This window comes from Neochlamydia sp. AcF65 (assembly GCF_018342435.1).
Lineage (GTDB): Bacteria > Chlamydiota > Chlamydiia > Chlamydiales > Parachlamydiaceae > Neochlamydia.
Genome location: NZ_JAEMUE010000038.1, coordinates 1 through 57,671 on the forward strand (window position 1 = coordinate 1; position 57,671 = coordinate 57,671).

A 57,671-nucleotide genomic window follows, 5' to 3' on the forward strand; every position below is an offset into this window, starting at 1 on the left:
CAAGTGAAGATGGTTGCCTTTCCAATGGATTAAATGGGCATGCTTATCCTTTAAATTATCAAAAATCAGCCTACCTGTCTTTCTGTTCAGTTTATAGAGCTGGGCTGTCCCCGCTGTCATTTTCAAAAAGGCTAGGTCTTTCTTGACCTTTAATTCTAAAATCTCTGGGGAGCCAGCCAAAGGAAGCTTATGCATCTGATGATGAAAATGTTCAGGAGAAAAAGAGGAGCGCAGCTTTCCAGGAACATACTTTTTCTTATAAATCTTTTTCCAGCCGAAGCGGGAAGCTTTAATTTGGGTAAGGTTGCTCCAGCGACGGCAAAATAGCTTTTTCCATAAAAAAGAGTCTTCTGCTAACTGTTTCCAGGGCTTACTGACTAATGCGGCCATGCCTAAATCTTTTTCTGGCAACCAACTAAAGATAGCTGCTTGTAGCTCATTAGGTAGGTGACTAAAGCTAGGATTGAAATTTACTCCCATCGCTTTTTCCTTTTTCATTGAAATTAAGGTTAAAAAATCAAACAGAGAGATTATTAAATGATTATTTAATAACAAGCATACTATGGAAGAGATATTTGCATCAAACAATAATGATCTATATACACAATCATTAAAAAGTCATCAATCTTATTACCTTGTTACGTTAAAAGCATAAAGTTATTAGGATCTTTAATTGGCTAAGAAAATTTTGCGTTCCCGGCCAACATGGCGGTACTAAAAAAAGATGATAGGGATAAATTTCAGATTATTTAACTAATTGTGAAGGAATCTTTAGGCTTATTAGCAGCAGAATAAGCTGATTCTTAAGCACGAATAGACGATTAAGCATCCGGGTATTTGAAAAAAGAATAAGTTTAAAGATGACCTTAAAAAAAGCAACAGCGAGATGAAGATGATTTTCTTATTCCCTTATCTATCGCTCCCGATTAAGTTCTGCTTTTGAGCCCCTGAATTTTAGCTAATACTCCTGCATGCATCCTTCATTCATGTATCCTTCATTGGAAAAGGTAAAAAAGAAACTTTTAGGATTTTTATTGCTTACTTTGTATATTCTATTTCACTTGCTTTTTTTAAACCCTTAGATATCCTTGCTTAAATATGCGCTATTTTCTTTCCTTGTTTATCCTCGTTAATTTTTTAGCTAATTACTTACAAGCAGGCCCGCAAGTTCAGGTTGGCGCAGATCTTTTATTTACAAAAGATTACGTTCACCTACTTAAAAACAAGAGAATTGGGTTAATTACTAATCATACTGCTGTCAACAGCCAAATGAAATCCACTGCTTCTTTACTCCAATCTCATGCTAAGCAATACGATTTTACTCTTGCAGCTCTTTTTGCTCCCGAACATGGGATCACAGGTTCTGCGCATGCCTCCGAATTTATAAAAGATGAAAAAGACTCTGCTGGTATTCCTATTTTTAGCCTGCACGGCGCCACGCGTCGCCCGACAGATAAAATGCTCGCCCAGCTAGATCTGCTTCTTTACGATATTCAGGATATCGGGTCACGCTCTTATACTTATATCACCACCCTATTTTACGTAATGGAGGAGGCAGCAAAACGTCAGATCCCTGTCATTGTTCTTGATCGCCCTAATCCTATTAATGGTAAGGTGATTGATGGCCCTCTGCTAGAAGAGAAGTGGCGCTCGATAGTAGGCTACATTAATGTTCCTTATTGCCATGGAATGACAGTCGGTGAACTGGCGCGCTATTTTAATGATCAAGGCAAGGTAGGTTGCCAGCTTGAAGTTATTCCCATGCGAGGATGGCACAGGAATATGACTTTTCAAGACACAGGCCTTCCGTGGATTCCTACTAGTCCTTATATCCCTGAGGCCACTACAGCTTATTACTATCCTGTGACTGGCATCTTAGGAGAATTGCAAATGGTAAATACGGGCATAGGTTATACCCTTCCTTTTAAAGTCCTGGGGGCTCCCTGGATTGATGCTAAGATCTTTGCCCATCACCTCAATAGCCAAAAATTTCCAGGTGTTTACTTTGAGCCTTTTTACTATCGCCCTTTCTATGGAAGGTTTGCCAACGAAGATTGCAAAGGTGTCATCATCATTATTACTAATCATTTAACATATAAGCCCGTCAGTACTCAATATTTGCTCATTGGAATCTTAAAAAGCCTTTATCCCAAAGAATTTAAAGAAGCTTTAGCTAATTCACAAGATCGCAAGGCAATGTTTTGTAAAGTTAATGGGACAGACAAAGTCTATCAGATTATAAAAGAAGAAAAAAATATTGTCTGGAAGCTGCGTAGCCTTCACGAAAAAGAAAGAGAAAAATTTGCTCATCAAAGAAAAAAATATTTAATTTCTTCCTACGCAGAAGATTAGCACTCTCATAGACAAACTGCTAAAAACGATTATCCTTCTATTGACAAAAATTACACTAAAACCTAGAATCCGTATCTCCCTAAACAATTTTTCTAAATAGGAGCATTGTGCTATGACAAAAATAAAACCTCTTGGTAATCGCGTTTTAATTAAACGTTCTAAACCTCAGCCTACCAAAGGTGGTATCCTACTGCCAGACTCAGCACAAGAAAAACCAAAAGAAGGAGTGATTGTAGCTGCCGGTCCTGGTAAATTAAACGATGAAGGACAAAGAGAGCCCCTTAATGTACAAGTGGGTGATCGCATTTTATTCAGTTCATATGCGGGGACTGAAATCAAAAGTAGTGATGAAGAAGATGAGCTTCTAATCATGTCTGAAGATGATATACTTGGTATTCTTGCTTAACTGTGATTCCCATTCAAACTTTAAGGAGCTCTACTTATGCCAAAACTATTGCAATTTAACGAAGAAGCTCTAAAGTCCATCCTTAAAGGTGTGCGGACTTTAGCTAAAGCAGTCAAAGTAACCCTGGGTCCCAAAGGACGCAATGTGGTGATCAACAAAGGCTTTGGTTCTCCACTATCTACCAAAGACGGAGTAACCGTTGCTAAAGAAATTACTTTGAAAGACAAATTTGAGAATATGGGCGCACAACTTGTTAAAGAAGTGGCCTCTAAAACTTCCGATATAGCTGGCGATGGAACGACTACAGCCATTGTGCTTGCTGAAGCTCTTTTTAGTGCGGGTGTTAAAAATGTGACTGCTGGTGCCAACCCCATGATGATCAAGCGCGGCATGGATCAAGCAGTGAATGTAACTTGCCAAGCTTTAGATCAGTTAGCTTGCCCTATTAATACTCCCGAAGAAGTCAAGCAAATTGCTACTATTTCTGCTAATAATGATAGTAGTATAGGTGCCATTATTGCCGAAGCAATGGAAAAAGTTGGCAAAGATGGCATTATTTCAGTAGCCGAAGCCAAAGGTATTGAAACCACATTGGATGTGGTCGAAGGCATGCAATTTGATAAGGGCTATTTGTCTCCTTATTTTGTTTCTAACCCAGAAAACATGACGGTAGAATTATCCAACGCCGCTATCTTAATCACCGATAAAAAATTATCTACAGTTAAAGATGTGGTGCCTTTTCTAGAAAAAGTGATGGAACAAGGAACAAGGCCTCTTCTTATTATCGCTGATGATGTAGACGGAGAAGCTTTAGCCACTTTAGTTGTCAATAAACTTAAAGCCGGTCTTCCCATTTGCGCCGTTAAGGCCCCAGGATTTGGAGATCGTCGTAAGGCTATGCTTGAAGATATGGCTATTCTTACCGGTGCAACGTTAGTTTCCGAAGAAACAGGCCTCCGCATTGATCAAGTAGATAGCGAAGTCTTAGGACACGCTAAGACAATCAAAGTTTCTAAAGAAGAAACAGTAATTATTGATGGAGCCGGTGAGCTGAAAAAGATTAAAGAAAGAGAAAATCAAATTAAAGCTCAGATCAATCATCCAGCTGTCTCAACTTACGATAAAGAAAAACTTGAAGAGCGCTTAGCAAAATTAGTAGGCGGAGTGGCTGTCATCAATGTAGGAGCAGCTACCGAAACAGAACTTAAAGAGAAAAAAGCTCGAGTGGAAGATGCCCTTCATGCAACGCGCGCAGCAGTAGCAGAAGGAATTGTTCCAGGGGGAGGAGTAGCTCTTTTACGTGCTATCAAGAGCTTAGAATCACTCAAATTATCTAGCGATGAAGCAATCGGAGTAAATCTAGTCCTTCAAGCTGCTTATGCACCAGCTACGGCTATTGCCAATAATTGCGGCAAGCAAGGGAATTTAATTGCCGAAAAAGTCTATGAATTTAAGGGAGCCTTAGGATATAACGGCTTAACCGATGAGTTTACAGATTTGATTAAAGCAGGCGTAATCGATCCTGTACGTGTAACTAAAACAGCTTTAATTAACGCCTCTTCGATAGCCTCTCTTCTTTTAACTACCGCTGCAATGATTACCGATAAACCAAAACCTAAATCTGCTATGGCCGGCGCCCCCGGTATGGGCGATATGGGTGGCATGGGTGGTATGGGTATGGGTGGCATGGGCGGTATGGGTGGTATGGGCGGCATGGACATGATGTAAAAATACCAGCTAGAAAGTCTTAACCTAACCGGAAGCCAGCAATGATGGCTTCCGGATTATTTTTTGGAGCAGTTATGCCTACATATGCCTATCATTGTACAAGTTGTAATGCTAATCATGAAGCCTTTCAAAAGATTAGCGAAGAACCTTTGAAAATATGCCTATCTTGTGGAAAGCCTACCTTGCAAAGAGGCCCAGGAGGAGGGATTGGATTAGCATTCAAAGGAAAGGGATTTTACATTAACGATTACGGAAAAGGCGCCTCTTCTGGCGAAGAAAAAGCTTCTAGCCCTGATAGCTGTGCCTGCGGCAAGAATAAATGCGAATAAAAAAGAGCTTATTCTCTTAAAAGCCTCCTAAGGACTCTACTGAGAGCCTCTCGTATTTTTTGAGATGACCATCAGCTTTTTTGTAAAGCCTCCTAATTTTTTCTCGATATCACATTTTTAGGGATTGCTTAAAAGGCTGCTTCAATATGCCTTTAGCTAATGCTTTATGCAATCAAGAATACAATGCAGTACTTAGGCTCTCATTCTTTTTATCTCCTAAATCCTTTTTATCCAAGGAATATTCGTTACCCCTTCTAGGTCTTTGTAACCCCCCAATAGGTGTGATTAGACCAAAAATATTTATGCAAATAATCCCGAATTTGAAAGTTTTTTCTTAGTTTTTAATATTCAAAAATTTAATAAAAAAATTCAGACACGATAACCATTTCTGAAGACGCCTTGGACGATCAACTGACCTCTCTAAAATCCGCCTTTTGCATGTTAAAATAATATCACCCTACTATTTTGGCTTGTAGAATGTAGGGCAATAAATTTGTTTAATGAACGCTTGAAATAAAAATCTACTTATGAAACCATGCCCACTTAATGTATATGATGGCATGTAAGAAAAATCTGTAGCCATCCTGATAAATAATTTTTATTAAAAACAGGTATGGATATGTCATCCTGCGATCATTTATTAGCCTGGCAGCTGCAAGTACATGAGTACAAGAAGTGTTTACAGGCAAATTCTCCAAATTCTAGTGGAAACGTCGAAGGCTCTTTGCAGGGTCGGACCTTTTGGCGTCTATCACAAGGAAAAACTTTGAATTACAAGGTCCGTAATGTACCAGGAGACCGGGATTGTTTCTTTCATGCCGTGAATAAAAGAAATTTAAGCCGCGATAGCCTGATAAAAAAGTTAGAAGCAAAAGCACAAGACAAGGATGTAAGGAAGGCATTTGCATCTGAAATCCGACAATTTCTTTATCTAGGATGCACAGGAGGACATGAAGATTCCGCTGAACAGGAAGCCTTTAAGAATATTGTTGAGGAAGAGTTTCGGGCCTTGATCAAAAAACTTGCTCAAAGTGAAAATATATTGAGAGAACTTATCAATAAGGCCCGCGAAGAATTGGGGAAAGAGGATACTAAAGGTCGAAGGCCCGATGAGTTGTTAGAGCTATTACAAGGTAATGAATCAACACTCGCGCAAGAATTTTCCAACGCCTATCAAACTAGAATGAAGATAGATAAGGAAATTATTAGTTACTGTTCAGATGAATCCATTTACAAAGCATACGTTAAATATTATCTTCAAATAGGACGTGGATATATCCCTTTTGCACGTAGGTTGGAAGGTGAGGATTTTAAGACACCGATAGATATCATTAATGAACTATTTCAGATGAATATTCAGGTGTTTTTGGAGGATAGATCGCGCGTTACAAAGAAGCAGCCAGGTCATCCTATCCCGATTCTTCATAATGGTACCAATCACTTTTTGAGGCTTGAGGAACAAGACCCTCATGTAGTCATGAATCCACGAATCGGTGAAATTATTGATAAAAAGCCTCCCTCAGCTAAACCTAAAGAATTTGAAATGGACCCTTTGTTGCAAGCAGGCTATCGTGGAACAATTTATCAGCTATTAGTGCTTATAGCTAAAATAACGGAACTGTTAGTACAACGCACTTCATTTGAAGCTATGTTTGAGGCAAAAGGCAATGGCAATTTAGACGATATTATCATTGTTCACAAAAACGAAAAAAACATTGATTGTAAATTGCAAGCATTTCAGGTAAAGCATTACGAGGCCAAAATTTCAGCTGAACTTTTTATCAATAAAAAGAATGAGAAAACAAAAAAAAAGAATAGTAAAAATGCAAAAATGCATATAGGAAAATTCTTTCATGGCTGGTTGAGTCTAAAGGAGAAATATCCAACACTAAAGGATGAGGACCGAGAAAGTATCATCTATACTAACACAACCTTGGATTCTACTCTTAATAAATGTGTTAAAAACGATGTTTTTTCCGAAAAATTTATTGAAGGAAAAGAATCCGTTAATTTACAGACTAGAAGAATCAAAGGAAAAAATTTTTATACTATTATAGAGGATCAAGCATGGGACTATCTAAAAGATAAGAAGTTGTATCCAGAAATTGTAGAAAAACGTAAAAAGGCATTATTCCAACAATTTTTGCGTTCCTTCCGTTTTAAAGTAGGTGAAAAAGATTACGATCCTTTAATCAAATCCATTATCGCAAATCTATCAATAATCTGTGATAAGCGCTTTGGGGAAGTCCACCCAGGTCAATTATTCCCTCATTTATACTATGCGATAGGGGAATGGTTTGTACACAATCACAAAGGGTCAAGGAATACATCAGAGCTGACAAATGACATACTGATAGAGTTAATGGATAGCTATCAAATCCGCTTTCATGATGCGGTGAAATTACAGGGAGTGACTGAAGCAACGTTATCGAATATTTCTTATACGTGTGAAAATCAAATCATTAGAAGGAAAGAGCTAGACGAGTTAGAGCACGCGATGAGCAAGCCAGGATTGGTGACGGTTGTCGGAGATAAAGGCATAGGAAAGTCGGGATTGGTCAAACAAGCTCTAGCAAAACGCCTTCCTCTCGAATATCTTTTCATTTCCACCGAAGCACTGATTAAAGATATCAAGCTTAAGAAAAAGATTCTGAAAGTATTAGAACAGGTAGAAATGGTGCGCCTGATTGTACTTGATAGTGCAGAAGCGCTGCTGCCTCCTTTCCCAAAAGATGACGTACAACATCTCCTTCGCTCTCTTTTACAGTCACAGCGCACAGTTATTTTGACCTTAACCCCTATCGCATACGATGAGCTTGCTATTCAACAGGTAAGCCATCGATTGGATGTGCAGCCTTTGCCAATAGAGGCTCTGCTTAAAGTGTTTCCTCAATTGAAACCGTATCAAGAGATCGGTCCCCTCATCGAGCTTGCTAGAATCCCTTTTTATTTAAAAATTATCCTTGAGTTAATTTCTCAAAACCAAGAGGAATTGAATCGCATTGTAAAAGCTAAAAATACGGCATTAGATGCTCAATTAATAAAGCAGGTAGTAAAGGGACGAGACAAAAACTTGGGTAAGGAAAGGCAAATGGTCTGGAAGCAGTTGGCAAGCACGCTAGCTCAATCTCTGGAGAGGACTAGAAATGTTGTTGCCTTGAAGCAAACATCTATTGTAGTGCTCAAAGATGGTAGATACGTTTTTAGCCATGATCTCTTCTTTGAGCATGGTCTGATGGCTTTTTGGCTTGACGATTGGCGCTTATCTTGCATTAAACAAAAGACACTCAATTTCTGGAAAAAACTTCCTAAGTATCTTGAATTTAATAGTCCAATCGCTGTTCTAGCGAAATGGTTCTCCCTTCATAAAGAAAAACTAGAACCAGATCTTTTAGAGCATGCAAAAGAGCTTTCCACAGCTCCTGTTTTTGAGTCTATCGTAGCGATGGCTATTGTGACGGAAGACAAAAAATTGTTAGAAGCCCTTCTAGAACATAGAAATGAAGGACCCATGCAAAAGCGTGCGGTTGACTCAAATGTGATGCTGGCAATTTTTCATAATAGTCCAGAAGCGCTCAAGGCACTCTTCAAGCTAGGCGAGCCTGCTCATCATCCAGAGGCAGGGACTTTACTCCTTCTTTCTGAATCGGCCTGCTATAGTCAGCATCGGCAGAATGCCGATCTCTCTTCCGAAGAAAGTTCTTCCGATGAATCGTCTATCGATTGGGGTGTAAATAGCGAAGATGATTCTTCAGAAGACTTTAGCTACAGCGAGTCAGAAGAAGTTGAAGAAGAATCACCTATGGAAAGGTTCTGCGGACATGTAGCTAAATATTGGTCCGCGGGCTTTTACGAAGAACCCGATTATTTAGATGATGAAGGAGAGTGGATTAAAAATCCATCCTTTCAACCCCTCCCCCGTAATGATACATCATACCTACATCAAGCCGTTTTGTTAAATCGAAGAGACTGCTTATACATACTATTGGATCAATATGAAGAACCGCAGATGATCAATTTTTGCAATGACTGCGAAGAAACACTTCTGCACTTAGGTATATTGGTAGAGGCAACTGATGTGGTGGAGCTTTTGCTTGATAAAGGCGCTTTGGTTAATATGGAGGACTATTGGGGGGAAACGCCCCTACATAATGTGGCCTATACGGGAAATATTCAACTGGCAGAGTTACTTCTACAGAGAGGGGCAAACCCTAATACATTAAGTACAGCCGGATTAACCCCTTTACAAATCGCTGTTGTTCGCTTAGATCTACAAATGGTGAAATTATTTCTAACGTATGAAGGTGATTTATCCATAAAACCCTTCCACTCAGAAGAAATAACAGCCGCGGATCTTTTGGATCATCTCAATTACAACAATCCACAAGAGAAGATGGAGGAGTTTGTGATAGAATTGATTGAAACACTCCATTTCGGTTGGAATCAAGAAATGAATGAAATCGATGAGGACAAGCGAGAAATCGTTGTAGATTTGATGACACTTATTGAACACCGTGCTCAATTATCTGAAGAAGTGCCAGAGTTTGATTATTATGATTCGGAAACAGAACTAGACTACACTCTTAACACATATAATTCAAAAATTGGTGAACTGACATCTGATATTTTAGATGATCCTGAACGCATTGCAAAAGTATTGGAATCAGAGGCAGTTGCTAATCTTAAACAAGACCTTGTAAAGGACTGGCTTGAAGAGGCAGATGAAGAACAGTATCAAAACCTTAAGGATTACGCCGAGGAGTACGATGATCCAGAAACACTCGCATGGATTCAAGAATATGAGCCAGAATCCGAGGAGGATGTTTGAGCTTATCTCGACAGCGATGTAAGACTTACAAACAAGACATAATTTTCTACCAACTCGTGTTAGGCAACCAAAAGAAGGCTTAGATGAATCTCCAAGTTTTTCTAGACGGGGATTAAGGAACGCGGCTAACAAACTGCTACCTTCTGAATAACACATTCAAATTACGTTAAGTAAAACGCTAGGGTAATGGGGTTACTCGTCCGCTAGAAGGCAAGGTTCTACTTTCTAATTAAACGCTAAGACGGTGAGCTACGTAATACGCGCCAGCTAATCGATGAAAGATCGATTAAGAAGTCTCCCCCCCCCCCCTTCTATACAGTTTTAAGCAACTCCTTATGTAACTCCATACTTTATAAAACCATTTCCTTAAGTAGAGAGACAGCTTTTAGAGGATAGGGTATACAGACTTAGTGTTTATTAAGCGCATTATATCTTTTAAATCTTAAATATTTACCTTTATTTGAAGGGCACCTTTTCCTGTTTATTACTTAGCCTGAATGGCTTCTTAGTGGGTAACATTAGTACTTGGAGGGTTCAAATTGTAGACTTACCCACCCTTGTTCCTCTTGCTCTTTAAGCACTTTCCATCCCCAAGCTTGGGCTAAATGGATGTAATCCTGCTTTTGCTCAGATAAGATACCTGATACTAGGCAAATATCATGGCGACCATGAAGACATTTCAATGCTTCCCAAGCATTCTGCTGCTCAGTCATAATCATGTTCATTAAAATTACAGGCGGTGCAGAGAGAGAAGAGAGTATAAAATCTTGAGGGAGGCTAATGGTTACCTTATCCTGCATCTTATTTAGCAGAGCATTCTCTTGGCAATGTTTTAAAGCTTCAGGATCAATGTCCAGAGCATACACATGTTTTGCTCCTAAAGCGACTGAACATAAAGCTAAGACTCCACTGCCGCAGCCGATATCTACGACCTCTTTCCCCCATACATTATCATTTAACATATCCACTATTAATCGGGTAGTAGGATGAGAAAGGTCCCCAAAGCCAGCTCCTGGCCTAAGTTTAAGCTGCTTTCCGTAAGAAGAGCAGGCATGCGGTAAATCAATATGCACGCAGCCATCATAAAAATTAAGGCCATGAGCTTCCCATTGTGACTGCCAATCAATTTCTCCTAGCTCACTAAGCTCAACAAATTGAATGAAAGGGAAAAGCTTAAGTAAAGACTTAACGGTCAGCTCATTCTCTGCCAAAATATAAATGCGAGGAAAAGCTTTAAAATCTTCTTCTATATAAAGAGGGGTTAAGCCTGCCTCTTGCAGCGATTCCCATGCTTCATCTAAAGGGGTTTCATTTTTAACATGTAAAGCAAAACAGGGAAAAGGCTTTATCTCATTCATCAGCTAACCGGGAAAGTCTGTTTGCTTAGTTTTTCTTCAGAAAGCATTTATCTCCCCTCTCCTCTTTTTAATCTAGAGGTAATCACAACTAACAAAGAGCGGTTAAGCAAATATGCCTCTTTATAAAATTTTCGAACTTGATTACAAATGATTATAGAAGCCATCAGCTATAAATAAAGGGTAAAGGACTAAAAGAAGCTTTCTATTTTAAAATTATTGGATACCAGGGAACTTATAAGGTGTTTTCTTCTTCTTCAAAATCCTCGTAAGCCTGTACGATTTCATCATCTTCTTGAAGCTTTGCAGGAGATTGAAGCTGACTTTTGGCCTTTCTTTCAGAGAAAGTAGTTTTTTTCTTTCCTTTTACATACAGTTCTAAAGGAACTCCTAAAAATCCATAAGTTTCACGGAACTGATTATAGAGATATTTCTTATAACTTTCACTCATCAGGTCAGGATAATTAACAAAGAGGATGAACTTGGGGGGCTGTACATCAACTTGCGCCATGTAGTAAATCCTTAAGCGTTTACCGCCGATCATGGGAGGATGATTCTTCTGTAGCGCGCTTTCAATAAATTTATTAAGCTGATGCGTGGGAATACGTTTTAAAGAATGCTCTTGCACGCTTTTGATTTCTTCAAAGAGCTTTTCAACATTCCTTCCGGTGGTAGCCGACATAAAGATCTTAGGACAATGGCGTAGAAAAGAGACCTCCTCATTAATATCTTTTAAACAATGCTCCATACGAAACCCTTTGACCAGATCCCATTTATTAAATACCAGAATGCATCCTTTACCACTTTCTTCAATTTTATTAGCAATCTTCTTATCCTGAACGGTCATGCCCTGTTGAGCATCTAACATCAACACACAAATATCTGCACGTTCAATCGCCCTTTCCGTACGAATAGCTGCAAATTTGTCTACCACTTCATGTTCAGCATGCTTGCGTCGTATACCGGCTGTATCAATTAGGCGAAAATGATCTTCTTGGTGCGTTACAGAGACATCTACACTATCCCTAGTCGTACCTGGAATGGGGCTCACAATGCACCGCTCTTCATCTAATAAAAAATTAATAAGTGAGGATTTCCCTACATTGGGACGCCCAACAATGGCTACTTTGGTAGCCAAATCCTCTTCTGCTTGCAAGTCGCTTTGCTCTAGGTCTTCAAAAGCTTCCTCTAAAAGCTCAGCCATGTGCCAGCCTTGCGCAGCAGAGACTGAAATCATCTTCTTAATTCCTAGAGAGTGAAATTCATGCAACAGATATTCTTGGGCTCCATTATCAATCTTATTGACAGCCAAGCAAACAGGCTTTTTAGTTTTTAGTAAAATTTTCGAGATTTCTTTATCTAGCTTAGTAATTCCCAAATGAGCGTCTACTACCATTACAATTGTGTCGGCTTCTTCAATTGCTACTTCCGCTTGGCGTAAAATATGCTCATTAAAATCTGCTTGCGAATGGTAATCCATCCCGCCAGTATCGATCACTTCAAAAGCTCTACCAAAAAATTCAGCTTTACTATACAAACGATCGCGTGTAATTCCTTCAGCTTCATCAACAATGGCGATCTTCTTTTTACAGATACGGTTAAAAAGAGCGGATTTTCCTACGTTAGGTCGTCCTACAATAGCTAGTTTAGGTAAATGGGTCATAACTTTATCGATTTTAATGTTTAGTTGGCAAATCATAACATTTTTAAACGTTAAAAATAAATAGACTTTTCTATAAATTTAATTTAATATGGTTGTGTAAAAACGAATTTCTTTTTATGGGCGCCAATTACCTTTCAGATGACATCTCCTTTTCTCTTTTAAAGAGGGAAATTTCAGCTTATTCTTGGAACACTTTCCGCAGTGATGCAATCGCTGCTCTAACCGTGGCCTTGATTACTTTGCCTCAAGCGATGGCAGCAGCTCTTCTTGCCGGCCTACCTTTATCGAGTGGCCTTTTTGCAGCCATCTATTCCTCTATCTTAGCGAGCCTATTAGGATCTTCACCTCAACTTGTCGTAGGCCCTAGTAACGCCATCGCTATTTTGGTACAAGCAGGTACAGCAGAAGTTCTTTATCATCATTATCGTGAAGTGGTGGGAGTAGACCGTGACATTATTGCTCTGCAAATCTTAACTCAGTTAACCTTTTTAACCGGTTTTCTACAGATCGTAGCAGCAGGATGTAAATTAGGAAGGCTTACCCAATTTGTCAGCTATACGGTTATTATAGGATATATTGTCGGTACTGCCCTTGCAATGGTAATTACTCAATCCTACGTTCTACTAGGCCTCAGCTTCATGCCCGGCGTCCATTCACTGTATGAACGAGGAGCCTATCTTTTAGCCCAATGGCGTAGCATCCATATTCCTACGACTGTGATAGGAATGGCAAGCTTAACCTTGCTTATTTTTTTAAGACGTACCAATCAGCGTATTCCTGCAGCTTTTCTCTCTTTAATCTTTGCTGCTGTAAGCGTTTATCTCTTACAAATTCCTGCTATAGGCAATTTTATTGATCATTTCTTTGCCTTTGATGCCCAGCAATCTGTGCATAAAATTCTTTTAGTAGAAGACACGGGGGAATTAAAAAACGCTATTCCTCATGTTAAGCTATTCTTTTTTAATACCGGGATTATGAATGAATTGCTTCCTGTCTCTTTTGCTATTGCGCTCTTAAGTATCATGGAAACTACTTCGGCTGCCAAATCAATCGCTGCAGGGACAGGTCACGCCTTCTCAATCAATCAAGAGATTTTTGGAATAGGGATGGGTAACCTACTAGCCTCTTTTATTGGAGCCATGCCTATCTCAGGCAGTGCTTCACGCAGTAACCTTAATGCTACCTTGGGAGCCAAAACACGCTTCGCTAGTATTATGAACTCATTAATTGTTGCCTTATTGCTAGGAGCTTTTGTCTTTTTCATCACGAAGATTCCTTTAACAACTTTTGCTGCCATTTTATTAATCACCGCTGCCAATCTTGTAAATCCTAAACAATTCCTTGTATGCATGAAAGCGACTAATTCGGATGCCTTAGTTTTGTGGGCTACCATCTTGTCATGCCTATTCTTTAGCCTAGATGTTGCCTTCTACATTGGTATCATCATTTCGATTACATTATATCTAAAAAAAGCCGCTATTCCACAACTAATCGAATATGATTTTGACCAGGCAGGTGAGCTTATTAACCTCGATAGATCTCGTGCTCATAAAGAAAAAAACATACGTTTTATCAAAGTAGAAGGAGAGCTTTTCTTTGGAGCAGCCGATTTGTTTCAATCCACATTGAAGTCCATTACAGAAGATGATAACAAAACTAAAGTTATCATTTTACAACTAAAAAATGCGCGCGATATTGATGCCACCTCCTGCCTTGCCTTGCAACAGTTGAATAATTATCTTAAAAATTCAGAGCGCCACTTAATCACTTGTGGAATTACGCCTCCTTTATGGGATGTATTTTGTGCCTCAGGGATTATTGAATCGCTAGGTAAGGAAAACCTTTTTGTCTTTGATGAACGGCAGCCTCAGCATCATATGTTAAAGGCTTTATCACGCGCCCATGAACTTGTCAGCTATTCATCACCTTCTCCTACTTCTCCAGAGGTAGAAACGCTTTTTACATGCTTACCGACCGCTCCCTAATCTTAAACAATTTATTTATCAATTACTTACCCACCCAAGGTTTCTGATAAACAGGTTCCTTTAAAAAATTTGCCTCACATCACAATATAAATGTTTAGCTTCTCTAAGCTTTATACTCGCACAGTTTTTCTCTTTATAATATTTTTATACCTATTTTCACCTTTCTAAAATTAAGCCCGCAGGTAATTTCTCACCAAAAACCTGCTCTTGCTCTTGCAAGGTTAAAGTAGCAGGTTGAGTCAACATTCTCTGCAAATGCTCATGCTGAGGAAGAAGGGAAAAAGCATTCAAAATATTATCTAGAGTAGCTTGCGAAAGATCTACTTCGCGATGAGCCGTTTTCCTAGCTAATTGACCTAGAAGATGAGCTAATTGATCGTGGGGAGAAAGCTTAAGTAAGGACTCAATCCATTTAGAACACTCCTCGCTAGAGACTACATAAGCTAAAGATCCATAGATCAGATGACGGGCTCCAATACGGCCCAAAGCCCAATAATCTGCAGCCACTGCTTCGCCAGCGCAAATGCGGCTGAGAATAGCTACTCCTATTTTTCTTTTTAAGGACAGATCAAGCCATTCAAATGAAGCTAAAGTTCTTATTTTTTCTGAATAAGAATAGATATCATTTTTACTTTTAAGAATAATTTTAGAAGTCTTATTAGGTAATAGGGTGGATAAAATATCATTAGCTAGCTGAATTTGCTGTCCTCTATTTAAGCCCCCCGCTATGCGGCGATAACAGATCCACTGCTGAATGAGGCATTCAAAAGACTTGGCTAACTTAAAATCTCCTAAAATAATTTTCCATAATTCTTTGATGCGAAAATCATCCAAAGGATAGCCAAAGCCAGGCCGCAGAAAAAAACCTATCATATTCCACCAGCGCGGTTCGAGATCCGCAGAAGTTTTACGCTGATCAGCTAAGCTTAACAAGGTATCAAACAATCCTCTCAATAGGCTTAAAGGCCAGTCTAGGCGTGGTCTACCTAAATAATTCTCCAATTTTTCCATCATTTTTTCTGCTTTCCCTGAGCTTGTAAATATTTCGCGAAGATACTCTTGCGATGACTTTAAATAGGAGGAATCAAAACTTTCATCCTGGCGTTGCGACTCTAAAGAGGAAACATTATTTTCTTGACCTGATGCCTGCCGTACTTGAAATTCTAAAGGCCAGCGATGCCCGGTTGTTAGCGATTGCAACCATAGTTCTAATGTTCCGATAGCTGTCAGCTTTATATGAAGCTTTACAGGTACATTATCTAGGATACTTTCAGAAAGCTGCTTTTTTCCTAAACGCAAGATGGTATGAATGGCAGGCATGGCCTGCAGTTCTTGGTTATCGATCTCTATTATATCTCCTTTTTGGTCATCTAAACGAACTTGAGAAGTATATAAGCTAAACGAGACGGGTACATTGGGCCGCAAGGAAAGGGTATGTTCACATTGATAACTGGCCCCTTCTTCAGCGCCTCGCGGCAAAAGGGTCAAAGCTTGGTTTGAAACTGTACCCTCGAATTTTTTAACATCAATTCCTAGATAGTAGGTTTTGGGTATTCCACTAGCTATTCTTACTCCATAGCCTCGACGTACTTTTCCATAGTAAGCGGCTCCTCGGGCTACAGCTATGTCAAGGCCTACACTTTCCAAGATTTTTGTCTGTGAACCCGAGTACCATCTTTCCAACGAGTGTATAAGAGCTTGCTGAAAAATAGTAGGCTTCATAGAGCCCCCATTAAAAAGAATGTAGTCAGGAGCTTTTTGAACCTGCGAGCGCTTTAAGAACGTAGCTAAATGTTTGGTGATAGAAGGCTCTTCTTCGTAGGGAAGGCCTACCATCCGAAATCCTGTAGATCTGCGTAATTGAAGAGCTTCTTCAAAAGAATATTGTGCAAAAAACCCATTCAACAATAAATGGGCCACTTCTTGGCATTTAACCTGGATAGATAAGCTTCCTTTAACTACTGCAGAACCTGAGCCTTGTAACAAGACTGTAAAATGGTCGGTAGCAGATGCCGCATTTTCTAGCAAAGCTTCCTTAGCAGCCCGAGCTTGATGTTTCAACTGCAGCCATTGAACAAGCTGAAAATCTCTTTTTCCATACTCATGAGATAACCTTTCTTCAAGATAGTGAGCAAGAGCAATATCCATATTATCACCCCCTAATAACAGGTGATCGCCTACAGCTCTACGGTTTAAAGTTAGCTCGCTTTTTCCTTGCTGCACTTCTATTAAACTAAAATCCGTCGTGCCGCCCCCTACATCACAAACAAGAATAGTTTGTCCTGCCCGCATCTGTTGCTGCCATTGATTTTCATGTAAAGAGATCCAACTATAAAAAGCTGCTTGGGGTTCTTCAAGTAAGGTTAAATGAATAAATCCTGCCATCTTAGCAGCCTCAACAGTTAAACGCCTTGCCACTTCATCAAAAGAAGCAGGAACTGTCAGAACAATCTCTTGTTGTTCAAACTCTGCCTCAGGATTTGATTTAGCTATAAGGTAGTTCCAAGCATAACGAATATGGTTCAGATAATGCGCTGTGGCCTCCAAAGGGCTGATTTTTCGATCCGCTTCACTAGCTTCAGGGGGAAGGGTTTTATCATTTCTATTAGTAGCTGAATAGCTTAGCCAGCTTTTAGCTGACTGAACAAGCCGCGTAGGGACCCTAGCTCCGTGTGAATGGGCAAAAGAGCCTACAAATGTATCGTTATTTTTTTTCCAAGGCAAATCTAAAGCTGCTCCTTGCCACTCCAGGGGAGCTGAAAGATATACAAAAGAGGGCAAGGTATGGCGTAGTCCTATATGACTGGGCCCTAGAAGCTGAGGTACCGCAAAAGATTGAATGGAAGCTTTGGGATGTTGAGTATCCACATACGAAATGCAACTATTTGTCGTTCCTAGATCAATTCCAATAATATATCTCATCTCTTATTTCTCCCGTTTAGAGCTAAAGCTTTCAAAAACACCTTAAAAAAAAGACAGATTAAGTGAAGCCTCAATTGCCGCCACCCCTGGCATTAGCAACTTAGCTATGGCATATGTATAGACTCCTAGCTATCTCTTAAGTTTTAATTAAAAATGGCTTACAACCTTTTATTAGCCTTTTAAATATAATGTTCCTGTTTGCCTGAATTAATAGCGATAGAGAGCTATAAAGCGTAAGGGCATCTCTTATAACCTAACGATTATTAATAAATCCTTGCAAATAGCCTTCATCTATGTGAAACTAGCATGTAAGGCAAGGAACAGAAGTTTTAATAAAATCTATAGATTTTATTAAAACCACCTGATTACTTTCTAGTGAAGAGCCATTTTAGATAGCAACAGAATTTAGACTTAATTTAAAAAACATTATGCCAAATAATAGTCAGGCAGCTTCTTTATTTAGTATGATCTATTAATTCTTTAATCGCTAACTAGGTAGATCAGAGTATGTTTAAGGAGACCTTATAATGCCCAAACTAAAGAAAAAGTAGCTTATAATCTTTACCCATCCCGATTATTGAATGGGTTTAATCGCTCTTCAAAACTTTTAGCTGTTTAATTTAAAAGGAGCTTCACCCGATTTCTTTAACCCGTCCAATAATATCGAGCTATTTTATATCCTGTTTATATCCTGCTTTAGCCCAAGCCAGCTCCCAACTGCAAGGCTCACCAAGCTTATAGCATCCTATATTTCTTAAGAAATTTTACATTTTCTTTAGTACATTTGCAAATTGTAATTGAGAATTTTCTCTAACTTGGAAATTTTTTAGTATGAAGATAGTTAGACAAGCTATTTTAGTAAGAGAAATGCCAAAGAAACTATACAGCGATTCATTCCATTGAACCGCCTTTCAGGCATGGTAAAAAGCAGAATGGCAATTTATGCAAGAAAAAAATTAAGAATTCCATTGCAGTTATTTCCTCTAACTTGCCCGCAAAAATACCTCTTAATGGATAAAAGTCGGTTTATTTAACACGCCTACATTGTTTTTCATATAATTTTCGCTTATTTCTATAGAGCAGGAAAAGGGCCAATTTTAAGCCATTTACAAGTAGGAAAGTATACAAGTTGAGTGATAAGCTTTTAGAAGAGGGAATAAATAGACTTCTAATTTAAGCTACTAACTAAAGGCTTTCCCTTAAAAAGGCCTTAATTATAATAATTTGTTGGTATGGTTTGCATTTTATCTGGTTATTTAAGCCCTATCTTTATATAATAAAGTCAATTTTCTTTAATTAGTGAGAAAAACTATGACACCTGCCAATGCTTTTAAAACATCCCCCTCTAGAAAATCTGAGAAAATGGAGGATTTAGATGGTGTGACGCTCGACTTAAAGGATCAAGGCTCACCGTCCATTGTAAGAAAAGATTCAGCGGGCAGATCTTACACCATCTACACTGAAAATATTTACCATTCTAGTTATGCTTGGCGAGTAAAAAAGGGCTTAATAGCCTTGGCTGCTACCATTTTTTCTGGCGGATTAGCCTTGATATCAAAAAGTATAAGAAAGCTTTGGAACGAATGTATAAGCGGCATCGAAACTAAGCAGATTAAAGTTTTGACCAGGTTAAATTCAACCGATGAGAAAACCAAAAATATAGGCAGTAACGAATTTTCTTCCCAGACTCTACCTGAGCAAAGGCTTTCTTCAGTTAAAAAAGAGGAGATAAATCCTTTTCCCCCTTTTTCTTCTCAAACCTCTTACTCTTTAGAAAAGGAAAAGCTTCCCTCTCTATCTACTCCACAAACTCTACTTAAGAGAAGTACCTCAACACCTAAGTCTGCTCTTTTACCTCAAAGCCAATCTCTACTTTTTCAACTCTTTTTTCCTTCTGCTGAGGAAATTGAAAGCTTAAATACAAAAGTGATCCCCTCTATTCTTACCTTAGAGCCAAAAGAGGCACAGCTAAATCAGCCAGGTAATCTTTTTACAGAAAGGCATGATCACTATCATAATCGGATAAAGAGTGTCATGCAGCAACCGTTGCATACATGGCTCGAAAGAGAAGAACATGAAAGGCGACAAATTACAGGCTTACAAAAAGAGAGCTTGCTTAGTTTTCAGAAGCGTATTGAGGATAGGTTTAATCAGCTTAATCAATCTTTTCAGTTGCTACCTCGTTTTCAACGATTAGCAAAAAATCCTTTGCTCAAGGAGCTGAAAATTAAAGACCTCGAAGCTGCATGGGAGGAGTCAGCTCTTAAAATTTTTCTGCTAGATGAAGAAGAAGTGTCTAGCATGAGTATGGACGCTATCAACAAATTATCTACCAGGCAGGCAAAGTTTTTAGGTCAGCAAGCCACGATGTTAAAAAAGCAAAAGCTTGGCCTAGCTATTAATTCCGTTGAGACTTTAAAAAAATTGACTTTGAGAGATTTACGCCAAGTAAATATAAGTTCTCTTGAGCTTTTGGTAAAGCATTTATCAAGCAATTTAATTGAATGCTTAACTGAAGAGCAAAAGTTAGGCCTTCATATCGATCTTTTAAGTGCTAAGCAGTTTAGACTTATTTACAAAAATGAAAGAAGAATTAAAACTTTATCTGCTAACGCTATATTGGTTGGCTTAAATAAGGGCTTATTTGATGGAAAAATTAGTAGGCTAATCTCTTCTGCGCAAGTGAGAAATATAGACTTTACGCAAGTGAATCTCGATGAGCAAGAGCATAATCAAATGATCCTCAATACGATCATCGATACAATTATCAAGAAAGATAAGAACTTACAAAGCCTTCAGCAGGCTAGCCTTTTATACTTATTGCCTTTCCTCAACCCTGTTTATCTTTATTATTTAACACCCGAGCAAATTCAAGCGATAGACTTTAAAAATGAGAAAATTACACAGGAGATGGTCAGCGGGATAATAGGATGGAAGGGATGGCAGCGAATAAATTTACCCAGCCAACTTCATTTTTTTACACCTCAGCAAATTATCAACTGTTTACAAAGAAATTTATTCAATTCTGCAGCTTTACCCTCTATCTTAGGAAAGCAAGTAGAACTCTTAGATTTTACGCAATTGGATTTATATCAACCTAAGCAGGATCCCCTTATTTTTGAATGCCTTAATACAATTGTAGGTAGTCTCACTAGGCAAGACTCTAGTTTAAAAAGCCTCCAAGAATCCAGCTTTTTATACTTATTGCCTTTTTTAAACCCCATTTATCTTAATTATTTGACTCAGCAACAGGTCCAGCGGATTGATTTTAAAGAAAAAAACATCACACAAGCTATGGTGGATGGAATCTTAGGAGAACTTCTACCAAATAAAAGAAAAAACACCCTAGAGTTTTTTGAACCCCAGCAAATCATCGACTGCCTACGAAGAGATTTGCTCAGCCCTAAAGCTGCACGTCTACTTTCTGCAGAAAAAATTAAGCAGATAGATTTCACCAAGATTGAGCTTCTTACGCTTTCTCCTGCTAGTAAGGCTGCTATCAATGTTTTTATGCATACCCTTATTGTAAAAGATAAGAGTCTGCAAAACCTTGCGAAAAGTAGCCTTTTATATTTATTGCCGATTATCCCACTTTCCTTACTTAATTATCTTAGCCGTGAGCAAATCCAAGCGATTGATTTTAAAAAAGAGAGCATAACTCCAGAAATGTTAAAAGGAATTTTAGGAGCCGATTACACATCTAAGCCTATAAAAACTTTAGAGTTCTTTATGCCAGCACAAATTATAGACTGTTTAAAAAGAGATCTATTGGATATGCAATCAGCTTTCTCTTTAACTCCTCAAAAAATTGCTCAAATAAATTTAAAAGAAATTGAACCTAAAACCGAAGTTATCCTAGCTCTTATTCGCCGCCATTCACCTAGAAGCTAAAAAGGCTTAAAGTTTACCTAATAAGCTACCAATGGTTAGAATGGAAGATGGTTTCTAAGTCTTAATATTGTTTCCTAAGATTAAAAAACATTTTTGCAATAAGGCTAGCAAGAGAGTTTAACTAAAAATTAGACACGCTTTTTGAATTTTTTAGATAAGCAGTCTGGCCCGCTTAAGTACCTGCAAGTTCCTCTATTTTACTTAAAAACTTCAGCTTTCTTTAATAATAGGGACCCTAGATGAGAAAATTTTTTAGCAGTAAAGTTTCTTTTCCTCTAGCTTCCAAATTCTTTTTACGTTCCCCTATCCTCCCTGAAGAGAGTAGGCAAACTTTTTCTCTTTTAACCCCCTTTTTAAACATATCTTCTACAGAAGCCTTGCTAAAATTAAATACAACTCTTAAGGGATTAACCACACCTGACGCGGAAGCTAGGCTTGAGAAATATGGCCTAAATGAAATTAAAGGCGATAAGCAAGCTAATAGCTACTTTTTACTGCTAAAAAATTTTATTAATCCTTTTATCGCTTTGTTAGTATTGCTGGCAGGTATTTCTTTATTTTTAAATAATATAGACGCCGCCATTATTATTTCTGTGATGGTAGCTATCAGCGTGATGATAAGATTTTTCCAAGAGTGGCAATCGAAAAAGACAGCAGAGAGGCTTAAGGCCATGGTAAGTACCCAAGCGACAGTGCTGCGGCGCCAAGGCTCTAATGATGAACCGCAACAGCAAGAGATAGATATTAAGCTTTTAGTACCCGGAGATATTATCCATCTATCAGCGGGAGATATGGTACCCGCAGATGTGAGGTTACTCTCTGCCAAAGAATTATATGTGAGTCAATCAGCTCTATCAGGAGAATCTTTACCCGCCGAAAAAGAAGCTATTTCTCATCCTGCTAGGAATCCAGTAAATTTATGGGAAATGCCCCATGTTTGCTTCATGGGCACTCATGTTTTCAATGGAACTGCCCTAGCAGTTGTCCTAACAACGGGAGATCATACCTATCTTGGTGGAATGGCAAAAAGCATCACCCACTATCGTCCCCTAACCGCTTTTGATAGAGAAATTAGTAAGGTCAGTTGGCTGCTCATCCAGCTAATGTGCATAGCAGTCCCCATAGTTTTTTTGTTGAATGGATTTATTAAAGGAGATTGGCTGGAGTCCTTACTTTTTGCGTTATCAGTAGCCGTAGGTCTAACACCTGAAATGCTTCCTATGATTGTCACTGTTAATCTTGCTAAAGGCGCTGTAAGCATGTCTCATCAGCAGGTAATCGTCAAGCAGTTAAATGCCATCCAAAATTTTGGAGCTATGAATATCCTTTGTACAGATAAAACTGGCACACTTACTCAAGATAAAGTCATTCTAGAAAGGCATTTAGATATCGAGGGAAATGATAATCAAGAAGTGTTGCTCTTTGGTTATTTAAACAGTTTTTATCAAACCGGTCTAAGGAATCTTCTGGATAAAGCTATTTTAGAACATAGCGAAATAGAAAAAACTTTAAATTTACAAAATACTTATAGGAAAATAGATGAAATTCCTTTTGATTTCGTGCGTAAAAGAATGTCTGTTATCGTGGGGAATAATGCCCAGAAACATCTTTTAATCTGCAAAGGGGCTTTTGAAGAAGTCTTAAGTCTATGTAGTGGGGTCAAAATAAGAGGCTCTACTCTTACTTTGTCTCTTTCTCTCAAAGATAAAATAAATAGCTTAGCAAAGGAACTTTATCAAGAGGGCATGCGTATTTTAGCTGTGGCTTACAAATGTATAGAGCCTACTGAAAGCAAGGAATATACGGAAAAGGATGAAAAGGAGATGGTGCTCCTCGGTTTATTAACTTTTCTTGATCCTCCTAAATCAACAGCAGCAGAAGCCATCACTCAATTACGCCGCCAAAATGTTCAGGTTAAAATTTTAACTGGAGATAATGAGTGGGTCACCCATCGAATTTGTCAATGGGTCCATCTTAAAATTGAAAATGCACTTACGGGCCATGAACTTGAAAAAATGAGCGATAAAGAACTTTCAAATGCAGTGGACCACACCACGCTCTTTACTAAATTAACGCCTCTTCAAAAATCTAGAGTAATTGCCTCATTAAAATCTAATGGCCATACGGTAGGATATTTAGGAGATGGAATTAATGATGCTCCTGCCCTTTGCGAAGCTGATGTAGGGATTTCTGTTGATACAGCTGTTGATATTGCTAAAGAATCAGCTGATATCATCATGCTAGAGAAAAGTTTGCTTTTTTTAAACGCTGGGGTGGTTGAAGGACGTAAAACCTTTGGTAACATTCTCAAATACCTAAAGATGGCCCTAAGCGCAAATTTTGGAAATGTGTTTAGCATTCTAGGAGCTAGTGCTTTGTTTCCTTTTCTACCCATGTTACCTATTCAATTATTAATTCAAAATCTTTTGTATGAGATTTCACAAGCTACCATACCGTGGGACCATGTGGATCAAGAGTTTTTAGCCTATCCTCATCGGTGGGAACCTAGAGGTATAGCTAAATTCATGATGGTGGTAGGGCCTATAAGTTCAATTTTTGACTATATAACTTTTGCCGTTATGTGGTTCATTTTTGCTGCCAATACGCCTGAGAAACAATCTATATTCCAAACGGGCTGGTTTATAGAAGGATTACTTTCCCAGACATTAATCGTGCACATGATTCGAACTCCCAAGATTCCTTTTATTCAAAGCATGGCCTCATGGCCGCTTACATTAACAACATGGGTAACTATAGCTATAGGAATTTACCTTCCTTATTCATTTATAGGAGCAAGTATTGGATTGGCACCTTTGCCCTGGAGCTATTTTCCTTGGCTATTAATCATTTTATTAGGATATTGCCTTTTAACCCAGCTAGTAAAAGTTTGGTTTATAAAAAAGTTTGGACGTTGGCTATAAAAGCTTTCCAGTGTGCTATGGGAAAACTATTAGCTTAATAGTTTGCTAATCACGCTTTAAGACAATAGCGTTTATTTATTGATGAGATTTGAAAAATTTAAGTCTCTGAAACTATCCCGATAATATTGAAAAATATAAATTTATGATGCAAGCTTTTCTTTTTTAGAAAGGAGAAGACGTATGCCAGGAAGATTTGAAGGACTTACAGATACTCAATAGAAAATCTTACAATCGCTTTTGCCGCCGAATCCTCCAAAAAATTTAAGGGGAAAGCCGCATACTCCCTGGAGAAAGATTTGTAATAGTTTATTTTGAATTTTGATTACCGGTTCGCGTTGGTGTGATCTTCCTAAAAGACCGAATTGGGGATCAAGATCTGCTACTCATCGGTGACTAGGTAAATGGCAAGAAGATGGAACTTTAGATAGCTTGCTATCGGCCTTAAAGGAATGCGCAGATGTGACGGGAATGATTAATTGGGAAAAACTAGCCATTGATGGTTTTTTTTAGGGAGAAAGGGAGGCGATGAGCTAATAGGCTATGGTTACAAGGGTAAAGGCATGACTACCCATCTTCTGGTAGACGGCAATGGCAGTCCATTAAGCTTTGAAGTAACCAGTGCTAAAGGAGATGAAAGGAAACAGGTGGAAAAGCTGATTGATCCGCATCAAGGTAAGCTGCAAAGACTCTATGAATTCCATCCAATCATACCTATTTTAAGAGCTGATAAAGGCTACGACTCTGAGGAACTTAGAGATAATACCTTTTAAAGAAACTACGTCTGCATAGCCAAAAAAAACTAACCTTTTTCCAAGCTGCTTCTCTCCGTAAAGATAAGCTTTTTATTAAGTGTATGACTACATAAAGAGTTGCTCAAAAGCGTATAAGTTGCTAATAAGAAAGATATACCCATTTATACCTAGGCGCAGAATGGGGGCTATCAAGAAAGCTGAGGTAGTTGTCTGCCAGCTTAAGAAATGGAGATGGCAAGTTGAAAGAGCAATATCTTGGCAACAACGGAAGTTTAGAAAAATCTTGGAAAGGATTGTTAAATTTTAGTCCTATAATGTTCTGGATAGGTCGATTATCGGGATAGGCTCAGAAAAACAATTTTATATAATTTTCATGTAAGTTAAACTGCTTATATCTTAAACTACTTTATTGATTTTAAATAGGATTATTTTTAAATTGTAATTTATAAGATTTGATAAATAAAGGATTACCATGCGAACAAATTTTTTATCTAATACCTGCCGATTCATCGTTAATAAGAGCGACTACTTGCCTTTTGTTAGCACTGTAACTAATTTAGTCTATATCTTTCAAAAAGCTGTTATTTTACCTATCAAGCAAAAAGAGAGTATGCCTAAAAGCTCTTACTATAGCCATCTTAGCCTAAAAAGCTTTAGTCGCTGTATAATCTTGTTGCTCCCTGTATTAGGAAATATAATAGTTGGGATTTATGATTTTGCTCATAGAAAAAATTACAATAAAAACGCTGGGATAGAACCAATCAAGCATGATGATGGCACATCTGCCCCTGCCAATCTACCGCTTGATAACGATATAAAAATAGATCCTACCACTGAGGAGCAAAACGGTTCGGATCTTGAGTATACTAACGAGGCACCGATGAACTCTAACAACATGTTTGAGGAAGTATATTATCGAGTGTTTTATGCAAAGGTTCGGAAAGATGGTTTGATCCTTAAGTATGCTGCCCCCAAGCTTTGCAATAATAAAGAACTTGTTCTTGCCGCTGTACAACAAAATGGGCTGGCATTTAAGTATGCTAGCCAAGAACTTCAAAACGATAGAGAGGTTGTGCTTACCGCTGTACAGCAAAATGGTCTGGCGCTTAAGTATGCTAGCCAAGAACTTCAAAACGATAGAGAGGTGGTACTTACCGCTGTTCAACAAGATGCTTCAGCCGTTCAGTATGCTAGCCAAGAGCTTCAAAATGATCCAATAATTATTGCTCTAGCTACAAGCGAATAAACTTACAAAAAGCTAAAGTCATCGCTTAAGTGCGAAATCTCTTCCTAAAAAATCCTCTTTAATAACCAGGAGAGGAAAAAATTTATTGTAAACAATGCCGGGAGTTTAGCCATTTGAACCAGATCGAAAGCAAAGACATCCCTAAGCTAAAAGTTTATTGGCTATTAGCATACAAAGCCTTTATAAAATAAAAAGATTTTGCCTCTCCCTTTTATATCCCGTGACCGCTTACTATTTATAGATATCTACTTAAGAGCAACTAGAGGGGAATTTTTTCTTTCTTACTAAGAGATAGCTTCGTGTAAGCTTTTTGTTCGCTTGAGACAAGCCAAGGGAATTACTAAAGGGATAAATACTTATACGCTTTAAAAAACTTAATCTACATATTCAACCATCCGCGAGATGTCTTTCTGCTTAGCGAAAGGGATTTTATATAGTAGGGGGATAGATAAGGAGTAGTTCAAAAGCGTATTATTATAAAAAGAGAAAAACAAATTTTCTTTTATTAAATTTTTTAATAAAATTAACATTTTTATTTAAAAAACCTCTCTCTTTTAAGAAATTTGAATTATTATTCTTTTTCTCACCATCTTTTCTATAAAGTTGAGGCAGAGACAGAGTGGTTGGAAAATTCGAGGGAGAGAAGTTTAGATATTCCGCGTTCTTGCATCGAGACACCAAAGAGCACATCGGCAATCGACATTGTAATTTTATTATGGGTAATGATGATAAATTGGCATTTTTCTAAGAAGTGTTTTACGACATTGACGAATCTTTCCACATTTGTATCATCTAAGGGAGCATCAATTTCATCTAAAATGCAAAAAGGCGCAGGCTTAACTTCAAAGATAGCAAATAATAAAGCTAGGGCTGTGAGGCATTTCTCACCTCCAGACAACAAGTTAATCGAACGCATCTGCTTGCCGGGGGGCTGCGCAATAATTTCTATACCCGCTTCGAGAATATCGTCTGTTTCTGTAAATTGAAGATCAGCTTCTCCTCCATTAAATAAAATTTTAAAGTTTTTCTTAAAGTTATGGCAAATCAACTCAAAAGTTTCCTTAAAAATCTTTCTACTTTCTCCTTCCAAGTGAGCAATGATTTGTATAAGCTCTTGTTTAGATCCGTTCAAATCATCAATCTGTTGATTCAAAAATTCATAACGAGCTTTATGTTGATCAAATTCATGAATAGATGTCATATTGATATCACCTGCAGACTCAATCGTTTGGCGTAAAGCACGAATTTTCTTCTCTCCTTGCTCCATACTTTTTTCTAAAGGAAGATTTAAAGCTTTAACTTCATGAATGGTTATTTGATAACGCTGCTGCAGCTCATTCTCTAGTGATTGGCGGGAAGATTCTATATGAGCTAACTGGATGGCCGTTTGATGGAGCTCATTTTCTAGCTGTTTTAGCTCATGGTAATGCCGAGATAATTGCTCATCCATTCCAGCAAGAGTTAATTTTTTTTCTGCAGCTATTTGCTCTTTTTCTGCAAGCAAGTTTACTAATTCTTTCAAATTTCCTTCCGTTTTCTCTAACATGGAATCAAATTCTTGTACACTTTGCTTGAGCTGAATTTTTACTTGCTGTCCATTTTCAATCTCTTCTAACAAATGCTCTTCATGTTGCTGGCTCTCCACATCCTTGACCTCTAATACATTTAAGGCATGTACAAGCTTGCGATTTTCTTCGGCTATCTCCTGGAGAATAGCTTCTTTTTCTTGCATCTCATGACGGGCGCTTTTTAGAAGATGTAATCTTTTCTCCACTTCATCCTGAAGGGAGGTCGCTAATTTTTGCTCAATTTCTAAGGTTGCTTTGGCATCATGATATTTTAACTGAAGTTCGCTAAGAAGGCTTAAGATTTGCTCGCTAACTAGCTCAAGAGCTTTATTTTCAGCCTCAAGCTGCTTAACTTCATTTAACGCTTTTTCTAGATCTGCTTGCGTTCGTTGTAAAGCAAAGTTTACTTCTACCAGCTTCATTTCCTCTCGGCGAATACCTTTATCCAGCTCATTTCTTTCTAATTGAAGTTGGGTTTGCCTTTCTTTTAATTTTTTCAATCTCGCCTGAAGATTATCTATTTGCAGCTCTTTTTCCTCTACGCTTTTATGTAAAACTTTAAGTTCAGCTTCACGTAGAAAAACATTATTTTCCCCTTGAGAAAGCGAGAAAAAGACACGATGCCTATCGATATAAGAACCGTCTATTATCCAAATGCTAGCTCCAGGGAAATTTTCAGAAAGCTCTTCAGCCTGCTCGAATGTTTCAACTATAAAACAGTCCTTCAAAAGTTGCTTTAAGCCTACCGGAGACGCAACAAGATGGGCTAACTCTTTAGCTTTAGAAGAGGGAGGGGATAGCTCGAGGGGCGATGCGGTCAGGCGATCAAGGCAGATTAAAGAAAAGTCTTTTAGCTTATTTGCGGCTGCATATTCCATTACCTCTTTAAGATGCTGAGGTGTATGGACCACTAAAGTCTGCGCATAAGGCTTCATGATCTGGGCTAAAGCCTTTTCAGCTCCCTCTTGGGGAGTTAGATATTCATATAAGCCATAAATCTTATTGTATAAAGGGCTTTTAACATTGGATGATTCTTGCAAAAGGCGTTTACTGCTAGCCGTAAAGCCTTCTTTATCCTCGCGCAATCTTAAAAGAACATTCTGGCGTGCTTTATCTTCAGCTAGCTCACTTTGAAAGTTTATATAATTAGATTGGAGGCCATTGATTTCAGCACTCAATAACTGGATCTGCTGCTCTTGCTCATTCAAAATTTCTCTTTGGCTATCTACAATTTCAACCACTTCTTCCACAATTTTCTTCTTCTCGATAACTTGAAATTGCAACTCTTTAATTAGCTCGTTTAAGCGTTCTTGACGGTTTAGTAAATATTCTCGGCGTTCTTGATGATTCTCTAATCGTACATTGTTTTGCTTAAGATTACTTTCTATCTCACTTTCGGCTTGTACAAATTTTATCAGCTTATGCTGAGCCTGCTGATATTGCTCGCGCACGGCAGATAACTCATTTTCCATACTTTTAACTTTATCGCGTTGCTCTTGCGAAGCTGTTAACATCTGTTGCAAGCACTCTTCCCTCTCTTGCTGCTGCTTCTGTATGTTAACTTTTTCAGCTAGCCGCATCTGCCGTTTTTCTAACATATTTTCCAGTTCGTGCTGCCAGCGCTTCTCTTTTGCAACCGTTTCTTTTAAACGCTCTTGATAGGAAAGCTTTTCACGTCTCTTGATCTCTTTTTCACTCTGAGTTTGATAAAGCTTTTCTTGCTGCTTACGTAGATCCAATTCGCTCTCTTCTTGAATAGCTTTGGCTGCTTGTAATTCTTTTTTCATCTCTTCTATCGTCATTAGCATTTCTGCATGCAATAACCTCTGCTTTTCTTCTTTTTTAAATATCTCTTGGCATCTATGTTGTAAGTTTTCATATTTAATAACAAAAATGCCTTTTTCCAAGATTTCTAATTGTTGCTTATGCTCTTTAAAAAGGCGCGCTTTTTCAGCTTGCTGCTCTAAAACAATGATTTGCTTTTCAACTTCTAAATGAATATCCTTAACTCGCATCAGGTTCTGATCCGATTGCTCCAACTTGCGCAAAGCTTCGCGTTTACGTTGCAAAAAACGAAGAATTCCTGAAGCTTCTTCAAAAATGTAGCGCCTTTCTAAAGGAGTATAGTTAATAACCTGATCAATTTTCCCTTGCTCAAAGATAGAATAAGCATCTTTACCCATACCTGAATCAAGCAAAAGGCTATGTATGTCTTTAAGGCGTACTTGATGGCCATTGATAAAGTACTCAGATTCCCCGCTGCGATGAAGGCGTCGCATAACAGCTACTTCGGTATATTCAATGGGTAAAGTTTTATCAGTGTTATCCAATACTATAGCCACTTCGGCAAAATTAAGAGCTTTACGTGTAGAGGTACCAGCAAAAATAACATCATTCATCTTATGGCCACGCATAGACTTAGCAGATTGCTCACCCAATACCCATCGAAAAGCGTCGGCAATGTTAGATTTTCCACAACCATTGGGGCCTACAATAGCTGTAATCCCTTCGTTAAATTCAAGAGTAGTGCTTTCTGCAAATGACTTAAATCCGAAAAGTTTTATCTTTTTTAATTGCATACTCCAACCTTTACTTTAACTAATAATTGCCTTCTAGGATATAGAATGAGAGATTCTGTTTCAATATAGAATAGGCCTAGCAGCAAGCTATCTTAGAAAGCGGTTTGTTCTTTTAAATAGAACAAAGGAAAGCTTTCTCCTAGAGAAAATGGGTTAAGCTCTATCGAACAGAAGAGGGTCTCTATAAAAAAACAAGCAAAGAGCATAAAAAACTTTATTTCTTCTTTAAAAGAGTTTAAAAAGAAAATTCTTGGGATAGCTTGAAAAAAGATGGGGTTTTCTGCTAAAGCTAAATTTTCTTAAAAAATCAAAAGATAAAGCAAATTTCCGCTGTTTTTATTCTTAAAGCTAAAAATCAAATAACTGGGAAAAAATAACAGCGCAGGAAAATGAGAGTCGGTTGAGTAAAAGTTCCGCTCATTCGAGAATATAGATGATTATGAAAGCTCAGAGTATAAACGCTATGTTTGAAAACACGATCAGTTTTTGGCTTCTTTTCAATCTTGCCATTATAATATTTATTTGGCTGGATTTTAAATTCTTTCACGCTAAAGAAAAAAACCCCTCCATAAAGACAGCCCTCGTCGCTACAAGTTTTTGGATTGGCCTTGCCTTAGCATTCAATTTAGGGATCTACTGGACAAGAGGGCTTGAAGATGCCTTAAGCTTTTTAACAGGCTATCTTATTGAATATTCTTTGAGTATAGACAATCTATTTGTTTTTCTTATCATCTTTTCTTACTTTAAAGTTCCCGAGCGCTACACTCATAAAGCTCTTTTATGGGGCATTTGGGGAGCTATCGTTATGAGGGCCTTCTTTATCCTTTGCGGGATAGCTCTAATCCAGACTTTTTCATGGGTAATCTATTTATTTGGCGCATTCCTTATTTTTACAGGTGTTAAGCTAGGGAAAACTTCTACTGCTGGCAACTCCCCTGAAAACAATCTAATTATTAAAATTTTTAAGCGCTATTTTCCTTTGACAGAAGGCTATGAAGGCGATAATTTCTTTGTAAGAAAAGAAAAAAAACTTTTCGCTACCCCTCTTTTTCTTGTACTTTTAGCTATCGAGACAACGGATGTTGTCTTCGCTATAGATTCCATCCCGGCCATTATGGGTATTACTCAGGATGCAATGATTATTTACTCTTCTAACATTTTTGCTGTTTTAGGACTGCGCTCCCTTTATTTTGCGCTAGCCAACATGCTACGCCTTTTTCATTATCTTCATTATGGCTTAGCTATTATTTTGATATTTATTGGATTAAAAATGCTGCTTTCAGGTTTTTTACATTTTCCTATTGGGGTGACCTTAAGTGTAATTTTCATTATTCTTAGTGCTTCTATTGGATTGTCTTTTTTAAAAAATCAACATAAGGGTGAGTAGCCCTACTAAAAATCCCATTAGCGCTCCATAAAATAATAGAGTATAAAGCTCTGAGCGGATTAAAGGTAAAAGCAATTTTTCCATTTTTATTTTAGAAGACAGACATACTAAGGCTTTTTCTTTTAAAGCAGGCATTCTTTTTAAAATATTCTCTTTGACTAAAGCTTGAATTTTTCCTGATACTGCCTTAGTAAAAAGCATAGCACCCATAGGAATCTGATTTTTTAAATCTTCTATAATCTCCTGTAAATTATCTTCCAAAAGCTCCTGCGCATTAGGCAATAAATCCATTTGATTGAAAGTTTTATCCAATTGAGTAACCCAGTCATGCTGGCTCCTCTTTAGCCTTCTTCTTAGCAAAAAGCAAGTCATAAGCACGCTCACTATTCCTATTACAGCGCCACAAACAGGAAAAAAGTAAATTAGATTTAGCACGGTCCATCCTTAAAAAAGCAGTAAATACTAATTAATAATTGAATTTTATTTAATTTGATGATAGGCTGTTAGTTATCGCTCATTTAAAGAGGTTATTTATGTTTTCTCCCGACATTTTAGAAGAAAAACTAAATATAAATGAAAGGAAAATGCGAGAGCTGGCTATTCGTTTAGAAAAGCTAGATGAAGATACGCATGCCTTTTTAGAAGAACTAGAAATTTCTCCAGAGCAATTGACCACCTTTATTTCTCAAAAAGAAAATTTCACGGATAGCAATTGGCAGGAGCTTCAACAACAAAAAAAACAGATGGACGACAAATTAGAAACAGAGCTTAACAATATCCGCAATCCGCTACAATCTAAGCAAATCTTTTCCTCTTTAAATGTAGCTCGCCATTGGCTATATGTCCGATAGCAAGCTCTCATTTTCTATTGCTGTAAGTTAAAAGCTTTAGGACTCCTTCTATTCCCCCCATCTCCCCATTTTTCAGCCTACTCAAAGGGCTATAGAAGCTTTTATTACATTCGGTAAATTTCTTTTTATAAAAAATTTAATAGCTTAAAGCCCTTTAAGAAAAACTTTAAAAGTAAGAAATTAAACCTTAGAATCCTAGGTAATAAAGCTAGGATTAATAAGATTTGGCAAATATAGCATCTAAGGTAGCAGGTTTACCCGTCAAAATGCATTTACCTTGCGTCCCGCTTTGATGCATGGGCAGGCAGCGGATAGAAACTTTCAATTCATCAAGCATTTTTTCTGTTCCCTCTTCTCCACACCATTTAGCAAGAACAAATCCACCATGAATTTCGGGTTTATCCATGTTGGAGGGAGTAAAAAAGCTTTTCATCTCCTGAAAAGTATGGAGATCGCGGCGAATATTTCCATCGCGGAATTCTTTAGCTTGCTGATAAAGGGTCGATTGAATCTCGTCTAATAACCTTAAACTTTCAGTAGGAATCTGATCTATTTGCATGGAAAGTTTTTCTTTATGAGGTTTATCTCTTCTATAAACAATTGCCGATTGTTTTTCTATATCGCGTGGTCCTACTTCAATGCGCAAAGGCACTCCTTTTTTAATCCACTCCCAACTTTTTTCTCCGCCCCGTTTGTCGCGTTTATCAATCCACACGCTGAGAGGTCTGCCCGCATATTGAACTTCTTGCAAGCTGTGCGCGATCTTTTCCGCATAGGCCCAAACTTCATCTTCCATCTCGGGCTTCGGGACGACAGGAATGATTACAATTTGCTTTGCTGCTACCCGCGGAGGCATTCTTAAGCCATCATCATCGCCATGGCACATAATCATACCACCAATCAGACGAGTAGTAATTCCCCATGAAGTTGTAAACCCATACTCTACCTGCCCTGCTTTGTTGCTAAAGCGTATATTAGAAGCTTTAGCAAAATTTTGTCCTAAATAATGCGAAGTTCCCCCTTGTAATGCTTTACGATCCTGCATCATCATTTCAAGCGTGTAGGTGCTTACCGCTCCAGGAAACCGCTCACCAGGAGATTTTTCCCCTATGATAACCGGAAGAGCTAGAACATCTTCTACAAATTCTCTATACATTTCTAGCATTCGCAGGGTTTCATCTAAGGCCTCTTGGGCAGTAGAATGTACAGTATGTCCTTCTTGCCATAAAAATTCGGTAGTGCGCAAAAATATGCGAGGGCGCATTTCCCAACGTACCACGTTCGCCCATTGGTTAATTAGCAAAGGTAGATCCCTATAAGATTCTACCCAACGTGAAAAAGACTCTCCGATAATTGTCTCGGAAGTAGGACGAACAATAAGCGGTTCTTCTAATTCTCCCGTAGGAACTAAACGGCCATTTTTTTCTTCTAAACGATGATGGGTAATAACGGCACATTCTTTAGCAAATCCTTCTACATGCTCAGCTTCTTTTTCCAAATAGCTTAAGGGGATAAAGAGAGGAAAATAAGCATTTTCATGCCCGCTTTTTTTAATGCGTTCGTCAAGTTGGCGTTGGATATTCTCCCAAATTGCATAGCCCCAAGGCTTGATCACCATGCACCCTCTGACAGGAGAGTTCTCGGCCATATCAGCTGCTTTAACTACCTGCTGAAACCATTCGGCATAATCTTGTTCGCGCGTAGGAGTAATAGCGCTTTGGACTTTAGCTTGAGACATTTGATACTTCCATTTTATTAATGAAAGCAATTAATCTAGCCGGTTTTATGTTATCCTACAAGGAAAAGTCTACTTAGCATAAAGAATGGAATTTACTTAGCCTCCACACTGCTAGAAGTCTCCTAATAACCTTTCCTCTACTCAATCAGACAAACCTAGGTTTAGCCAGGTAGACCTCTCTGTTTCAAGCATTGCATTTCCCAGCCTTCTATAGAAGGTAAGAGATAAACCTTACTAGATTTTTTAAATTTTAGAGAGCAAAAATTAAAAGAGCTTTGGCATTATTCTCCAAAACTCTTCTGAATTTCATGGCCACTCGATGATCTACAAATGAGGCTCGACGACTATAAAGCTGCGCGACAGATTTGAAGATTCCTGGCTTTTAGATAGGTTGGTCTTTTCCAACTCTTGTTTCTGATCGATTATCTGATCAATAAGTTGGTAATGGGCGTACTGTTTTTCTAGCTCTTCTTTCAGCCTTTTAACTTCGCTTTTCAAATTTTGAATCTCTAGTTCTCGGCTATCCTTTACATTAATTACGCCTTTAACAGACCCACCTTCTAAATTGCTTTCCGTTTTCATCTGGACTCTATACTTATCAAAACAGTGAGGAAGAATAGATAGAGTAGAGAGCAAGCGCTCATTCAAATTAAGATAGTCTTTTAAGAGGCGATCACAATCTGCGGATTCCTCTTCTTTTTCTTGCCGCCTAGCGAGAGAACGCATATGGTTAAGGAGAGAAAGCACTTGTTGTACTTGCGCCTCATTTTCACCTCTATCTTTTAAAAAGAGAACAATAGTTTGTAAATCTTTTTCAACATTTTTTCGGCCCTCTTCTAAAATCTTTAGATAACTCTTAATCATTTTGTTTCTATCTTCTATTTCTGCTTCTTTTAGCCGCAGTTGCGCATGTAGAACATTTATTTCACTCGTATGCTTTTCTACACTGCTCTCCGCCTTAAGAAGATTTTCATTAGCATTTTTAAGGTATTCATCAATTTTATTAGGGTTATGAATCCTTTCCGGAAGCTGAGAATTAAGAGAATGAGAGTTGTTAGGGTGGCTAAGACGCTCAATATAAAAAGAGCCTACCGCGCTGCTCAAACATACTAATCCACAAGCCAATGCAGCTACCAGCATAGGCAAGGTTGAAAAACCAATGGCAGCTACGCCACAAGCTACTGTAGCCACTCCCCCGATAACAGCTCCACTCTTAAGTAGATAGTAAGGCAAAGGGAGCATTTTGCGCCCATTTAAATTGCCTTTTTGGTTTTCTGCAAACCGCGGGTTTTCTAACATATTTACTATTTTAGAGTTTAATACACTCGTCATAGATGCCTCCTATATTACAAGCCCAATAAATTCATCTATATATTCAAAAATATATTTTACACAAGCAAAAAGCAAATTACGCTTTAATGATTAATTCTTTGGTATTTACTAAATAGATAGGCTAAATGGCTAGCGGTTAACAAACTATTAAATATTCTCAGAAAGTTTTTATTTAAAGATTTATAAACAGTTCTCTTAAAAGCTAGATTAAATAGGGTGAAATAAAAGAAAAGAGCTAAAGAGGCCTGCTTTCAAATTTACTGTTTAGCCTTTATGGACCTGTTATACGCTTTTAAAAAACTTAGTCTACATACCCAACCCTCTAAAAGATGTCTCTCTGCTTAACGAAAGGGATTTTATGAAGTATAGGAGTACATAAGGAGTAGCTCAAAAGCGTATTATTAAGAAAATTAATAATCGATGCCAAGCACTCTGCCTTTGCGTTTGAATCTAGCTAAAGAAGTTTAAGTGTTAGAGAAAAAAAACATCCAAAAGCTTAAGCATTCCTTGAAAATCGCCTTAAATAGGAAAATAAAATTTATCTACTGTGGTGGACTAAGCTTAAGAAAAAATTGGGGGGATGAGGGGAATTTAGGGCTTTCATAAACTCCTCCACATGCGAGGCAATTTTTAAGATCGAAACAAAGAAAAAAAGCTTTAAGACTTTTTAAGTTTTGCGGGGAAAGATAAAAAGTTAAGCTGGAAATTCTTTCTATACATTAATTATTCTGAGAAGTTCATGTTGTGATAAACAGCATCTACGTCATCAAGCGCTTCTAACCATTCTATTAATGCCAAGTTAGCTTTGGCACACTCTTCATTACATTCTATGAAAGACTTAGGGATCATTTCTAAGCTAACTTCCTCGCATGCAATATTCGCTTGATTTAAAGCTTCTTTAACACTATATAAGGCAGTAGGATCGGTGGTGATGAGATACATTTCATCTTCCCTATCAAAATCTTCTGCTCCTGCTTCTGTGGCTTTTAAAAACAGCTCTTCTTCTGAGGCCTGCCCTTTACTAATCTGAAGAATGCCTTTGCGATCAAAATTGAAAGATACGGCACCCGGCGTAGCGATCGTTCCCCCTCTTTTATTAGTAGCAATGCGCATTTCAGAGGCTACACGATTTTTATTATCAGTCATCACTTCAACAATAATTCCTACTCCTCCATGGCCATACAGTTCATACATCATCTCTGTATAATCTGCTTGATCGGCATTAGAAGCTTTTTTAATATTCCGTTCTATAATTTCATTAGGAACATTTGCCGCGCGTGCTTTTTCTAAAGCTAACCTTAAGCGAGGATTGCTTTTTGCCTCCGGGCCTCCTCCCACCTTTACAGCACTAATAATCTCTTTAGCAATACGAGAAAATATTTTGCCTTTTTTAGCGTCTGCTTTTCCTTTTCTATGTTTAATATTTGCCCATTTACTATGGCCAGCCATGATAGAATTCCTTTAATTTATAGAGCTTTTTCTAAATCTGCAATCTTAGTCAAGATGCGCAAAAAGATGCATACGTTGTTTTTTAATCCATTGGTGGGCTATGCCAAAATGCTCGTAACTTTCTTCTTTTGCTTTGAATTCTTTGCTATGAATGCGGTGTAGACCTTTTTCATCCATGTAAGAAGGACAAATGTGATGCAAAATTTCGTGAAAAATAATGTAGCTAATTACATACTTCGGAATATTCGTATTATCCAACAACCGATTAATTTTTATTAGCTTAAGAGGATGATGATAAAGGCCAAAAGTCACGCACCTTTTATTAAGTTGAGTATGTTTACCAAACCAGGTAATACACAATCTTACTTTCCCCTCAAAATATTGATCATTAAGTTCATCGTAAAGATGTTGGAGATTATAAACCTTTCCTTGGCAGGAAAGTTTGGATCTATCTAAGGTATGCGAATAATCAAGCTTTTTAAGGTTATTTTCCATAAAGATTTTGATCTCAGGAGAAATCATCTTATGCTCTTGGCGAATATAACAAGCCAAAGATTTCATAACATCTTGAGGAGCTTCTAAAAACATGCGATGTAAAGAAACTCTCGTACAATCAGATTCCCAGCGTACACTTAACATAGTGGAACGGTTGTCATTAATTTTCAGCTTTAATTTAATACCTGATAAATTTTCGACTTCTTGTTGAAAAATAGCTAGTGTCATAACATAATAATTTTTTTTAATAAAAGGTAAGTGTTCTTGAACCCTTATAAAAAACGTTCCATGAAAACTCGTCCGACATAGAAGCCGTCTTTTTCTTTAATCCAATGAGTTTGCCTTCCAAATTCGCGAAAACCCATCCGAGTATAAAGATGAATGGCAGGATTTTCTGCATAGACTTGGAGATGTAATACTTCAATCTTAAAGGTTTCTTTCGCCATATGGCTAAGATTACTGATTAGCAAAGTTCCTACCCCCTGTCCTCGCATTTCAGGCGCCACAATAATGCCAAATTCACACTGATGAGCAAGCTTTCGATAGGGCTGTAAATATAAGGTGGTAATTCCACAAGGCACGCCCTCTTTGGTAGCTGTTAAGCTGCATTTATACCGGCTAAACCCTATCCATCGTGCCACTGCATCATCTATTTCAACTTCATCAAACATAGGAAACCAACGGGCCACGCTGGGATCTAAAAGCCATTGCTTCAAATACTTTCCATCACTTAAATCTGAATACCGCAACTCTACTCCTTCTGGAGAGTTTTTTTTCTCTGTCATTCCAACTCCTTCAAATAAGCATTTACAAAATCATCAAGTTCACCATTCATCACCGCTTGGATATCCCCTGATTCATGTTTAGTTCGAGTATCTTTAACTAAAGTATAGGGTTGGAAAACATAATTACGGATTTGACTACCCCAAGCAATTTCTTTTTTTTCGCCTGAAAGTGCTTTGAGGGCGTTCTCTCTTTCTGTTACTTCTTTCTCGTATAATTTTGAGCGCAGCATCTTGTAACAGGATTCTCTGTTTTGCACTTGACTTCGTTGAGTTTGGCTAGAGACCACAATCCCGGTCGGTAAATGTGTCATTCGTACAGCTGAATCTGTTTTGTTAACATGTTGTCCGCCAGCTCCAGAGGCACGATAAGTATCCACTCGGATCTCCTCTGGCTTAATATCGATCACAATATCATCAGTAATTTCTGGGGTTACATCTACGGAAGCAAAACTTGTATGCCTTTTGGCATTTGCGTCAAAAGGAGAGATACGCACTAAACGATGGACACCCTTCTCAGCTTTAGCATACCCATAAGCAAATTCTCCATCAAATTTAAAGGTAATGCTTTTTATACCAGCCACATCGCCTTCTACCTTATCAATTAGCTCTACTTTCCATCCACGTTTAACTGCCCAACGTTGATACATGCGGGATAACATTAAAGCCCAATCACAAGCTTCTGTTCCTCCTGCCCCGGAGTTAATACTTAAGTAACAATTTTTATTATCTAGCTCACCCGCAAGCATTTTGCGAATTTCTAAATCATTTAATTTTTTCTCTACTCCATCCAGTTCTTTGACTAATTCATTAACTAATTCTTCCTCACCACTTGCATAAGCTTCTGGCAAAAGTTCTTTTAGATCGCAGAAAAGCCGCTTGCAATTTTGATAAGGAACAATCCAAGCCTTTAAAGTGTTTGCTTCCTCGATTACTAGTTGAGCTTTATCATGACTCTCCCAAAAAGAGGGCTTTTCCATAAAAGCTTCCAATTCTTTAATGCGTGCTTCTTTGGAAGCTAAGTCAAAGATACCTCAACATATGCAAAAGTTTATCTTCAATAGTTTTTAAACGTTGCTGAGTTTCAGAATTCATAGGTTTCCTTATAAGTTAAGAGCTGTCAAATAATATATCGCATAGAGCCTTAAAAAGTCAAAATAGATATAATTGCTTTTTAATAGGATACCTACGCTCTTCCTAACTCATTTTTCGTTTGATTTAGCTTAATCTATTTCAACTTCTTAAGATAATAGATAAGGCAGAAAAAATTAAATAAAAGAAAAAGGCTTACCACCCTGTCTATATGTTATTAATTTTTTGATCCTGTCTAAAAAATTATAGAAAAATTTAACTTTATCGTCTATGAGTGGATAGTGGCTGATCCTTCTCTAGCAAAAAAATTTATTTTTGCTTTAATTATTAAAAAAATTCAAAGAATAACCTCTCCTTTCATTTAAATAATGTTATATCTTAAGCTCTTTATAAGCTTTTTTCCTTGTAGAAAAAAAAGCAATATTTTAAATCAATAGATATTGAAAGGTGAGTAGCAGTCATGCATGTTTTCCTTTACGAAGAAGAAAATGATTGGTATTCCAACTTACTAGCTATAAACAGCTATAATGTTGCTGAAACCAAGTATCCCTATCTTTATTGGACTGAAAATCATCTCCATGCCATGTGGTGGGAGCAAAAGTACTTTAAAAACTTAAAAACCAGCGATCAGCTACCCATTACAGTCATTTCCCCAGGGATATGGAACAATGAAGCAGGCCCTGTTTTCCTAAAAGCTCATCTTAAAATTGGCGATCAGGAGCTAAAAGGGGACATTGAGATTCACTTAGAGGAGGAGTCTTGGGCAAGCCTACAACATGCTTCGGATAAGCGTTACAAAGATGTTATTTTGCATGTCTGTTTATGGCCTTCCCTTTCTGCTGTGCCTCCACAAATAAAGAATGCAAAAGGAGAGAAAGTTTATCAAACCTACCTAGCTCCTTATCTGACAATTTCGCAAACCAGAATCCTTCAACTTATCGATATTGAACAATACCCTCATAGAAAATTTTTGGGAAATAATCCCTCTTGCTTTTCACCTTCTAGCTCTTTTGCAGAGGAAAAAATATTTAATCTTTTGCCCTCATCTGTAAGTTGGAGGCTTGCCCAAAAAGCTCAATATCTTAAAGGACATATGGAAGATGCCCGCCTTCTTCTACCCACAGGGATTGCCATGGCCTTAGGAGAAAAACAAAATGCGGAAGCTTTCTTTGAATTATTTGTAAGACTTTTAAAATACAAGGATAAAACTGAGAATGAGCTTCTAAGTATAGCTTTAGGAATGAGCGGGTTTTTTGCTGAGAAATATAAGTTAAAATGGAAAGATTCTCTCTTTTATCGAGAGCTTCTCCAGCTTTATGCGCAATTTTCCCCCCTTATCCCTCACTCGATTCGTCTTTTACTCTGCCAAATAAAACCTTGGAATCATCCCATCAAGCGGATAGCTTATTTAGTCAAATTAATTCAAGATCCTTTAATGCCCTACTTGTTTACCGAAATATATGCATGCTGGCACCAAGGCTGGCCTGAAGCCTATTTAAAAAAAGATTGGGATCTTTTACTCAATAGGATTAAAGATCGATTGCCCTCTTACTCGGACGAATATTGGAGGCATCATTATACTTTTGAGAGTCAAAAGCAAGCCTTACCGCTACCTTTATTAAGAAAAAGGTGGAAAGATAGCGTGATTCTTAATACTGTCTTACCCTTATTATCTAACGAAATAATTCAAAAAAATAACCTTTCTGAAATTAAAGCTCTTCATAACTTTTATTCTTTTCTTAACCCTATGAAAGATAAGGGCGCGTAAATCTTTCTCGCTCGTTCTTTTAACCCCATTATTCCTAGGTAATTTTGTAAAATAAATTTAAAGGGACGAATTAAAATATTACTACAACACCATCTTTAAGCAATATAATAAAGTCTGATTAAAATAAATTTCCTTTTAATATAGAGAATGATAAAATGCGATACTTATAAAGTTAAAGAACTTTTGACAAGCTCAAACTGGATCGAAAGCAAAGAAATTAAAAATTTTCTATCTTTTGTTAGCTTGCCTCTTTGTTGCAAGAAAATGAGGCAAATCGTATAGTAAGGATATTTTCTTTCTGAAAAAATGCAAGCTCGGTTGGTTTGAAATATTTTTTATTAACATTCAAAAGAAATCCTGGAGGATTTTTATGGTCGAAACTACTAATGTACAAAGCACCGCTTCTTTAAGTGTAAGATCACTAGGAGATACTGTAAAGTCAGGCGTAACATGGTTAGGGCGTCAATTTAACCATGGCGCTAGGGCAATTAAAACACTTGTAGCCAGGATATGGTTTGCAACTGTTGATTTTTTCAAAAACTTTCCTGCTTATCTCCGTTCTGGTTACGGCATTGGGGCTATCCTAGGAACAGCTGGCCTCTCTGGATTAGGAGCAAGCTTGACTCTTAAATCTAAAAAGCAGCAAGTTGCTCGTGCTGTTGCCACAGTAGCAGCAGGTGCATTATTATTTGTTGCAGGTGCAGTGATGTTTGCTTTTGGCCGCAATCCTGTTACCTTTTCTCGTCATACCTTCTAGTCAAGGTGCATGTTTAACACTTAGACGCATTCATGTGTCTAAGTGTTTTTCTAAAATAATTCTATCTTCTTTATCAAAGAAATAGGTAAATAGAGGACGAGGAACCCTTATTTGCTCTCTAATAAACGCTAGTTCTCCTTCCCTATTCTGAGCAATTACACGCTCTCCATCAGCAACCTCAATCTCTAGATTGCCTTCTAAAGTAACATTTTCAGCAATAAATTCTGAACATCCTTTCAAGGTAATCTTTAAAGATTCATCTCTAACCATTTGCTTTTTCCAATAAGAAGAAGAAAGCTTTTTATTAATCCCTCGATTAACCACACATACATTCTTCAGCACACAACGTCCTACCTTTTCACTATACGTAATGATCCCTTGAGCATTTTTATGGCCTACTACATTTTCTGCATAAATCAATAGGCTGCCTTTTATATTCACTTTTTGCAGAATAAGTTCAGAAATTTCTAAAACCATCTCGGAATTTAAACTTAAACTTCCTCCCTGAATTTTCTGCGCAATTACCGAATATAGAGGACCTAAAGCTGGATGAAAGGAAGTGATACAAGCCGGCCCCTCTTGAATGTATTGATCCTCATGAGGCACTTCAGGAAGCTGCATTTTGCAATGATGAGTAAACAATTCATAATGGTTTTTTAGTTGATCCCAGTAGCAACCCTCGGGAGTTTCCAAAAAAGATTGCCCTTCTGCAAATGCTTTTTTTGTCACTGAAATTGTTTTCCTTCTTTGGTTATAGGTAACAAATGTGCCAAGGTCTTTAGCTTCCAAATGCTCTTGCCTTTGAGGAAAATGAGTAGTTATTACATCAGCAATATTCTGCATAAGCGATTCTAGCCGCCCTGCATCCACCTGTTGTCTTCTTCCTTCTAAAGAAAGGCAAGCGACCTTATGCTTCATGTTAATTAACATGCCAGGAATTGGGTAGCTATTCACTAAATTTTTAATCGCCATTAAATCAATAAATAATATATTAGTATTTGCAGGAAGTGCAGAGTAAAAGCCTCCTTGCTGTTCAGCTATTTCTGGAATATTTCTTTTTACAAAATCTGGATATTCAATATTAGAAATGCAATACTCATATCCTTGATTGCTCTTTTTCTCTATCAACACATTCATACCTTCGGCTGTATTTAACAGACGAGGACAAGAGGCAAATCCTAAACTTTGGTTATTTAGAATTCCACACCCACTAAAAGCAAGCAGCCCATAATCAGTCGAAGCGGCAGGGTTATTGATCTGCCGTACCAAGGCTTTAGTGTAACCTTTCTTTAACAAACGATCGATCACACCTGCTTCTACGGCCAGTTTCCAAATAACTCCATGCCCGCCGGGCTTAAAGATAACTCGCATGGATTCTGCCACTGCCCACTCTCCTTGCTTAGTCAGGACAGGCACTAAAGGCTGCTTAAAGAAGTCGAACGTATCTTGCGGCCGCCCAAACCAACTCGACCGCTTACAAATATCGAGAATATGCCTATGATTATTTTTCTCATCAGAAGTCATCATAGCCACAGGAACAATTAAATATTTTCCGGTTAATTTATAATACAAATATTCGCGCGCTTGCAAATCGCGAATTAATCCTTCTAATAACGTTCTTCCCTCAAAAAGCAATTCTGCTGAAGGCAAATCTTCACCGGTTTTTTCATCCTGCAATTGTAAGCGATCTCCCGCTCCCCCTACTGGATATATTTCTGCCATCAAAGGCATCTTTTCCACAGCTTCTCGGATTGCTTTCCTTACGAAAGGGGTTTCACGGGATATATCATAGCCTGGCGGCTTACTATAACGTTCTAAGGGTGATAAAAAGTTATCTTCCTCCTTCCCTAATTCTTTTTCTTCAATAAGTTGTAACATAACGCAATGATAGCCAACCAAGCCACCCATCATCGCATAAAAGTCTTCAGCGGGTGCTAAGCTTTCAATTAATTGATTAAGAGCTAGGTGAGGATTCGAATGTTGATGCATCCCTTGAAAAATTATAGAACCTTGGCCTAAAGCTAATAAAGACTTAATAATGACTTGTGCTTGAGCATTACAGCAAAAAAGAAAATCTTTTAAGTAGGAGTTTTGCTGTAGAAAAGCTTGTACTTCGGGATTTCGATTCAATATATCAAGCCGCTCGTCAATCTTCTTAGCGTTTTTCAATTGAGCCGTAAGAGATTTTAACCTTTTAAGGCTATGTTTGATAGAATGTATAGCAGAAGTAGATGTCGACATGATATTTTTCTTTTACTTGGTTAAGATGGAAGCATTTATAGCAAAGAATTTGATTTTATCCCTAATCCAATAATCGATCTTAATGCTTTTTTCTTATGATTTCTTTTGACTTATAAATGAAAACAGCGCTACAAAGAATCCCCTAGCTAGGAATGTTATCGAGACAATCTAGCTAACTTGATTTAACAGTTATTTGGAAAAAAGCAATATCCTTTAACAACGCATAAGGAGTAAATGATGACAAAAAAAAATTCGGCCTTTATGAAGCCCGTACAGGTGAGCCCTGAATTGGCAGAAATCGTCGGACAAGGCTCTATGCCGCGTACGGAGATCACAAAAAAAGTGTGGGAATATATTAAAAAACATAACCTTCAAGACGCTCAAAATAAAAGAAACATCAATCCCGATGCTAAATTAGCTAAGGTTCTTGGAAGTCAGAGCATTGATATGTTTAAAATGACAAGCAAGCTTTCCAAGCATATTAAAGAGCCAGAAGCAGCTAATTCTTAAACTCTTCTATAAAAATGCTAATCTTTAATGCCTTATAAATTAATGGTTAGCATTTTTTTCTTTTCATTTGTAAAGATCTCCCTTAAAATTCTAACAGCTCCATGAAAAAAAGTCATAGATTCAACAAATTTATTATTAATTTACCTAATTTTTTTTGGGACCTTTGGTGCTGCCTGTCGATTATAGGCATCTGGCCGCGTTTTATTGAAAATAAATTGGTAAGCAGGACCTTTAAAAGGTTTAAGATTTCCTATTTACCTAAAGATCTACACGGATTAAAGATAGCTCAATTCTCAGATTTACATCTTCATCCTCAAGTTCCCCAAAGATTTCTAGAAAAAATTAAAAGAAAAATTGAAAGCTTCCAACCTGATATCATTGTATTTACAGGAGATTTTCTTTGTTTTTCTCTTTCTCGTGATTTGGTGAGACTTGAACAATTTTTTACCTCGTTAAAAGCACCTTACGGATGTTTTGCCGTTTTAGGCAATCACGATTATAATGCTTTTGTCTCTGTAAATGAACAAGGAGAATATGATGTTCTCCCCGCTTCTACCGGGTCTATAGATAAAGTTTTGAAACGTTTATGGACCACTAAAATTTTGTCAAGAAGAGCAACTGATCGTGCTAGGGCAGTAAGACCTCATGCGGAGTTGGAAAAAACTTTAGGGAAAACTCATTTTCGCTTACTAAAAAACGAATCCCTCTTGGTTCCCATAAAGGATACTTTTATTAATATAGTGGGTTTAGAAGAGTATTCCACAGGTCGGCATGCCCCTGCATTAGCTTTTCAAACTGTTGACCCCCGTTTCCCTGGACTTGTCATTGCTCATAATCCGGACATTGTACCTCATTTGCTAAATTTTTCTTGGGATGTTATCCTATGTGGACATACCCATGGAGGCCAAGTTAATCTTCCCTGGCTATGGAAAAAATTTACCTTGATGGAAAATCCTTACTTAAAAAAAGGCTTAATATGCATGCAAGATAAATGGATTTACGTCAACCGGGGCATAGGTAGCGTCATGCCCTTTCGATGGTTTTCTATGCCTGAACTCCTTCTGCTGACCTTAGAGGCTTAAAATCATGACTTCTCAAAAAGTAAGCGTTATTCTTTTATGCGGGGGCCAAGGTTTGCGCATGCAAAATGCTACTCCTAAACAATTTCTTACTCTCCATAATAAGATCATCGCTACTTATAGTTTGGAGGTTTTTAAAACCTTACCCGAAGTGATAGAAATGGTAGTAGTTTGTGAGCTTGCCTATCAAAAGTTTTTTTCTTACCCCGAGCTTTCAATACCCTTAAAGTTTGCCTGTCCTGGTAAGCATCGGCAAGACTCTGTTTTCAATGGCTTAAAGGCTCTTACTTCGCAAGCAGGCTTTGTCTGCATTCATGACTCTGCTCGCCCTATTATTACCCCTCCCCTAGTGCAACGTGTCTTAAAAGCAGCCTTCCAGCACGGAGCCGCTGCAGCTGGCATGCCTATTAAATTTACAATTAAAGAGCACGACGGGAATCATATTGTTAAGCAAACACCTGATCGCTCTAGATATTGGGAAGTTCAGACTCCTCAAGTTGTTCGCAAAGATATTTTAGAACAAGGCTTTGCCCACGCCCTTACACATCATTTAGAGGTCACTGACGATGTCTCTTTAGCCGAGCATCTTGGATACCCTGTCAAATTAGTGGAGGGATGCTATACAAATCTTAAGATTACCACCCCCGAAGATCTTATTCTAGCTAAACATCTGCTCAATGAGCCTATCTAGACCATGGAAGAATATAATTATAAAATGATTATTGCCTATGATGGCACTCAGTACAGTGGTTGGCAGATTCAACCTAATGGTATAGCTATTCAGCAAAAGATTGAGGAAACCCTTAAGATAGTGCTAAGACATCCTACCTCCTTAATAGGGTCGGGAAGAACAGACGCTGGAGTCCATGCTTTAGGGCAAGTTGCTAACTTTAAAACTTCCCTTCCAATTGGTCCTAGACGTTTCTTGCATTCCCTAAATGGTATATTGCCTAGAGATATTCGTATCCATAGCCTCGAAAAAGTTCCTCTTAACTTTCATGCCCGCTATAGTGCAAAAGGAAAAATTTACCATTATTATCTTCATCTTAAGCCTACTTTAAATCCTTTCAATCGCTTGTATTCCCTTCATGTGAGCGAGAAAATAGACAGCCATTCTTTAAAAGAAGCAGCTCAACTTTTTATAGGCACTCATGATTTTACTGCTTTTGCCAATGAAGCCCATTCAGGAGTTGCTGCCCATGACCCCATAAGAACTCTCCAAAGGCTTGACGTCGTGCCTACCGAAGAAGGTTTGTGCTTAGAATTTGAAGCCGAAGGCTTCCTTTATAAAATGGTGCGCAATATTACCGGTACTCTCCTAGAAATTGCTTGTAATAAGCGTTCAATCTCCTCTATCCCTGAGATTTTTGCCTCTAAAGACCGCCGCTGTGCTGGCAAATCCGCTCCCCCGCACGCTCTATTTCTTATGAAGGTCATCTATTGAATTTCATCTCTTTAGCTAGATATTTTGTCTTGCCTGCCTTAGAAGAGGGCTCCTTGATCTTCAACAGCCTTAAATCCTCTTGCTGCAAACCTTTAAGTTACTAAATTTCTTTTCTCCTCTTATTCTGCTCTCTACCTCTTTTTTTTACACTAAGGAAAGGGCGGAGACCTTCCAAGCATTTAAGAGCAGCCACAGTTGTTGGGGATTAAATGACGCGACAATTTTGATTTGATTAAAAGAATGAGTTTGAGAAAAACGGCTCTTTTTGATGCACTGTTTTAATTCTTCTACTGAATGATGAAATACAATACGCCAGTTTCTTCCTATCAAGAAAAGTTGTTCTCCCAGCCTAGCAATCTGCAGAAAAAGAGAGAAACTTCTTGTCGTTATAAATGTGTAGGTCAGTTTAAGCTTGCTTAGTTGCAGGAAGAAAAGCGGATGACTTGTTTAAAGATAGGATGGCTAAATTTTTTTTATTTTAGGCCACACCGATTTAAAAAGTGCTTACGGCCATTCTACAATTGAAAACGCTCCCTTACTTTTTCTGGAATATCTTTCAGAGGATTTTGCGCTAATTCAAGCGTGATATACTCATACAGCTGCCCGATTTCTGCAGGCAGACTGGTGAGCTGGTTTTGATTTAAGTAAAGCCATATCAGCTCAGACAACTGCCCGATTTCTGCAGGCAGAGCGGTAAGCTGGTTTTGACTTAATTCAAGCCATTGTAGCTGAGACAATTGCCCGATTTCTGCAGGCAGATTGGTGAGCTGGTTTTCATTTAAAATAAGCTCTTGCAACTGAGACAATTGCCCGATTTCTGTAGGCAGAGCGGCGAGCTGGTTTTGATTTAAGACAAGATATTGCAGCTCAGACAGCTGTCCAATTTCTGTAGGAAGGTTGGTGAGTTGATTTCGGCTTAAGCCAAGCGCTCGTAGTTGAGACAGTTGACCGATTTCTTTAGGCAGAGCGGTGAGCTGGTTTTGATTTAATCTAAGCGTTTGCAGCTCAGACAGCTGCCCAATTTCTGCAGGAAGGCTGGTGAGATGGTTTTGGCTTAACTCAAGCCCTTGCAGCTGAGACAATTGCCCGATCTCTGCAGGCAGAGCGGTGAGCTGGTTTTGATTTAACTCAAGTCTTTGCAGCTGAGACAATTGACCTATTTCTGGGGGTAAATAAGTCAAGCCTACTCCAGATAAATCTAAAGCCGTGATGTTTTTACAATTTTCTTCAATCCAATCTCTAAGAAACTCTCCTTTTTTTTCTAGAGGCAAGTGCTTAATTTCTTCTCGTCTCAAGTATTTTTCCCCACCAGGAAGTTTTTTCCAAAGTAAAAGGCGATTACTATTTAAGAGATAAGAAGAGTAATTAGTCAGAGTTAAGCCTCTTTTTTCTTCTATTTTCTCTTTAAATTCCAAAGGAGAAATAAATTTGGCTAAGGTAAAAACTTGTTTAAAAACTTGATAAACTTTTTCAGTAGAGGTAAGTAGAGGATTGAGTCGATAAACTTTAGCTAACATAAGAGTTCGCTGGGTAGTGGCATTTCCCTTAGGGAAATGAAGCTGGGCTATTTTTTTATAAAGAGAAGGCATCACTTCAGAAGCCAGCAGATGATACCATCTTTTACAGACGCTAAATAAGGGAGGAACTGCGCAAGCCTCTAAGATAGGGAGCAGCAATTCATTGGGCAAGCTTTCAATAGATGCCGAAGAGATAGGATGCATTTTATTTCCTTGGGTAGTGATGACTTTTCAGCATTTTTATTTTTGAAGGCAATATAAAAAAATTAAAAAAGCAAGTCAAATGAATTCGTATCTTTATCAATGAAAAACAACCCGTAGATGGTCCGCCGACGCTTTTTTTTCAGATAGATCCAAGGAAAGGGTGGAGACCTTCCAAGCATTTAAGAGCAGCCACAGTTTTTGGGGATTAAATGATGCGGCAATTTTGATTTGATTAAGAGAATGAGATTGATTCTTTGCCTTATTTAAGAAAAACGGCTCTTTTTGGCGCAATGTTTTAATTCTTCTACCGCACGATGGAATGCGATACGCCTAGCTTCTTCCTATCAAGAAAGGTTGTGTTCTCCCAGCCTAGCAATCTGCAGAAAAAGAGAGAAACTTCTTGTCATTTATCACTTCTACTCTATTGGCAATATGCCATACTCCTCGCATCCACTCCCCTGCCAAGTTTTTAAAAAAATAGCAAAAAAAGGAAAAACCTCTACAGGATGCTTTTATAGATTCAAACTACATTTAATTATGAATGATAAAGGAAAAATTCTTGCTTATATGTTAACGCCAGGAAATGTGGAGATTCCTGTCTCGATTTGTCTAAAAGCATTTTTGGCATAATGTTTGCCGATAAGGGATGCATCTCCCCCTATTGTTTATCAAACTTTACAACAAAGACTTAGAAATTATTACTAGGCTTAGAAAGAATATGAAAAACAAGCTAATGTCAGTGGTAGATAAGATTTTATTAAGAAAGCGAGGAGTAGTTGAAAGCATTAACAATAAATTGAAAAAACTCTTGTCAAATCGAACATCATCGACATTCTAAGTCCTGGGAATTTTTTATCAATCTAATCAGCGGAATAGTGACCTAGGCTTACGAACCCTACAAGCCCTGCATTCAATTGACTTGCAGGGAGAAAAGCTAGCTTACAGCCTAGGTATAATTTGAAGCTGCCGTAGAATGTTTTCTTATCCGATAGCGCGCGTCTATCAAGCTATTTATCTCGGTAAATTTTAAGTTGCTGGCTGAGCTACTACTCGTAAAATTTGACATAAAGTAGCTTTTACTTTTAAGATTTATAGAAGGTCAACTAGCTTTTTCCACATGCTGCAAATGGTTTAAATTTTTATTTAACCTATTAACTTAGTCTTTTTGCTGGTCTTTAGCTTACCTAAAGAAAGGCAAAGCAACGAAGTTAAATTACGCTAAATCTTACAAAAGAAAGATCTATGACTATTTATTCTACTTCTACCGCCATGCCTCTTTACCGACACCCTACAGGAAGGCTTTTTCGGTCCCACCCGCAAGGAGGTTACGAGGAGCAAACTCCCGACGGATGGATTCCCGTTACTAACAGCCATTTAATTCGTTCTATCCAAGAAGATTCTTTCAGTATTTCCCCTACACCTCCTGCCTTAGCTTGTCGTAGCTTGACAGTTTATTCTCAACCCACCACAATCCCCTCGCATCTCTTTCTTAACCTCTTAAAAAAGAAGTAGGTTTTTTAATGATTGAGAAGAGTCTTATATTTTTCATGGATAGTTAGTGCTTCTGCCTCTGGAACACTATAGCCATCTTGTTCAATTAGATGGAAAATATCTTGATTGAATGACTTGTCTTCCCATTGGTCCGTATCAAGCCGACGAATTTCTACTGTTCCTTCGATAGTACGTGCAATAAATGCTGGGGTAACATAATAACGCCAATCCATAGCTAATCTCCTTTATCCTATTTTTATTTGATCTATGCTTGCTCCAAATAAATTTAATTGTACCTGTTCACACAATTTAATTACGCTCCTTGGATTAGATAAGCCAGTACTTTCTAAAATTTTCTCACGTGAAGCATTATCTTCTAACTTACGCATGACCTGATCTAAGAAACGATGGGACATTTCTTTAACGGATTCATTTGTGCCATCATGAACTTGAAGAAAATGGAACTGAACCTCTCCCATAATTCTTTTTCCAGTATATGGAGTTTTTAAGTAAATCTTTGCATGAATACCCACATAGCCACTGGGATAATCTTCTTTAAACTTATTAGAAAAGACTATTTCATATCCTCTTTTTCGAGATTCTTTGGCAAATATATGAATAGCTTGGCGCATTTCATCTATATTGTTGGCCATAAAGGTAGTACGTATGGTGTCATTCAACTTCTTTACCGCTCCTGAAAAATCTGCCCCATTGCCTGCCCATATGCTAGCTTTCCTGTTCATACTTACTTGGGTTTTGATAAGAAATTGGCTTGCGTCCCCATGAAAAGAGTAAACACCGCTTTCCTGGCAAGTAGCTTCTACCATTGCTAAAAACTCGCTTTTCACTTCCAAAGCGCTAGCGTGCAATTCTGCAATAGTGGAAGCATCATTTGTCCAGGATAGATGGGCTGAAGAACTTCTTTCAGTCTGATAGTCTTTTTCCAGATTTATCTTATGGGCAATAGCTTCTTTTTGGGCCCTCCAAGCTTCCTTTATCAGTGAAGCTTTATCAGGGATCACCCCTTGTATGCCTTCCAATGAAAGTAAAGAATGGCTTCCGGCATATTTATCCGCATGATGGGCAGCCATACGTAAGTTTTGAGCCACCTTATCAGTTAGTTGTTCTTCTTCTAAAAGTTTTAAGCTCTTCCCATTAACTCGGAGGATCTCCACATCCTTTCTGAGGACTTGATCTTGAAGTACGTCGCAGACGAGGGAGGGTAAGACCAGCTTACCGTCTACATTTCCTACCATCCTAGTTTTTAATAGCTCTTGTTTTTTTTCAGCAGGTATTTCATTTAATTCTTGGATTCTTTGCTGAAGGGAAGATGAGGAAATAGCTAGCAATGTTGTATAAATTTCAGGATAAATTTTCTCCATGACCGCTAAATTACCCATTATAATTGAATGAGCTTCTATGAGAAAATCTTTATACTTCTGCTCTACTGGCTCGCCTTGTTCTAACCTTTGTAAAAATTTAACATAAGCTCCTGGCGTTCCTTGCACATATCCTATAGCCTTTAATTTTTCTTCTGTTGAAAGCTTCATTAGCTCTAAAATAGCTTTTTGATGTTCTTCTGGTATAAAATCCGTCTGAACAATGGCGCCTGGCTCCTTAATTATTCCTTGTTCATTAAGACTTTCACGAAAAGAGGGAGAATTTATTCCTTGCTCGTGCAAGACTAAAACCACTTTTTTTCCTTCCTTCCGTAATTCTTGTGCTAAATTTGCTATTAGCTCGGCTATTTCTAAGGCCTCTCCTTCTAAGGAAGCAGTGTTAACGAGGTCAAACTCATCTAAAAGAATAGTATCAGAGGAAGATTCTAATAGGCCTTTTTTGATACTTTCATAATTATCCTGCAACCATTTTAATTCATGGCCTTTTAGCTTATAATAACCCTCGCGCCATAGATGTTCTTGCTCTTGGTCAGTACTTTCGTGCTTTTCGAAATAAGAGGTAAGAAATCTCTTTTTTAGATCAAAGGTTGTAGGGTCTTTAACCGCTAAGCGAATTTGCTCAGATTTACCGGTTCCCGGCGCACCCTGTACAATACAAGCCCCATGAACTTTTAAAGCTTTTTTTATGGCAATGACAACAGGTAATCTCTCTTTTACACTCTGCGTCGGTTGGCGGAAGCTTTTTGTAAGCTGATGAAAATGAGCAGCCCATTGCACCTTAGAATCGCTACTAAGTCTCTCCTTACCCCTATCTTGGAGGATAGAGCGACGAGTAGCTATGGGGAGGGAGAGACGATGGATAGAGTAAGACCGAGAATAAAGAATACTTGTGCGTAACATGATGTGATGAACTTCTAAAGTACTTTTAGCTAAAGCCTTACAAGTATGGGACAGAGCATTATGTTGTCCTACGCTCTGAGAGAATGTTTTTCGTAAAGGCATCATGGCTTACTCCTTTCTTTTAACTTAACAATCCTTAATAAAGTTATTTTATATTAACTATTTTTAATTATATTAAATTAAAAAAATATAATCAAAAATAATAAATTTAAAAAATAAATAAACTTTATAAATTAAAATACAATTTATTATTTATTAATAAGTTAAGTCTAAAGGCTGGCTGAAAATTAAAAAAACAAAAGATAAGAAAAAAGGGAAAAATATTAAATATAAGTAAAAAATTTTATAAAATAAATAATAAAAAAAACAAAATCTAGTTAAGTATTTAAAAAGATGATAATGCTAATTGGTAGATGTTAGAAAAAAACTAAAGCTTGGATAAATACCTTTTGAAGTTTATCATGGTTCATGAATATTAAATTTTCCTTTCACTTGCTATAGCATCTGCTTGAAGAGCTGGATTATATTAAAGAGAAGTCTAGCTTTTAAGGCTTTATTTAAAGCATGAACCTATCCAGCTAATGTTAAAAATTTAAATAGGTGAGATATATTTTTTTAAGGAGGAGAAGTTATAGGCGAGGAAGCTTTGAAGGATTTATAGATATTCAAGGGAGAATCTTGCCACCACTTGTACCATAAAATTCCTCAAGAAATTTAAAGGGAAAGCCTCATATTACCTGGGAAAAAACCTATAACAGCTTATTTTGAATTTTGATTATAGGGTCACCTTGCTGGAATTCTCCTAGAGGACTGAATTGAAGATCAAGCTTTGCGGCTTTATCGATGGCTAGGTAAATGGCAAGAAGATGAGCCTTTAGATACCTTGCTAGAGGCATTAAAAGAATGGATGGATGGGCCTTAGAAGGATTAATTGGGAAAGGCTAATATTTTTACTCAAAAGAAAATGGTTACTACCTAGCCGTTCGATAGAAGCAAAGAATTTATTAAATATTTTTAAGAGAAAAGGTGAATATCAGTAAAAAATGCGAGCATGCAAAAGTATTAGGCTAGAGCCTTAGACTTTCTAGCTTTTGCGAATTATTTAAGACATTAAAGTCGACAACACGAATCACATTTGAAGGGAGGTTATCATAAGCAGCTTTTGAAACGAGCACCGGCTGCGCAGAGGTTTGCAAAAGAGCCTTAATACCCCTTGGGGTATCTTCAAAACCAATAATATTATCTTGGGGATCGGCAAGTTGTTTGATGGCAGTAAGGTAGCTTTCTGGATGAGGTTTAGGATGAGTGTAAAGTTCGCGGGTAAACCAATAGGGGATGGTATTGAGAATAGGAAGCTGACAACGAACAGTATCTACAAGCTCCTGAGGAGAATGAGTCACCACGCAACGTTTGATATTAGCCTTATCTAAGGCCTCTAGAAGTTCCTGCACTCCCGGCATAAGCTGGATGTTATGACGTAAAAGTTTGATGACTTTTTCCTTTTTACAAGCATACAGAACATCCCAGTTAGGTTCTACTTCATAGAGGGCAGGCAGCTCACGATAAATTTCCTCTTTTAATCCCTCAGCATGATAATGAGCCGCCTGGCAATAGCGTGTAAAGCTCCAATCAAGATTAAATCCATATTTCTTACACATGTACTGATAAGCTCTGAAATGAATTTCTTCGGTATTAACTAATAAACCATCGAAATCAAAAAGAAAGAGTTGATAATCATCTATCCATTGCATAAGCTAATGATTCCAATTTTAGTTAATTTATTCATATGCGCTACTTTTCTATTATTTCAACTTTCCTTCTGGCCTTTCTTCTTAGCAGCTGTTTTTTTTCTGAGGAAGCAGAAAGTGAACGTGCACGGCTGCAAAATGCTATAGGAGAATATATCTATCGCCGCCACAACGAATATCTTTTTAAACCAGAGCCCGCTACTCAATCAGCTCCCATTCTATATTCCTGGGAAAATCATTCTTTTGATTCTATCACTAAAGAGTATTTTCGTTGTAAAGGCAGTAGCCTAAACCCTCCGCATGTCGTTCATCGCAAGCAAGAGACCTTACGTTTTTTTGACTGTGGAGGAGCAGAACGCCATAGTTTGCCTTTACATCACGATAAAGAATTTGTCTACCCCATTCTAATTAATTTACTTAATTACCTTCAGCATAAATCGGGTAGAAAAATTGTGATTACCTCAGGGCATCGCTGCCCTCAGCATAATATCTATGTAGATGATTCTATAGAAAACCAATCATCTAAGCATATGATCGGCGCAGAGGTCTCTTTTTATATCCAAGGATGGGAAAACAAACCGGAAGAAATTATTAAGCTTATTCACGGCTATTATTTAGAAACACCTAAATATAAAGGGCTAAAAGATTTTCAAGAGTTTAGCCGTTATGAAAAGCAAGATACTAATGTCTCTACATTGCCCTGGATGAATAAAGAAGTGTTTGTAAAGCTTTTCAAAAAAAAGGAGGGGCGTAACTTTGATAATCGCCATCCTTACCCTTATATTAGCATCCAAGTACGTTACGATGTAGAGAGCCAAACAAAAGTATTTTACTCGTGGGAAAAAGCTCATCGAAATTTCCTACGTCAATAAAGTAAAGCATATTAAAATTTTTTATCCCAGTTTTACAGAGAGAAATAGAATACATCCATGGCGAAACTGCAAGTGATTAGGGGAAAAGGGTTAAAAAGATTAAAAAAAAAAAAATGAGAAGAAAGCCAAAGGATAAAAAGTGGCGGGCTTATGAAGCCTGCCTATCCAATGCTTTGGAAGTTACTTCTCTATTTAAAAAGATGCATCTATAAAGCCTACGATTGTATAAAGGGTTGCTCAAAAAACGTAGAAGCATAGTTCTTTTCCTCTTTCATCCATGGCAAGGGCTGCATCTATTTATAGTGGTTTAAATTTCTTATCATTCACCTATACTTAAAAAAAGTAATCAATGGTCGGAGCAAGAGTCGAAGACTTACTTAAGTTTGCTGCTACGATCTTCTTAAAATTAGCCCAAAAGGTTTCAATAGGGTTTAAATCTGGAGAATAAGGCGGTAGAAATAAAATCTCACACTCTGCCTTTTTGATAAGCTCATGAGTGGCTTGCGATTTATGGAAGGTAGCATTATCCATAATCAGAACTTGCCCTGCTTTAAGTTCGGGTATCAATATTTTTTCTAACCAAAAGTTAAACAAAAGAGAATGACAAGTATCTGTATAACAAAAAGGAGCTAAAATTTTAGACTTGCATTTAACTGCTATAAAGCTTTCTCTAGCAAATGAACGACCTGCTATAGCACCATAAATCTTTTCCCCTATAGGTGATCTTGAATGTTGGCGCTGTAGGTAGGTATTTATCCCGCTTTCATCTATGTAAATTCTATTTTCTTCCCGAATGTTTTCTAGCTTTTGCCTAAATTTCTCTCGCTTATTCTCATCTCTTTCCTTGTAGAAGGGTGTCTTTTTTTTAAAGTGATTTTCAGTCTTTTACAGGCATAAAAAACTGCAGCTATTGTCACTCCGAATGCCTCAGCTATTTCCCTAAGATAGGCATCAGGAGTTTGTTTTATATATAATTTTAGCTTTTCACTATCAATTTTACTGGGGCTCTGCCGCCTTTTTTTAGGAGCTAGACAACCTTGTTTTTCCCGCTTAATCCAGTTTGTTAAGGTGCGAACTGTTACGCCAAACACCTCACTAGCTGTGACCATGGAGCCGCCATTCTCTATATAATTCAAAGCTTTTTTTCTTAAATCGTGTGAATATACCATGCCAGTGGATTATACATATATCCTTAGAAAAATAGAATTTAAATAACTATATATTCTGGCTAATTGCACTTAAATTTTTAAGATTATAAGCTTTAAGAAAAACTACTTTTTTTAAGGCAAATTTTTCTTCATGGCTTTTTAATGAAGGACCTGTTTTTTTTAAGAGTAGATGTTAGTATACAGGGCTGCTTATAGCCTTTTAATTAGCTTCTTACACAATCATATTTAATAAAATAGCTCCTTTTTAAGGAAAAAAAGAGCTCGGAGTAAAGGTAATTCCCTTTCTAGGCTCTAGACAAGGATTTTCTTTAAATAACATTAAAAAGCTATTATTTTAAATATTTAATTGTTCTCGCAGCCAAATAGCCACCTCAGCATTTTTTCCTACCCAGTCATCCCTTTGCTTACGTATTTTTGCTAGATGTAATTCAACTGTTTGCGGATTTAATAAAAAACCAGCCTCTAGATCCCTATTTTCTTTCCCATACACACGATCAAGTATAATTTGCCCATACAAAGGGGTAAAGTGAGAGACCTCGAAAAAACGTCTATTAGAGTTACCTATTGATAAATCTTCTTGATTAAAAGCGCAGAAGCCGGAGAAATCGTAGATAGGGTAAATAGCACTTAGCTGGCGTTTCAAATTTTCTAAAGCTTTCCAACAATTACCTTGATAAAGCGCTTCCCAATAGTAAACATGGGCTGGACTAAACACTACTTTCAAATCAATATTGTTTTCCTGACACCTCCGCACAAGCTTTCTAAACATAGCCACTTTTTTATCATCAATTTCATAATTATTGAAGATTAACCTCTTCTCTTCTTTCAAAAATTGCACAGGGTTTTCGACGATTATTGGATTAAGAAGGATGAAATCATTTTCATCAATCTTAACATAATAGCCAGCCACCTCTTCTAGC

The 57,671-nt window shown here is 37.7% G+C and carries 41 protein-coding genes and 1 pseudogene (1 of these 42 running past the window's edge); 22 read left to right on the plus strand and 20 right to left on the minus strand.

Annotation, left to right across the window (positions count from 1 at the left end; all coding sequences use genetic code 11):
* On the minus strand, positions 1–480 hold a 480-nt coding region (locus NEOC65_RS03905; protein WP_213155771.1), incomplete at its 3' end, for an F-box protein.
* Between the two features lie 618 nt (positions 481–1,098).
* On the opposite strand from NEOC65_RS03905, the gene NEOC65_RS03910 reads away from it, so the two are divergent.
* The 5 genes from NEOC65_RS03910 to NEOC65_RS03930 all read left to right on the plus strand — a co-directional run bounded on the left by NEOC65_RS03910 (position 1,099) and on the right by NEOC65_RS03930 (position 9,643).
* Positions 1,099–2,352, plus strand: a complete 1,254-nt coding sequence (locus NEOC65_RS03910) for an exo-beta-N-acetylmuramidase NamZ family protein (RefSeq protein WP_213155772.1) — start codon at positions 1,099–1,101, stop codon at positions 2,350–2,352.
* A gap of 112 nt (positions 2,353–2,464) precedes the next feature.
* A complete protein-coding gene (locus NEOC65_RS03915; protein ID WP_166158169.1) occupies positions 2,465–2,758 on the plus strand; it encodes a co-chaperone GroES in 294 nt (97 codons plus the stop codon).
* 36 nt (positions 2,759–2,794) lie between these two features.
* Positions 2,795–4,486 (plus strand): chaperonin GroEL, encoded by a 1,692-nt coding sequence (groL, locus tag NEOC65_RS03920; RefSeq protein ID WP_166158171.1) that lies wholly within the window; start codon positions 2,795–2,797, stop codon positions 4,484–4,486.
* A 74-nt stretch (positions 4,487–4,560) separates the two neighbouring features.
* Positions 4,561–4,815, plus strand: a complete 255-nt coding sequence (locus tag NEOC65_RS03925) for an FmdB family zinc ribbon protein (RefSeq protein ID WP_166158174.1) — start codon at positions 4,561–4,563, stop codon at positions 4,813–4,815.
* A 619-nt stretch (positions 4,816–5,434) separates the two neighbouring features.
* Positions 5,435–9,643, plus strand: a complete 4,209-nt coding sequence (locus NEOC65_RS03930; protein ID WP_166158177.1) for an ankyrin repeat domain-containing protein — start codon at positions 5,435–5,437, stop codon at positions 9,641–9,643.
* Between the two features lie 518 nt (positions 9,644–10,161).
* On the opposite strand, the gene NEOC65_RS03935 is transcribed toward NEOC65_RS03930, so the two are convergent.
* Positions 10,162–11,001 (minus strand): 50S ribosomal protein L11 methyltransferase, encoded by an 840-nt coding sequence (locus tag NEOC65_RS03935; RefSeq protein ID WP_166158180.1) that lies wholly within the window; start codon positions 10,999–11,001, stop codon positions 10,162–10,164.
* 232 nt (positions 11,002–11,233) lie between these two features.
* Complete coding sequence (gene der / locus NEOC65_RS03940) at positions 11,234–12,697, minus strand: ribosome biogenesis GTPase Der (RefSeq protein ID WP_249299037.1); 1,464 nt, start codon at positions 12,695–12,697, stop codon at positions 11,234–11,236.
* An 80-nt stretch (positions 12,698–12,777) separates the two neighbouring features.
* On the opposite strand from der, the gene NEOC65_RS03945 reads away from it, so the two are divergent.
* Positions 12,778–14,646, plus strand: coding sequence for a SulP family inorganic anion transporter (locus tag NEOC65_RS03945; RefSeq protein ID WP_213155773.1), 1,869 nt, complete (start codon positions 12,778–12,780; stop codon positions 14,644–14,646).
* 156 nt (positions 14,647–14,802) lie between these two features.
* Here NEOC65_RS03945 and NEOC65_RS03950 read toward each other — a convergent pair whose 3' ends face one another.
* Entirely contained in the window at positions 14,803–17,568 is a 2,766-nt protein-coding gene (locus NEOC65_RS03950; RefSeq protein WP_213155775.1) for a hsp70 family protein, read from the minus strand.
* Positions 17,569–18,879: 1,311 nt separating this feature from the next.
* On the opposite strand from NEOC65_RS03950, the gene NEOC65_RS03955 reads away from it, so the two are divergent.
* The 4 genes from NEOC65_RS03955 (at position 18,880) to NEOC65_RS03970 (ending at position 26,378) form a co-directional block, all read left to right on the plus strand.
* Positions 18,880–21,459 carry a hypothetical protein gene (locus NEOC65_RS03955; protein ID WP_213155777.1) on the plus strand — a complete coding sequence of 860 codons (2,580 nt, stop codon included), beginning with the start codon at positions 18,880–18,882 and terminating at the stop codon, positions 21,457–21,459.
* A gap of 239 nt (positions 21,460–21,698) precedes the next feature.
* Positions 21,699–24,380, plus strand: coding sequence for a magnesium-translocating P-type ATPase (gene mgtA, locus NEOC65_RS03960; protein ID WP_213155779.1), 2,682 nt, complete (start codon positions 21,699–21,701; stop codon positions 24,378–24,380).
* A 533-nt stretch (positions 24,381–24,913) separates the two neighbouring features.
* On the plus strand, positions 24,914–25,150 hold the full coding sequence (locus NEOC65_RS03965; protein WP_347566666.1) for a transposase: 237 nt from the start codon (positions 24,914–24,916) through the stop codon (positions 25,148–25,150).
* Between the two features lie 454 nt (positions 25,151–25,604).
* Entirely contained in the window at positions 25,605–26,378 is a 774-nt protein-coding gene (locus NEOC65_RS03970) for a DUF4116 domain-containing protein (protein WP_166158199.1), read from the plus strand.
* Positions 26,379–26,973: 595 nt separating this feature from the next.
* On the opposite strand, the gene smc is transcribed toward NEOC65_RS03970, so the two are convergent.
* Complete coding sequence (gene smc / locus NEOC65_RS03975; RefSeq protein WP_166158202.1) at positions 26,974–30,525, minus strand: chromosome segregation protein SMC; 3,552 nt, start codon at positions 30,523–30,525, stop codon at positions 26,974–26,976.
* A 463-nt stretch (positions 30,526–30,988) separates the two neighbouring features.
* Between smc and NEOC65_RS03980 the strand changes: the two genes are divergently transcribed.
* Positions 30,989–31,912: a TerC family protein gene (locus tag NEOC65_RS03980; protein ID WP_166158205.1), complete on the plus strand. Its 924-nt coding sequence runs from the start codon at positions 30,989–30,991 to the stop codon at positions 31,910–31,912.
* Here NEOC65_RS03980 and NEOC65_RS03985 read toward each other — a convergent pair.
* Positions 31,886–32,347 carry a hypothetical protein gene (locus NEOC65_RS03985; protein WP_166158208.1) on the minus strand — a complete coding sequence of 154 codons (462 nt, stop codon included), beginning with the start codon at positions 32,345–32,347 and terminating at the stop codon, positions 31,886–31,888. The genes NEOC65_RS03980 and NEOC65_RS03985 overlap by 27 nt on opposite strands.
* 98 nt (positions 32,348–32,445) lie before the next feature.
* Here NEOC65_RS03985 and NEOC65_RS03990 point away from each other — a divergent pair, with 98 nt between their 5' ends.
* Positions 32,446–32,763 carry a hypothetical protein gene (locus NEOC65_RS03990; RefSeq protein WP_166158211.1) on the plus strand — a complete coding sequence of 106 codons (318 nt, stop codon included), beginning with the start codon at positions 32,446–32,448 and terminating at the stop codon, positions 32,761–32,763.
* A 214-nt stretch (positions 32,764–32,977) separates the two neighbouring features.
* Here the strand turns inward: NEOC65_RS03990 and proS are convergent, their stop codons facing one another.
* The 6 genes from proS to prfB all read right to left on the minus strand — a co-directional run bounded on the left by proS (position 32,978) and on the right by prfB (position 39,654).
* Positions 32,978–34,501, minus strand: coding sequence for a proline--tRNA ligase (proS, locus tag NEOC65_RS03995; RefSeq protein WP_166158214.1), 1,524 nt, complete (start codon positions 34,499–34,501; stop codon positions 32,978–32,980).
* A gap of 324 nt (positions 34,502–34,825) precedes the next feature.
* On the minus strand, positions 34,826–35,833 hold the full coding sequence (locus NEOC65_RS04000; RefSeq protein ID WP_166158217.1) for a hypothetical protein: 1,008 nt from the start codon (positions 35,831–35,833) through the stop codon (positions 34,826–34,828).
* A gap of 723 nt (positions 35,834–36,556) precedes the next feature.
* On the minus strand, positions 36,557–37,282 hold the full coding sequence (locus NEOC65_RS04005; protein WP_213155780.1) for a YebC/PmpR family DNA-binding transcriptional regulator: 726 nt from the start codon (positions 37,280–37,282) through the stop codon (positions 36,557–36,559).
* 45 nt (positions 37,283–37,327) lie between these two features.
* The gene (locus tag NEOC65_RS04010) at positions 37,328–38,005 is read right to left on the minus strand and encodes a hypothetical protein (RefSeq protein ID WP_213155781.1); all 678 of its coding nucleotides are present in this window, start codon (positions 38,003–38,005) and stop codon (positions 37,328–37,330) included.
* Between the two features lie 44 nt (positions 38,006–38,049).
* Complete coding sequence (locus tag NEOC65_RS04015) at positions 38,050–38,562, minus strand: GNAT family N-acetyltransferase (protein ID WP_166158226.1); 513 nt, start codon at positions 38,560–38,562, stop codon at positions 38,050–38,052.
* A protein-coding gene (prfB, locus tag NEOC65_RS04020; protein WP_207391847.1) for a peptide chain release factor 2 occupies positions 38,559–39,654 on the minus strand; the annotation gives its coding sequence in 2 pieces (ribosomal slippage) (positions 38,559–39,584 and positions 39,586–39,654; 1,095 coding nt in all). Before prfB ends, NEOC65_RS04015 begins: the two co-directional genes overlap by 4 nt.
* 457 nt (positions 39,655–40,111) lie before the next feature.
* On the opposite strand from prfB, the gene NEOC65_RS04025 reads away from it, so the two are divergent.
* Positions 40,112–41,419 carry a DUF2851 family protein gene (locus NEOC65_RS04025; protein ID WP_213155782.1) on the plus strand — a complete coding sequence of 436 codons (1,308 nt, stop codon included), beginning with the start codon at positions 40,112–40,114 and terminating at the stop codon, positions 41,417–41,419.
* 370 nt (positions 41,420–41,789) lie between these two features.
* Positions 41,790–42,176 (plus strand): hypothetical protein, encoded by a 387-nt coding sequence (locus tag NEOC65_RS04030; RefSeq protein WP_166157099.1) that lies wholly within the window; start codon positions 41,790–41,792, stop codon positions 42,174–42,176.
* Positions 42,177–42,206: 30 nt separating this feature from the next.
* Here NEOC65_RS04030 and NEOC65_RS04035 read toward each other — a convergent pair whose 3' ends face one another.
* Positions 42,207–44,417 carry a UTP--glucose-1-phosphate uridylyltransferase gene (locus NEOC65_RS04035; RefSeq protein WP_213155786.1) on the minus strand — a complete coding sequence of 737 codons (2,211 nt, stop codon included), beginning with the start codon at positions 44,415–44,417 and terminating at the stop codon, positions 42,207–42,209.
* Positions 44,418–44,651: 234 nt separating this feature from the next.
* Between NEOC65_RS04035 and NEOC65_RS04040 the strand changes: the two genes are divergently transcribed.
* The 4 genes from NEOC65_RS04040 to truA all read left to right on the plus strand — a co-directional run bounded on the left by NEOC65_RS04040 (position 44,652) and on the right by truA (position 47,450).
* On the plus strand, positions 44,652–44,927 hold the full coding sequence (locus NEOC65_RS04040) for an SWIB/MDM2 domain-containing protein (RefSeq protein WP_166157093.1): 276 nt from the start codon (positions 44,652–44,654) through the stop codon (positions 44,925–44,927).
* A 101-nt stretch (positions 44,928–45,028) separates the two neighbouring features.
* Positions 45,029–46,009 (plus strand): UDP-2,3-diacylglucosamine diphosphatase LpxG, encoded by a 981-nt coding sequence (gene lpxG / locus NEOC65_RS04045; protein WP_213155787.1) that lies wholly within the window; start codon positions 45,029–45,031, stop codon positions 46,007–46,009.
* A gap of 4 nt (positions 46,010–46,013) precedes the next feature.
* Entirely contained in the window at positions 46,014–46,697 is a 684-nt protein-coding gene (gene ispD, locus NEOC65_RS04050) for a 2-C-methyl-D-erythritol 4-phosphate cytidylyltransferase (protein WP_213155789.1), read from the plus strand.
* Between the two features lie 3 nt (positions 46,698–46,700).
* A complete protein-coding gene (gene truA / locus NEOC65_RS04055; protein WP_213155795.1) occupies positions 46,701–47,450 on the plus strand; it encodes a tRNA pseudouridine(38-40) synthase TruA in 750 nt (249 codons plus the stop codon).
* Positions 47,451–47,965: 515 nt separating this feature from the next.
* Here truA and NEOC65_RS04060 read toward each other — a convergent pair.
* Positions 47,966–49,171, minus strand: a complete 1,206-nt coding sequence (locus tag NEOC65_RS04060; RefSeq protein ID WP_213155797.1) for a leucine-rich repeat domain-containing protein — start codon at positions 49,169–49,171, stop codon at positions 47,966–47,968.
* 282 nt (positions 49,172–49,453) lie between these two features.
* Between NEOC65_RS04060 and NEOC65_RS09705 the strand changes: the two genes are divergently transcribed.
* The 3 genes from NEOC65_RS09705 to NEOC65_RS04075 all read left to right on the plus strand — a co-directional run bounded on the left by NEOC65_RS09705 (position 49,454) and on the right by NEOC65_RS04075 (position 50,683).
* Positions 49,454–49,801 carry a transposase gene (locus NEOC65_RS09705; protein WP_213155800.1) on the plus strand — a complete coding sequence of 116 codons (348 nt, stop codon included), beginning with the start codon at positions 49,454–49,456 and terminating at the stop codon, positions 49,799–49,801.
* Positions 49,802–49,817: 16 nt separating this feature from the next.
* Complete coding sequence (locus tag NEOC65_RS09940) at positions 49,818–50,009, plus strand: transposase (RefSeq protein WP_213155802.1); 192 nt, start codon at positions 49,818–49,820, stop codon at positions 50,007–50,009.
* Positions 50,010–50,413: 404 nt separating this feature from the next.
* A complete protein-coding gene (locus tag NEOC65_RS04075) occupies positions 50,414–50,683 on the plus strand; it encodes a hypothetical protein (RefSeq protein WP_213155804.1) in 270 nt (89 codons plus the stop codon).
* Between the two features lie 5 nt (positions 50,684–50,688).
* Here the strand turns inward: NEOC65_RS04075 and NEOC65_RS04080 are convergent, their stop codons facing one another.
* From NEOC65_RS04080 to NEOC65_RS04090, 3 genes are all read right to left on the minus strand, one after another.
* The gene (locus NEOC65_RS04080) at positions 50,689–50,895 is read right to left on the minus strand and encodes a hypothetical protein (RefSeq protein ID WP_213155806.1); all 207 of its coding nucleotides are present in this window, start codon (positions 50,893–50,895) and stop codon (positions 50,689–50,691) included.
* Between the two features lie 12 nt (positions 50,896–50,907).
* Positions 50,908–53,067, minus strand: a complete 2,160-nt coding sequence (locus NEOC65_RS04085; protein ID WP_213155808.1) for a hypothetical protein — start codon at positions 53,065–53,067, stop codon at positions 50,908–50,910.
* A 962-nt stretch (positions 53,068–54,029) separates the two neighbouring features.
* Positions 54,030–54,713, minus strand: coding sequence for an HAD family hydrolase (locus NEOC65_RS04090; RefSeq protein WP_166157060.1), 684 nt, complete (start codon positions 54,711–54,713; stop codon positions 54,030–54,032).
* 35 nt (positions 54,714–54,748) lie between these two features.
* Here NEOC65_RS04090 and NEOC65_RS04095 point away from each other — a divergent pair, with 35 nt between their 5' ends.
* Positions 54,749–55,582, plus strand: coding sequence for a D-Ala-D-Ala carboxypeptidase family metallohydrolase (locus tag NEOC65_RS04095; protein ID WP_166157057.1), 834 nt, complete (start codon positions 54,749–54,751; stop codon positions 55,580–55,582).
* 333 nt (positions 55,583–55,915) lie between these two features.
* Here NEOC65_RS04095 and NEOC65_RS04100 read toward each other — a convergent pair.
* The 3 genes and pseudogenes from NEOC65_RS04100 to NEOC65_RS04110 form a co-directional block, all read right to left on the minus strand.
* Positions 55,916–56,392, minus strand: a pseudogene (locus NEOC65_RS04100) (transposase); the annotation flags it as partial.
* Positions 56,383–56,751 (minus strand): IS630 transposase-related protein, encoded by a 369-nt coding sequence (locus NEOC65_RS04105; RefSeq protein WP_213155810.1) that lies wholly within the window; start codon positions 56,749–56,751, stop codon positions 56,383–56,385. The gene NEOC65_RS04105 and the pseudogene NEOC65_RS04100, both read right to left, overlap by 10 nt.
* Before the next feature lie 334 nt (positions 56,752–57,085).
* Positions 57,086–57,671: the final stretch of a hypothetical protein gene (locus NEOC65_RS04110; protein WP_213155811.1), read on the minus strand. It continues 587 nt past the right edge of the window; only the last 586 of its 1,173 coding nucleotides appear in the window; its start codon lies off the right edge, out of view; the stop codon is at positions 57,086–57,088.

What these genes read in the sequence shown, in the direction of transcription:
- NEOC65_RS03910 (WP_213155772.1), top strand. Translation starts at nt 1,099, where the DNA reads ATGCGCTATTTTCTTTCCTTGTTTATCCTCGTTAATTTTTTAGCTAAT.
- NEOC65_RS03915 (WP_166158169.1), top strand. Translation starts at nt 2,465, where the DNA reads ATGACAAAAATAAAACCTCTTGGTAATCGCGTTTTAATTAAACGTTCT.
- groL (WP_166158171.1), top strand. Translation starts at nt 2,795, where the DNA reads ATGCCAAAACTATTGCAATTTAACGAAGAAGCTCTAAAGTCCATCCTT.
- NEOC65_RS03925 (WP_166158174.1), top strand. Translation starts at nt 4,561, where the DNA reads ATGCCTACATATGCCTATCATTGTACAAGTTGTAATGCTAATCATGAA.
- NEOC65_RS03930 (WP_166158177.1), top strand. Translation starts at nt 5,435, where the DNA reads ATGTCATCCTGCGATCATTTATTAGCCTGGCAGCTGCAAGTACATGAG.
- NEOC65_RS03935 (WP_166158180.1), bottom strand. Translation starts at nt 11,001, where the DNA reads ATGAATGAGATAAAGCCTTTTCCCTGTTTTGCTTTACATGTTAAAAAT.
- der (WP_249299037.1), bottom strand. Translation starts at nt 12,697, where the DNA reads ATGATTTGCCAACTAAACATTAAAATCGATAAAGTTATGACCCATTTA.
- NEOC65_RS03945 (WP_213155773.1), top strand. Translation starts at nt 12,778, where the DNA reads ATGGGCGCCAATTACCTTTCAGATGACATCTCCTTTTCTCTTTTAAAG.
- NEOC65_RS03950 (WP_213155775.1), bottom strand. Translation starts at nt 17,568, where the DNA reads ATGAGATATATTATTGGAATTGATCTAGGAACGACAAATAGTTGCATT.
- NEOC65_RS03955 (WP_213155777.1), top strand. Translation starts at nt 18,880, where the DNA reads ATGACACCTGCCAATGCTTTTAAAACATCCCCCTCTAGAAAATCTGAG.
- mgtA (WP_213155779.1), top strand. Translation starts at nt 21,699, where the DNA reads ATGAGAAAATTTTTTAGCAGTAAAGTTTCTTTTCCTCTAGCTTCCAAA.
- NEOC65_RS03970 (WP_166158199.1), top strand. Translation starts at nt 25,605, where the DNA reads ATGCGAACAAATTTTTTATCTAATACCTGCCGATTCATCGTTAATAAG.
- smc (WP_166158202.1), bottom strand. Translation starts at nt 30,525, where the DNA reads ATGCAATTAAAAAAGATAAAACTTTTCGGATTTAAGTCATTTGCAGAA.
- NEOC65_RS03980 (WP_166158205.1), top strand. Translation starts at nt 30,989, where the DNA reads ATGTTTGAAAACACGATCAGTTTTTGGCTTCTTTTCAATCTTGCCATT.
- NEOC65_RS03990 (WP_166158211.1), top strand. Translation starts at nt 32,446, where the DNA reads ATGTTTTCTCCCGACATTTTAGAAGAAAAACTAAATATAAATGAAAGG.
- proS (WP_166158214.1), bottom strand. Translation starts at nt 34,501, where the DNA reads ATGTCTCAAGCTAAAGTCCAAAGCGCTATTACTCCTACGCGCGAACAA.
- NEOC65_RS04000 (WP_166158217.1), bottom strand. Translation starts at nt 35,833, where the DNA reads ATGACGAGTGTATTAAACTCTAAAATAGTAAATATGTTAGAAAACCCG.
- NEOC65_RS04005 (WP_213155780.1), bottom strand. Translation starts at nt 37,282, where the DNA reads ATGGCTGGCCATAGTAAATGGGCAAATATTAAACATAGAAAAGGAAAA.
- NEOC65_RS04010 (WP_213155781.1), bottom strand. Translation starts at nt 38,005, where the DNA reads ATGACACTAGCTATTTTTCAACAAGAAGTCGAAAATTTATCAGGTATT.
- NEOC65_RS04015 (WP_166158226.1), bottom strand. Translation starts at nt 38,562, where the DNA reads ATGACAGAGAAAAAAAACTCTCCAGAAGGAGTAGAGTTGCGGTATTCA.
- NEOC65_RS04025 (WP_213155782.1), top strand. Translation starts at nt 40,112, where the DNA reads ATGCATGTTTTCCTTTACGAAGAAGAAAATGATTGGTATTCCAACTTA.
- NEOC65_RS04030 (WP_166157099.1), top strand. Translation starts at nt 41,790, where the DNA reads ATGGTCGAAACTACTAATGTACAAAGCACCGCTTCTTTAAGTGTAAGA.
- NEOC65_RS04035 (WP_213155786.1), bottom strand. Translation starts at nt 44,417, where the DNA reads ATGTCGACATCTACTTCTGCTATACATTCTATCAAACATAGCCTTAAA.
- NEOC65_RS04040 (WP_166157093.1), top strand. Translation starts at nt 44,652, where the DNA reads ATGATGACAAAAAAAAATTCGGCCTTTATGAAGCCCGTACAGGTGAGC.
- lpxG (WP_213155787.1), top strand. Translation starts at nt 45,029, where the DNA reads ATGAAAAAAAGTCATAGATTCAACAAATTTATTATTAATTTACCTAAT.
- ispD (WP_213155789.1), top strand. Translation starts at nt 46,014, where the DNA reads ATGACTTCTCAAAAAGTAAGCGTTATTCTTTTATGCGGGGGCCAAGGT.
- truA (WP_213155795.1), top strand. Translation starts at nt 46,701, where the DNA reads ATGGAAGAATATAATTATAAAATGATTATTGCCTATGATGGCACTCAG.
- NEOC65_RS04060 (WP_213155797.1), bottom strand. Translation starts at nt 49,171, where the DNA reads ATGCATCCTATCTCTTCGGCATCTATTGAAAGCTTGCCCAATGAATTG.
- NEOC65_RS09940 (WP_213155802.1), top strand. Translation starts at nt 49,818, where the DNA reads ATGCATCTCCCCCTATTGTTTATCAAACTTTACAACAAAGACTTAGAA.
- NEOC65_RS04075 (WP_213155804.1), top strand. Translation starts at nt 50,414, where the DNA reads ATGACTATTTATTCTACTTCTACCGCCATGCCTCTTTACCGACACCCT.
- NEOC65_RS04080 (WP_213155806.1), bottom strand. Translation starts at nt 50,895, where the DNA reads ATGGATTGGCGTTATTATGTTACCCCAGCATTTATTGCACGTACTATC.
- NEOC65_RS04085 (WP_213155808.1), bottom strand. Translation starts at nt 53,067, where the DNA reads ATGATGCCTTTACGAAAAACATTCTCTCAGAGCGTAGGACAACATAAT.
- NEOC65_RS04090 (WP_166157060.1), bottom strand. Translation starts at nt 54,713, where the DNA reads ATGCAATGGATAGATGATTATCAACTCTTTCTTTTTGATTTCGATGGT.
- NEOC65_RS04095 (WP_166157057.1), top strand. Translation starts at nt 54,749, where the DNA reads ATGCGCTACTTTTCTATTATTTCAACTTTCCTTCTGGCCTTTCTTCTT.
- NEOC65_RS04105 (WP_213155810.1), bottom strand. Translation starts at nt 56,751, where the DNA reads ATGGTATATTCACACGATTTAAGAAAAAAAGCTTTGAATTATATAGAG.